Annotated in this window: 54 protein-coding genes (2 of these 54 running past the window's edge); 30 read left to right on the top strand and 24 right to left on the bottom strand. The window is 61.8% G+C overall.

Annotation, left to right across the window (positions count from 1 at the left end):
* From M2397_RS22545 to M2397_RS22565, 5 genes are all read left to right on the top strand, one after another.
* Window positions 1-677 carry the 3' portion of an IclR family transcriptional regulator gene (locus M2397_RS22545; protein ID WP_145337141.1) on the top strand. 130 nt of this gene lie to the left of the window's left edge, so the window shows 677 of its 807 coding nt (coding positions 131-807); the start codon falls outside the window, past its left edge; its stop codon occupies window positions 675-677.
* Complete coding sequence (locus tag M2397_RS22550) at window positions 674-1,474, top strand: fumarylacetoacetate hydrolase family protein (RefSeq protein WP_145337142.1); 801 nt, start codon at window positions 674-676, stop codon at window positions 1,472-1,474. Before M2397_RS22545 ends, M2397_RS22550 begins: the two co-directional genes overlap by 4 nt.
* A 3-nt stretch (window positions 1,475-1,477) precedes the next feature.
* A complete protein-coding gene (locus tag M2397_RS22555; protein WP_145337143.1) occupies window positions 1,478-2,371 on the top strand; it encodes a fumarylacetoacetate hydrolase family protein in 894 nt (297 codons plus the stop codon).
* A 21-nt stretch (window positions 2,372-2,392) separates the two neighbouring features.
* Window positions 2,393-3,088, top strand: coding sequence for a DUF4286 family protein (locus tag M2397_RS22560; RefSeq protein WP_145337144.1), 696 nt, complete (start codon window positions 2,393-2,395; stop codon window positions 3,086-3,088).
* Between the two features lie 285 nt (window positions 3,089-3,373).
* Window positions 3,374-4,669: an OprD family porin gene (locus tag M2397_RS22565; RefSeq protein WP_259244449.1), complete on the top strand. Its 1,296-nt coding sequence runs from the start codon at window positions 3,374-3,376 to the stop codon at window positions 4,667-4,669.
* Between the two features lie 99 nt (window positions 4,670-4,768).
* On the opposite strand, the gene M2397_RS22570 is transcribed toward M2397_RS22565, so the two are convergent.
* Window positions 4,769-6,196: an aldehyde dehydrogenase family protein gene (locus M2397_RS22570; RefSeq protein WP_145337146.1), complete on the bottom strand. Its 1,428-nt coding sequence runs from the start codon at window positions 6,194-6,196 to the stop codon at window positions 4,769-4,771.
* A gap of 254 nt (window positions 6,197-6,450) precedes the next feature.
* Entirely contained in the window at window positions 6,451-6,834 is a 384-nt protein-coding gene (locus M2397_RS22575; protein ID WP_145337147.1) for a helix-turn-helix domain-containing protein, read from the bottom strand.
* Between the two features lie 102 nt (window positions 6,835-6,936).
* On the opposite strand from M2397_RS22575, the gene M2397_RS22580 reads away from it, so the two are divergent.
* Together M2397_RS22580 and M2397_RS22585 are read left to right on the top strand one after the other, a co-directional pair.
* Window positions 6,937-8,055, top strand: a complete 1,119-nt coding sequence (locus tag M2397_RS22580) for an NADH:flavin oxidoreductase (RefSeq protein ID WP_145337148.1) — start codon at window positions 6,937-6,939, stop codon at window positions 8,053-8,055.
* Window positions 8,056-8,299: 244 nt separating this feature from the next.
* The gene (locus M2397_RS22585; RefSeq protein ID WP_259244450.1) at window positions 8,300-9,073 is read left to right on the top strand and encodes a YkgJ family cysteine cluster protein; all 774 of its coding nucleotides are present in this window, start codon (window positions 8,300-8,302) and stop codon (window positions 9,071-9,073) included.
* Window positions 9,074-9,082: 9 nt separating this feature from the next.
* On the opposite strand, the gene M2397_RS22590 is transcribed toward M2397_RS22585, so the two are convergent.
* Window positions 9,083-9,613 (bottom strand): type II secretion system protein GspJ, encoded by a 531-nt coding sequence (locus M2397_RS22590; RefSeq protein WP_405046492.1) that lies wholly within the window; start codon window positions 9,611-9,613, stop codon window positions 9,083-9,085.
* 111 nt (window positions 9,614-9,724) lie between these two features.
* Window positions 9,725-11,482: a sigma-54-dependent Fis family transcriptional regulator gene (locus tag M2397_RS22595; protein WP_259244451.1), complete on the bottom strand. Its 1,758-nt coding sequence runs from the start codon at window positions 11,480-11,482 to the stop codon at window positions 9,725-9,727.
* Window positions 11,483-11,752: 270 nt separating this feature from the next.
* On the opposite strand from M2397_RS22595, the gene M2397_RS22600 reads away from it, so the two are divergent.
* The 3 genes from M2397_RS22600 to M2397_RS22610 all read left to right on the top strand — a co-directional run bounded on the left by M2397_RS22600 (window position 11,753) and on the right by M2397_RS22610 (window position 15,082).
* Entirely contained in the window at window positions 11,753-13,228 is a 1,476-nt protein-coding gene (locus M2397_RS22600) for a benzaldehyde dehydrogenase (protein WP_259244452.1), read from the top strand.
* A gap of 57 nt (window positions 13,229-13,285) precedes the next feature.
* Entirely contained in the window at window positions 13,286-14,053 is a 768-nt protein-coding gene (locus tag M2397_RS22605) for a coniferyl-alcohol dehydrogenase (protein ID WP_184746507.1), read from the top strand.
* Window positions 14,054-14,134: 81 nt separating this feature from the next.
* The gene (locus M2397_RS22610) at window positions 14,135-15,082 is read left to right on the top strand and encodes a transporter (RefSeq protein ID WP_259244453.1); all 948 of its coding nucleotides are present in this window, start codon (window positions 14,135-14,137) and stop codon (window positions 15,080-15,082) included.
* Here M2397_RS22610 and mhpT read toward each other — a convergent pair.
* The gene (gene mhpT / locus M2397_RS22615) at window positions 15,060-16,268 is read right to left on the bottom strand and encodes a 3-(3-hydroxy-phenyl)propionate transporter MhpT (RefSeq protein WP_131698868.1); all 1,209 of its coding nucleotides are present in this window, start codon (window positions 16,266-16,268) and stop codon (window positions 15,060-15,062) included. The genes M2397_RS22610 and mhpT overlap by 23 nt on opposite strands.
* A 307-nt stretch (window positions 16,269-16,575) precedes the next feature.
* On the opposite strand from mhpT, the gene M2397_RS22620 reads away from it, so the two are divergent.
* Entirely contained in the window at window positions 16,576-17,901 is a 1,326-nt protein-coding gene (locus M2397_RS22620; RefSeq protein WP_184746509.1) for an OprD family porin, read from the top strand.
* A 5-nt stretch (window positions 17,902-17,906) separates the two neighbouring features.
* Here M2397_RS22620 and M2397_RS22625 read toward each other — a convergent pair whose 3' ends face one another.
* Complete coding sequence (locus M2397_RS22625; RefSeq protein ID WP_122560566.1) at window positions 17,907-18,395, bottom strand: MarR family winged helix-turn-helix transcriptional regulator; 489 nt, start codon at window positions 18,393-18,395, stop codon at window positions 17,907-17,909.
* Window positions 18,396-18,609: 214 nt separating this feature from the next.
* Here M2397_RS22625 and M2397_RS22630 point away from each other — a divergent pair, with 214 nt between their 5' ends.
* The 6 genes from M2397_RS22630 to M2397_RS22655 all read left to right on the top strand — a co-directional run bounded on the left by M2397_RS22630 (window position 18,610) and on the right by M2397_RS22655 (window position 26,692).
* Window positions 18,610-19,440, top strand: coding sequence for a p-hydroxycinnamoyl CoA hydratase/lyase (locus M2397_RS22630; RefSeq protein WP_010567568.1), 831 nt, complete (start codon window positions 18,610-18,612; stop codon window positions 19,438-19,440).
* A 76-nt stretch (window positions 19,441-19,516) separates the two neighbouring features.
* Window positions 19,517-20,965 carry an aldehyde dehydrogenase gene (locus M2397_RS22635; protein WP_131698867.1) on the top strand — a complete coding sequence of 483 codons (1,449 nt, stop codon included), beginning with the start codon at window positions 19,517-19,519 and terminating at the stop codon, window positions 20,963-20,965.
* Between the two features lie 62 nt (window positions 20,966-21,027).
* A complete protein-coding gene (locus M2397_RS22640) occupies window positions 21,028-22,902 on the top strand; it encodes a feruloyl-CoA synthase (RefSeq protein ID WP_259244454.1) in 1,875 nt (624 codons plus the stop codon).
* Window positions 22,899-24,140, top strand: a complete 1,242-nt coding sequence (locus M2397_RS22645) for a thiolase family protein (RefSeq protein ID WP_259244455.1) — start codon at window positions 22,899-22,901, stop codon at window positions 24,138-24,140. Before M2397_RS22640 ends, M2397_RS22645 begins: the two co-directional genes overlap by 4 nt.
* A 28-nt stretch (window positions 24,141-24,168) precedes the next feature.
* Window positions 24,169-25,911 carry an acyl-CoA dehydrogenase gene (locus M2397_RS22650; RefSeq protein ID WP_259244456.1) on the top strand — a complete coding sequence of 581 codons (1,743 nt, stop codon included), beginning with the start codon at window positions 24,169-24,171 and terminating at the stop codon, window positions 25,909-25,911.
* A gap of 67 nt (window positions 25,912-25,978) precedes the next feature.
* Complete coding sequence (locus M2397_RS22655) at window positions 25,979-26,692, top strand: GntR family transcriptional regulator (RefSeq protein WP_065939635.1); 714 nt, start codon at window positions 25,979-25,981, stop codon at window positions 26,690-26,692.
* Between the two features lie 6 nt (window positions 26,693-26,698).
* Here the strand turns inward: M2397_RS22655 and M2397_RS22660 are convergent, their stop codons facing one another.
* The 3 genes from M2397_RS22660 to M2397_RS22670 form a co-directional block, all read right to left on the bottom strand.
* On the bottom strand, window positions 26,699-27,649 hold the full coding sequence (locus M2397_RS22660) for a PDR/VanB family oxidoreductase (RefSeq protein ID WP_259244457.1): 951 nt from the start codon (window positions 27,647-27,649) through the stop codon (window positions 26,699-26,701).
* Between the two features lie 29 nt (window positions 27,650-27,678).
* The gene (locus M2397_RS22665) at window positions 27,679-28,740 is read right to left on the bottom strand and encodes an aromatic ring-hydroxylating dioxygenase subunit alpha (RefSeq protein ID WP_259244458.1); all 1,062 of its coding nucleotides are present in this window, start codon (window positions 28,738-28,740) and stop codon (window positions 27,679-27,681) included.
* A 137-nt stretch (window positions 28,741-28,877) separates the two neighbouring features.
* Window positions 28,878-30,365 carry an aldehyde dehydrogenase family protein gene (locus tag M2397_RS22670; protein ID WP_259244459.1) on the bottom strand — a complete coding sequence of 496 codons (1,488 nt, stop codon included), beginning with the start codon at window positions 30,363-30,365 and terminating at the stop codon, window positions 28,878-28,880.
* Window positions 30,366-30,628: 263 nt separating this feature from the next.
* On the opposite strand from M2397_RS22670, the gene M2397_RS22675 reads away from it, so the two are divergent.
* Genes M2397_RS22675 through M2397_RS22685 form a run of 3 tightly spaced genes read left to right on the top strand, consistent with a single transcriptional unit; the run spans window position 30,629 to window position 32,934 of the window.
* Complete coding sequence (locus M2397_RS22675; RefSeq protein ID WP_259244460.1) at window positions 30,629-31,798, top strand: p-hydroxyphenylacetate 3-hydroxylase oxygenase component; 1,170 nt, start codon at window positions 30,629-30,631, stop codon at window positions 31,796-31,798.
* A 56-nt stretch (window positions 31,799-31,854) separates the two neighbouring features.
* Window positions 31,855-32,787 carry a p-hydroxyphenylacetate 3-hydroxylase reductase component gene (locus tag M2397_RS22680; protein ID WP_259244461.1) on the top strand — a complete coding sequence of 311 codons (933 nt, stop codon included), beginning with the start codon at window positions 31,855-31,857 and terminating at the stop codon, window positions 32,785-32,787.
* Between the two features lie 24 nt (window positions 32,788-32,811).
* Complete coding sequence (locus M2397_RS22685) at window positions 32,812-32,934, top strand: hypothetical protein (protein ID WP_259244462.1); 123 nt, start codon at window positions 32,812-32,814, stop codon at window positions 32,932-32,934.
* A 6-nt stretch (window positions 32,935-32,940) separates the two neighbouring features.
* On the opposite strand, the gene M2397_RS22690 is transcribed toward M2397_RS22685, so the two are convergent.
* Window positions 32,941-34,269, bottom strand: a complete 1,329-nt coding sequence (locus M2397_RS22690) for a hypothetical protein (protein WP_131698857.1) — start codon at window positions 34,267-34,269, stop codon at window positions 32,941-32,943.
* A 291-nt stretch (window positions 34,270-34,560) separates the two neighbouring features.
* On the opposite strand from M2397_RS22690, the gene M2397_RS22695 reads away from it, so the two are divergent.
* The 4 genes from M2397_RS22695 to M2397_RS22710 all read left to right on the top strand — a co-directional run bounded on the left by M2397_RS22695 (window position 34,561) and on the right by M2397_RS22710 (window position 38,367).
* Complete coding sequence (locus M2397_RS22695) at window positions 34,561-36,060, top strand: APC family permease (RefSeq protein WP_167654951.1); 1,500 nt, start codon at window positions 34,561-34,563, stop codon at window positions 36,058-36,060.
* A complete protein-coding gene (locus M2397_RS22700; protein WP_131698855.1) occupies window positions 36,005-36,625 on the top strand; it encodes a DUF3156 family protein in 621 nt (206 codons plus the stop codon). Before M2397_RS22695 ends, M2397_RS22700 begins: the two co-directional genes overlap by 56 nt.
* Before the next feature lie 116 nt (window positions 36,626-36,741).
* Complete coding sequence (gene feaR / locus M2397_RS22705; protein WP_131698854.1) at window positions 36,742-37,704, top strand: transcriptional regulator FeaR; 963 nt, start codon at window positions 36,742-36,744, stop codon at window positions 37,702-37,704.
* Between the two features lie 15 nt (window positions 37,705-37,719).
* Window positions 37,720-38,367, top strand: a complete 648-nt coding sequence (locus tag M2397_RS22710; RefSeq protein ID WP_131698853.1) for a TetR/AcrR family transcriptional regulator — start codon at window positions 37,720-37,722, stop codon at window positions 38,365-38,367.
* A gap of 6 nt (window positions 38,368-38,373) precedes the next feature.
* Here M2397_RS22710 and M2397_RS22715 read toward each other — a convergent pair whose 3' ends face one another.
* From M2397_RS22715 to M2397_RS22740, 6 genes are all read right to left on the bottom strand, one after another.
* Window positions 38,374-39,144 (bottom strand): SDR family oxidoreductase, encoded by a 771-nt coding sequence (locus tag M2397_RS22715; RefSeq protein ID WP_145337162.1) that lies wholly within the window; start codon window positions 39,142-39,144, stop codon window positions 38,374-38,376.
* Complete coding sequence (locus M2397_RS22720; protein ID WP_131698851.1) at window positions 39,137-39,937, bottom strand: SDR family NAD(P)-dependent oxidoreductase; 801 nt, start codon at window positions 39,935-39,937, stop codon at window positions 39,137-39,139. Before M2397_RS22720 ends, M2397_RS22715 begins: the two co-directional genes overlap by 8 nt.
* A complete protein-coding gene (locus M2397_RS22725) occupies window positions 39,930-40,751 on the bottom strand; it encodes a molybdenum cofactor biosynthesis F family protein (protein WP_259244463.1) in 822 nt (273 codons plus the stop codon). The genes M2397_RS22720 and M2397_RS22725 overlap by 8 nt, the downstream gene beginning before the upstream one ends.
* A gap of 86 nt (window positions 40,752-40,837) precedes the next feature.
* Window positions 40,838-41,497: a LuxR C-terminal-related transcriptional regulator gene (locus M2397_RS22730; RefSeq protein ID WP_053139668.1), complete on the bottom strand. Its 660-nt coding sequence runs from the start codon at window positions 41,495-41,497 to the stop codon at window positions 40,838-40,840.
* Window positions 41,498-41,554: 57 nt separating this feature from the next.
* Complete coding sequence (locus tag M2397_RS22735) at window positions 41,555-41,920, bottom strand: cupin domain-containing protein (RefSeq protein WP_259244464.1); 366 nt, start codon at window positions 41,918-41,920, stop codon at window positions 41,555-41,557.
* A gap of 31 nt (window positions 41,921-41,951) precedes the next feature.
* Window positions 41,952-43,250: an FAD-binding oxidoreductase gene (locus M2397_RS22740; protein ID WP_145337165.1), complete on the bottom strand. Its 1,299-nt coding sequence runs from the start codon at window positions 43,248-43,250 to the stop codon at window positions 41,952-41,954.
* Between the two features lie 239 nt (window positions 43,251-43,489).
* Here M2397_RS22740 and hpaR (M2397_RS22745) point away from each other — a divergent pair, with 239 nt between their 5' ends.
* Window positions 43,490-43,912 (top strand): homoprotocatechuate degradation operon regulator HpaR, encoded by a 423-nt coding sequence (hpaR, locus tag M2397_RS22745; protein ID WP_053139663.1) that lies wholly within the window; start codon window positions 43,490-43,492, stop codon window positions 43,910-43,912.
* Window positions 43,913-43,991: 79 nt separating this feature from the next.
* On the opposite strand, the gene hpaI is transcribed toward hpaR (M2397_RS22745), so the two are convergent.
* Genes hpaI through M2397_RS22785 form a run of 8 tightly spaced genes read right to left on the bottom strand, consistent with a single transcriptional unit; the run spans window position 43,992 to window position 51,228 of the window.
* Window positions 43,992-44,795, bottom strand: coding sequence for a 4-hydroxy-2-oxoheptanedioate aldolase (gene hpaI, locus M2397_RS22750; protein WP_259244465.1), 804 nt, complete (start codon window positions 44,793-44,795; stop codon window positions 43,992-43,994).
* 13 nt (window positions 44,796-44,808) lie between these two features.
* Window positions 44,809-45,612 (bottom strand): 2-oxo-hept-4-ene-1,7-dioate hydratase, encoded by an 804-nt coding sequence (hpaH, locus tag M2397_RS22755; protein ID WP_259244466.1) that lies wholly within the window; start codon window positions 45,610-45,612, stop codon window positions 44,809-44,811.
* 12 nt (window positions 45,613-45,624) lie between these two features.
* Entirely contained in the window at window positions 45,625-46,929 is a 1,305-nt protein-coding gene (locus M2397_RS22760) for an MFS transporter (RefSeq protein WP_167654948.1), read from the bottom strand.
* Window positions 46,930-46,980: 51 nt separating this feature from the next.
* Window positions 46,981-47,373 (bottom strand): 5-carboxymethyl-2-hydroxymuconate Delta-isomerase, encoded by a 393-nt coding sequence (locus M2397_RS22765; protein ID WP_131698845.1) that lies wholly within the window; start codon window positions 47,371-47,373, stop codon window positions 46,981-46,983.
* Window positions 47,374-47,418: 45 nt separating this feature from the next.
* Complete coding sequence (gene hpaD / locus M2397_RS22770; RefSeq protein ID WP_184746534.1) at window positions 47,419-48,276, bottom strand: 3,4-dihydroxyphenylacetate 2,3-dioxygenase; 858 nt, start codon at window positions 48,274-48,276, stop codon at window positions 47,419-47,421.
* A 50-nt stretch (window positions 48,277-48,326) separates the two neighbouring features.
* Window positions 48,327-49,787 (bottom strand): 5-carboxymethyl-2-hydroxymuconate semialdehyde dehydrogenase, encoded by a 1,461-nt coding sequence (gene hpaE, locus M2397_RS22775; protein ID WP_145337168.1) that lies wholly within the window; start codon window positions 49,785-49,787, stop codon window positions 48,327-48,329.
* Window positions 49,788-49,792: 5 nt separating this feature from the next.
* Entirely contained in the window at window positions 49,793-50,563 is a 771-nt protein-coding gene (locus tag M2397_RS22780) for a fumarylacetoacetate hydrolase family protein (protein WP_092488325.1), read from the bottom strand.
* Window positions 50,560-51,228 (bottom strand): fumarylacetoacetate hydrolase family protein, encoded by a 669-nt coding sequence (locus M2397_RS22785; protein ID WP_053139649.1) that lies wholly within the window; start codon window positions 51,226-51,228, stop codon window positions 50,560-50,562. Before M2397_RS22785 ends, M2397_RS22780 begins: the two co-directional genes overlap by 4 nt.
* Before the next feature lie 179 nt (window positions 51,229-51,407).
* On the opposite strand from M2397_RS22785, the gene hpaA reads away from it, so the two are divergent.
* From hpaA to M2397_RS22810, 5 genes are all read left to right on the top strand, one after another.
* Window positions 51,408-52,313, top strand: a complete 906-nt coding sequence (gene hpaA / locus M2397_RS22790) for a 4-hydroxyphenylacetate catabolism regulatory protein HpaA (RefSeq protein WP_131698843.1) — start codon at window positions 51,408-51,410, stop codon at window positions 52,311-52,313.
* A 183-nt stretch (window positions 52,314-52,496) separates the two neighbouring features.
* A complete protein-coding gene (gene hpaR / locus M2397_RS22795) occupies window positions 52,497-52,919 on the top strand; it encodes a homoprotocatechuate degradation operon regulator HpaR (protein WP_074845908.1) in 423 nt (140 codons plus the stop codon).
* Window positions 52,920-53,087: 168 nt separating this feature from the next.
* Window positions 53,088-54,080 (top strand): helix-turn-helix domain-containing protein, encoded by a 993-nt coding sequence (locus M2397_RS22800; RefSeq protein WP_259244467.1) that lies wholly within the window; start codon window positions 53,088-53,090, stop codon window positions 54,078-54,080.
* Window positions 54,081-54,148: 68 nt separating this feature from the next.
* Window positions 54,149-55,081 carry a transporter gene (locus tag M2397_RS22805; RefSeq protein WP_259244468.1) on the top strand — a complete coding sequence of 311 codons (933 nt, stop codon included), beginning with the start codon at window positions 54,149-54,151 and terminating at the stop codon, window positions 55,079-55,081.
* Between the two features lie 10 nt (window positions 55,082-55,091).
* Window positions 55,092-55,883: the 5' portion of an MFS transporter gene (locus M2397_RS22810; RefSeq protein WP_131698840.1), read on the top strand. The gene runs 444 nt beyond the window's last position; 792 of the gene's 1,236 nt are visible here — the first part of the coding sequence; it begins with the start codon at window positions 55,092-55,094; the stop codon falls past the right edge of the window.

Here is a 55,883-nt window from a genome sequence, read left to right on the forward strand (position 1 = left end):
TGCTTGCTCAGTTGGTCGAACAAGGGTGGGCAGAGCAGGATGAAGCCACCTCGCAATACCGCCTGACTCTCAAGCTGGCACTGTTGGGGCAGCGCTATTTACATGGGATTGGCTTGCCGGAATTGGTCCAGCCGATCCTTGAGCAAGTGGCTGCTAAGTGCCATGAGTTGGTGCGACTGACGGTGGTCAACGAGGGCACCTTGTCCTGGCTGTCTTCGGCCCAAGGTGCCGCGCCGGGGCTCATGTATTCGCCGGCCATGGATAAACCCATCAATCTCTATGCCACCGCGAATGGCAAAGCCTGGCTGGCCTCAATGCCTGATGAACTGGCCATTGAGCATGCGCTGCGTAGTGGATTGGGGAAAGCTGACGCCGGGATGGGGCAGGGGCCGAAAGCGATCAACAGCATCGAAGGTTTGTTGGCCGAGCTGGCGCTGACACGCAAGCGCGGGTATGGCTTGGTCATTGAGGAAGCCGAGGCGGGTGTTTGGGCGATTGCCGTACCGGTCAAGCTGATTCCGACTGGTACTGTGGTCGGCACGATGAGTATCGCCGGCCCGGTCTTGCGCATGCAGCCTGAACGTTATGACGAATTGCACGCGCTGCTCGAAGATGCAGCCAATAAGCTGGGTACGGTTTGGCCGCGCCAGAACAGCGTTCATTCGGAGAACACATGAGCCCGCCTGCGCCTGCATGGACCGAGGCGGGGGCAGGGCTGGAAATCGCCGCCGCTGCTCTGGTCCGTGCACGGCTGGAGGGTGTTCGACTGGCAGCCTTGCCAGGCCCGAACCTGCCAAGCAGCCTCGCACAAGGTTTTGCCATTCAGCAGCACGTAGGGCCATTGGCTGGAAAAACCGTGGGGGGGTGGAAGTGTGCCTTACCCCCGGCAGGCAAGTGGATCGTTGCGCCGATCTACAGCGACAGCATTGTAAAAGGCGAACGTTACCGACTGGCCGCCGACGCCGATAAGGCGCGCATCGAGCCTGAATTGGCATGCGTCCTGGCCCATGATTTGCCGGCACGTATCGAGCCTTATACCGCTGAACAGATCGTTGCTGCGATCAGCGACGTGCACGTGGCATTGGAAGTCATCGATTGCCGTTACACCGAGCCACACACTCTGCCGTTCGAGCAATTGCTTGCGGACGGTCTATTCAATCAGGGCCTGGTACTTGGGGCGCCAATCACGCTGTCGAACTCTGCCAGCATGCCCTCTGAACTGGATATCACCCTGAGCGATGCAACGGCAGAGCTTTTGAATATCAAGGGTCGCCATCCGGACGGGGATCCGTTGTTGCCTATCGTATGGCTGGCCAATTTTCTGTCTACACAAGGGATAGGGCTGCAAGCAGGGCAGGTGATTATCACCGGGTCCTATGCAGGTGTTCTCGATGTGCCCGTCAATCAGCCACTGCATGTTCAGTTCGGCGAAGCAGGCTCATTGTCTGTCCATTTCTCAACGCTGGAGGAGTAACAAATGCGCTTAGTTCGTTTTGGTTTGCCGGGGCAGGAACAGCCGGGAATCCTGGATTCGCAAGGGATCGTGCGAGACCTTTCGGGCATTGTCGACGACATTGATGCGTCTGCCCTGAGCCCGTCGGTGCTCGAAAAACTACGTGCTGTTGACGTTGAAAAGCTTCCGGTGGTGGCGCCGGGCACACGCCTTGGTCCATGCGTAGGCAGCGTACCGAACCTGATTTGCATCGGCCTGAACTACTCCGATCACGCGGCTGAAACAAATACACCTATCCCGAGCCAGCCGGTGGTCTTCAACAAACACACCGCGTCCATCAGCGGCCCCAATGACCCGGTGATTCTACCAACGGGGGCTCAGAAGCTTGATTGGGAAGTCGAGTTGGCCATCGTTATCGGTACGCCTGCCTGGCAGATTGATGAGTCGCAGGCGTTGAATCACATCGCCGGTTATTGCCTGGCCAATGATGTCTCCGAGCGGGCTTATCAGCTTGAGTACGAAGGGCAGTGGGCCAAGGGGAAAAGCGGTTTTTCCTTCGCTCCACTGGGACCTTGGCTGGTCACCCGCGACGAAATTGCCGACCCGCATGCCATTGATCTCTGGCTCGACGTGAACGGCAAACGTCTCCAGACCGGCAATACCCGCACAATGATTTTCAGCGTTGCACACATTGTCGCGTACCTCAGTCGCTTCATGCCGCTACTGCCGGGTGACGTCATCATTACCGGTACGCCACCGGGTGTGGGGCTTGGGCAGAAGCCACCGGTATTCCTCAAGGCGGGTGACACCATGCGTGTTGGTGGCCAAGGGCTGGGTGAACAATTTCAGACCGTGGTTCCTTACGTTGCTGAAATGGGTGCTGCATGGGTCGCCGGTCGCCATCCCAATGTTGACTGACTATCGCTGGAGGAAAACGCTATGAGCTTTGCAGGAACAGGTGTAGTCGCGATCTGGCATGATCTTTTGCCCGAAGCGCGGGACGAGTTCTATGAGTGGCATAACCGGGAACACATGCCTGAGCGGGCTGGCATTCCGGGGTTTTTGCGGGGACGTCGATACATCGCTTTGGATGCCGGACCGACCTATTTCAACCTCTATGAGGCTGACACTGTGCAGGTGTTGGGAGGGCAGGATTATTTATCGCGTCTCAACAGTCCGACGGCTTGGACAAAGCAGTCGGTGCAGTCATATCGCAACGTCGCGCGATCCATATGCGAGGTTACTTATACCAGCGGTGTGGGGCAGGGCGCGTATTTGCTGACGGTCCGTTTCGACGTTGTCGAGGGGGGGCATAACTCGGTGTCAGACGCATTGCGCCAACGCGTGCTTCCGCCTCTCGTTGATACCCAAGGTATTACGGGTGTGCATTTGTGTGTGGCTGATGAGGCCGTGAGCAAGGTTGAAACCGCAGAGAAAAAAGCCCGCGCCGAAGGGACCCAGATACCGGCCTGGATCGTCATGATCGAAGGGTGTGCGCCTGACTACGTTCGCGTCGCCGGCGAGTCTTTTGTCGCTGAGCTGCAACGGCTGTTGGAGGGGCAATCGATGGCACCAGAAACCACGCTTTATCAATTGGAATACACACGTTGCAAAACGCCAGGGAGTGCGGGTTGATCGCCGAGCGTTCGAGTCTGTTTTAACTCTCAGTCGTTGTTCTCAAGCAATTCCCCACGAGCGTGCCATGACAGGCATTGATTCAGGCTCGCGTCTGCGCACGCTCGGGTTTTGCTTAAGGTGCTGTTAACCAATTATCAAGTTACTCAATAAAGGATTATCACAAGACACATAAGGGAGCTGCGCAGTCACTGGTAGTTAGTTATTCGAGCTGCCTGTGCACAAGTTGAATGACACGCCAAAAATCGCAACAACAAAAATAATAACTCATTGTGAGAAAACATCATGCGCTACCCTGTTATTTTCCGCAGCGTGCCTGCACATCAATCCCTGATTACTGTGACGCTTGCGTTCTGCGCGGGTACGTCAGCCGCTGTTCAGGCCGATCAAAATAGCGGCTTTGTCGATGGCGCTACCGCCACCCTCAACTTGCGCAACGCTTACATCAATCGCAACTTCATCAATCCGGCCTATCCCAACAGCGCCGCTCCACAGAATAAAGCCGAAGAGTGGACACAGAGCTTCATCCTTGATGCTCGTTCCGGTTATACCGCTGGGCCGATAGGATTCGGTGTCGATGTATTAGGTCTTTATTCCCAAAAGCTTGATGGTGGCAAAGGCACCGGCGGTACCCAACTGCTGCCGATCCACGACGACGGCCGCCCCGCCGATAACTTTGGGCGTCTGGGCGTGGCGCTGAAAGCCAAGCTGTCGAAGACTGAATTGAAAGTGGGTGAATGGATGCCTGTGTTGCCGATCCTGCGCTCTGACGATGGTCGTTCTCTGCCACAGACGTTTCGTGGCGGTCAGGTGACCTCCAACGAGATCGCCGGCCTGACACTCTATGGCGGCCAATTCCGTAGCAACAGCCCACGCAACGACGCGAGCATGGAAGACATGTTCATGAACGGCAAAGCCGCGTTCACCTCCGACCGCTTCAACTTCGGCGGCGGCGAATACACCTTTAACGACAAGCGCACTCAGGTTGGCGTGTGGTACGCCGAGCTCACCGACATCTACCAGCAACAGTACGTCAATCTCAGCCACAGCCAACCCGCGGGCGACTGGACCCTGGGCGCCAACCTGGGCTTCTTCAACGGCAAGGAAGACGGCCGCGCCCTGGCCGGCGACCTTGACAACAAGACCACCTTCGCCTTGCTCTCTGCCAGATACGGCGGCAACACCTTCTACGTCGGCCTGCAAAAACTCACCGGCGACAGCGCCTGGATGCGGGTCAACGGCACCAGTGGTGGAACATTGGCCAACGACAGCTATAACGCCAGTTTTGATAACGCTCAGGAGCGCTCATGGCAGCTACGCCATGACTTTAACTTCGCAGTGCTCGGTGTCCCGGGTCTGACATTAATGAACCGATATATCAGCGGTGATAACGTCCACACAGGTTCGATCACCGATGGCAAAGAGTGGGGCCGAGAGTCGGAACTGGCCTACGTGGTGCAGTCCGGTGCACTGAAAAATCTCAGCGTTAGATGGCGCAATTCGAGTGTTCGCAGGGATTTCAGCACCAATGAGTTTGATGAAAACCGGATTTTCATTAATTACCCCATTTCGCTGCTATAAAACCCCTTACGATCGCACTTACTGAATAAGTAGCCGGCGTTCTGGGACGCCGCTACTTTTCATAGGGAAAGGGCGCTACTCATTCCAGCAGCAAGCCCTTCACACGGCCCGCCGAAAGCCAACGATCGCTTTGGTTTCGAGAAAATCGCCGAACGCAACTTCTCCCCATTCACGACCGTTACCCGACTGTTTGTATCCCCCGAACGGGGCCGCCAAATCCATGTCGGCATAATTGAGCGTGACTTGTCCGGCCCGAAGTTTACGCGCCACTGCCTCGGCGGCTGTATGTTCGCCCTGAACATAAGCGGCAAGACCGAATACGGTGTCATTGGCGATCGCCACTGCATCGGCTTCATCGGCATAACCGATGATGACAAGCACCGGACCGAAGATCTCCTCGCGGGCGATAGTCATGTCATTCGTCACGTTGGAGAAGACGGTCGGTTGCACATAGAAACCGGTGTCGAGCCCTTCGGGTCGGCCGAGACCACCTGTTATCAGCGTTGCACCTTCTTCGATGCCGACCTGGATCAGGTTCTGGATCTTGCGCCATTGTGCCTCGGAGGCGACCGGCCCCATTTTTGCGTTACTTGCCGGGTGTCCGACAACCCACTGCGCTGCCGCAGTGCGCGCGAGATCGGCTACCTCCGCCATTCGTGTAAATGGAACAAGCATCCGTGACGGCGCATTACATGATTGACCGCTGTTGAGCATAATTTGAGCCACACCCGCCGCCACGGCTGACGGAAAATCGGCACTCGGCAAAAGGATGTTCGGCGACTTTCCGCCCAGTTCCTGGTGTACGCGTTTCACCGTCAGTGCAGCATTGCGTGCGACCTGGATGCCTGCGGGGGTGGATCCAGTAAACGAGACGAGATCGACTTCAGGATGACCCGTCAGTGCGTCGCCAACACCTTTGCCGTCTCCGTGTACCAGATTAAAAACACCGGCTGGTACACCGGCATCATGCATGATCTCGGTAAAGATCGTCGCCGAGAAGGGCGACACTTCAGAAGGCTTCACCACCATCGTGCAGCCTGTCGCCAACGCTGCGGCCACCTTGCAGGTCAACTGGTTGAGCGGCCAATTCCATGGCGTGATTAACGCACAAACGCCAATCGGCTCGCGTACGATCTCAGTGGTGCCCATCTCGTGTTCGAAACTGTATTTGGCTAACGCGGCGCGAGCGATTTGAATGTGGGCCAGGCCGGCCGTGACTTGTAATTTCTCGGCGAGCCATAGCGGTGCGCCCATTTCCTCTGACACTGCTATCGCAAGATCCTGTGCGCGCAACTGGTAGGCAGCGATGATTCGATCGAAGAGTGCAAGACGCTCCTCAACCGATATTTGCGAGAAAGACTGGAAGGCGGCTCTCGCGGCTGCGACCGCTTTATTGACGTCGAGGGTGCCGCCGAGCGCTAGCTGGCCGGCAACCGTTTCGTCAGCCGGATTAATGACATCTATTACGATATTGCCAGCGGGCTCCACCCACGAACCATCGATGTAAAACTGAAGATTTTCGCGCATTTTAGTCCTCGTCATATTGGGCTTCCCAAAAAAGGTCAGGCCGCTGGGATCAGCGTTGCCGCGTCGATATCGAAGGCGCTTGGCCAATCGTCGAGAGTCGCAGAGAGGCGCTGGTCAAAGGTCACAAGAAGGCATCAAAATGAGGCCATCGTTGGCGACCTTTACAAGGTATGCGTGATAAACCTAGAGTCAATTAGGCACTTAAAGTAGCGTTGGTAGGTTCATGGATACCGCGGGCAAACCTGCGAAGTCATTCACTCCGTCAGGCTTACCTGCGCGGCCTCGTCAAACTTCAACCGGGCCGTTTCAACCTCAGGCAATTTGTCGAGCGTCCATTTATGCAATTCGCGAAATGGCTGCTGCAGTGTTCGACCCAGTGGGGTGATCTCATACTGGACTGCTACGGGCGAGAACGAGATGACCTGGCGCGAGACAAGACCATTTCGTTCCAGTCGCCGCAGGCACTGTGTCAGGGCCTTCTGAGTGACGCCCTCCAGGCGACGCCTGATGGCGTTAAAACGATGCGGCCCGTCATCAAGTACCGCCAGAACCATCATCGACCACTTGTCTGCGATTTGGTCGAACAGCGCCCGGCTTGGGCACTCCGACGAAAAACATTGCGGCTTTAATTCCAGCATCGAAGTTTCCTCATGTATACCTAGGCGATTCTAGGTGCCTAATTGACATTTAGTTTACAAAATATACTTATATGGTCTCCAAAAGCAAATGGAGACCCTCCAATGTCAAACCCTGATACCAGCGTTTTATTTCGTCCTCTTTCCATCCGCTCGCTTGAACTGAAAAACCGGATTGTCATGGCGCCGATGACCAGGCAATTTTCGCCAGAGGGCATCCCCGGTGAAGGCAGCGCTGCATACTATCGGCGGCGGGCTGAGGGGCGGGTCGGATTGGTTTTGTCAGAAGGGACCGTCATCAATCGTCCTGCTTCACGTAACGGTCCCGGCATCCCTTTTTTTCACGGTGAAGCAGCGCTGGCCGGATGGAAGAACGTGATCGATGCTGTTCACACTGCCGGGGGCCGTATGGGGCCGCAACTCTGGCACACCGGCGCGGTGCGTGACGTCAGCGGCTGGGCCCCTGATGCGCCGGTTGAAAGCCCATCTGGCCTCGATTCGCCAAACGAGCCTCGCGGTGTGGCGATGAGCGAAGAGGATATTGCAGACGCAGTTGCTGCGTTCGCCCAGGCGGCGGCGGATGCCAAACGCCTGGGTTTCGACACGGTTGAGATCCATGGGGCTCATGGTTATTTGATCGATCAGTTCTTCTGGGCCGGCACCAATCAGCGCACCGATCGTTATGGCGGACCGACGATCAAAGAGCGCTCCCGTTTTGCCGCTGAGATCGTGTCTGCTGTGCGTCACGCGGTCGGGCCCGAATTCCCTATCATCATGCGCGTCAGTCAATGGAAGCAGCAGGATTTTGGGGTACGCCTCGCCGAGACCCCTGCACTGATGGAAGACTGGCTGCTGCCGTTGGTTGAGGCGGGTGTGGATGTTCTGCATTGCTCGCAGCGACGCTTCTGGGACGCTGAGTTTCCCGAAATTGATGGTGAGAACGGGCTGAACTGCGCGGGCTGGGCGAAGAAAGTCACTGGAGCCACAACCATCAGCGTCGGTTCGGTCGGACTGGATAATGATGTTACTCACGCATTCGCCGGCAAGGGATCAACCCCTGCGAGCCTGGATCGGCTCGTCGAGCGTATGGAGCGCGAAGAGTTTGATCTGATCGCGGTAGGGCGTGTTCTGCTGAGTGACAAGGATTGGGTCGCCAAAGTGGAAAAAGGTGATTACGCAGAACTGAAGGGCTTCAATCCGGCATCTTTAGCCGAATTGGTTTAAGCCTTACACCGGATCCCGGGCATCTACGTGCGAGTCGTAGATGCCCGGAATCCGGGTGATACGGCGTCGCCACGGATGATGCCGAGCGATCTGGCAAGCGGTGGTGACCGGTCATGGGAAGGTGTATTCAAGTATACCTGGTAGGGATTTAGTGCCTATTTGAAACCAGGTATACAGCCGATATCATGGGTTTCTTTCGCCATCGCCTCTACTGGAAGTTTGGAGGCGAGAAACAGGATTGATCATGACACCTATAAGCCAATCCGTGACGCCCATAAAAAACCACGTCACGCGGTTTACCTGCAACGGGTGCGGAATTTGCTGTAAAGGACGTCTTATCCCTCTGACGCTTCAAGAGGCCGAGCAGTGGTTAAATCGTGGCGGTAACGTCGCAGTCATACTCGAAGCTTTCGACACGTCAGCCTTCCCATTGCCAGAGCACTACAACCACAGCGTGCAACGCGCGGTCGATGTGGCCAGTGGAGAGGCTCGTATTCAGGTCATTGCCATTTTTGCGGGTAACGCCCTGACACAGTGCCCAAGTCTCGGGGAGGATAACCGCTGCACGATCTATGAAGATCGACCGCTGGTCTGTCGAATCTATCCGATGGAAATCAATCCATTTCTGACCCTGCGCCCCGAAGAAAAGGTCTGCCCACCGGAAGTCTGGGAGTCGGGAGAGGTGCTATGGTCCGACCGTGTAGTTGATCCTGTCCTGGAGGATCAGATTCAACGCTCCCGGCAGGCTGACCGCGACGATGCCAAGGCAAAAGTTTCAGTCTGCGCGGCGCTGGGGATGAGTGTTGCCGCTTGGAAAGGCAACGCGCTGGCTGTTTACTTAGCCGACCGTGCGCAATTGCAGCAGGCCATCAGTCTCGTTCGCGCGGGAGGCGACGTACCGGCCAATGTGTCCTGGAAAGTCCGCGTCGATGATGCTGACCTTCACACTCGTCTGCAGGGGGCAGGTGTTGAACTGGATCTTCGTGCACAGACTGAATACATCTTTCACTCGCTTTAATCGGAGAGCTCAGTGCTTTGCCCGCTCCAGGGCGTGGGGGTACCTTGATCGTCGCTGACTCGCTTGTTGCAGCGGCCCCAGCACTTGCCGATAACGTTCTTCCCCCTGTGGTGTCTGGCGGGTCAGGCTGATTTCCAGGCCGACGGGATCGGCTTTGCAGTTGCCGGCCAGCTGACGCCAGCCCTGGCCCGCTTCCCAGATGCGTACCTGCAGTTCACTGATGCCGGACAAGACGGCCACCGCTTTTTTGGGGGCCGGCAACGGGTATCGATCACTGGCCGCTGATGTGGCGCGGTACAGCGTGTCACCCTCCAGCCACCAGCGCACCCGTTGCAGGCCGTTTTCGGGAAGGGCTGCGGGGCGACTCTTTACGTCGAGGCCAACGAGTCGTCCTGTGCAACCCGCGTGGCACCTGCGCTGATGCAGGGCTTCCCGGCCGAGCCGAAACACCGGGTAACGTGGCAGAACTGGATGCGCGCACCCTTCAGCCAGTGGGAGTTTCTTCAATAGCTTGCCGGCGTTCGGCTTTCTGACGTTCACGCAGTCCGCTCACAGGAGATCCTTGTCACGGTTAAATAAGCGGGCATTGGTCACCCGGATGCCCATGCAAAATACTTAATTGAACAAAGCTTTTAAGGCACTAATTGCCCATCAAGGGCTTTGCCGCTGGTGCTTCTTCAGCCGATAGGCAAATTGTGCACGGCTGAGCCCCACAAGCCTGGCGGCGGCAGCCAGGTTGCCGGCGTTGCGTTGCAGGGCTTCGTTGATCAGGCGCGATTCAAGACCTTCGATGGAAAACCCCGGTTCCAGTTGGCCAAGGGTGTCGAACAGGGCCAGGCACGGCGGTGGTGCGCTGTTGGACAGGCTGCCATGGTCGTCCAGGCCATAGGGATCGGCGGGCATAGGCTCGTTTCGAAACAGGTGCACGAGGTCAATGGGTTGGCCTTCGTCACTGGCGATCAGGCCGCGTTCGATCAGGTTTTGCAGTTCGCGCACATTGCCCGCGAAGTCATAGCGCAGCAGCGCTTTCAGGGCGCGCATGGTCAGGCCCATCGGGGTTCGGGCGTATTCCTGGCAGAAGCGCGTGAGGAACGCATTGATCAACAGTGGGATGTCGTCCCGGCGTTCGCGCAGCGGTGGCAGGGCGATGGGGTAGACATTCAGGCGGTAGAACAGGTCTTCACGAAAGGTGCCGTCGGCCACGGCTTTACGCAGATCGATATTGGTGGCGGCCACCACGCGCACATCCACCTTGATCCCGCGCACCCCGCCGACCCGTTCGATTTCCCGTTCCTGCAAGGCCCTCAGCAACTTGCTTTGCCCGGCCAGGCTGAGGCTGGTGATTTCATCCAGAAACAGCGTGCCGCCCTGGGCCCGTTCGAAACGTCCAGGCCGCGAGTGCGTCGCGCCGGTATAGGCGCCGCGTTCGACACCGAACAGTTCGGCCTCGATCAGGTTGTCCGGAATGGCAGCGCAATTGAGTGCCACGAACGGGCTGTCCTGGCGGCGGCTGAGCTGGTGCAACTGGCGCGCAAACATCTCCTTGCCCACCCCCGACTCACCGCTGATCAACACCGTTGCCGGGGTCAGTGCAACGCGTTGCAGGGCTTGTGTCGCGGCGTTGAAGGCCGCACTCGCCCCCACCAGTGTTTGCGGCGGGTTGGCCCTGGCACTGTGGCTCACCGGGTGATCGGGTGTGGGCGCGACCGTGGCGTTGGTGACGGCCTGGGACACATTCAGGTAGCGCAGGTCCTGCTCGACGTCACCCCATTGCTCGGCCGTCTTGCCGATTACCCGGCAGCTGCGGTGGCCCATGCCACGGCATTCCACTTCGCGGAAAATCACCATTTGCCCGAACAGGCCACTGACGAAACCAATGGCATAGCCGGTTTCAGTCCAGCACACCGGGTCCTGGCCGATGCCGTAGGCGCCCACATGTTCATCGGCCTCGCACGAGTGGTGCCAGAGGAACTCGCCTTCATAGAACCCCGAATCGGCATCGAACTTGAAGTGCAGCGGTTCGACCTTGGTCATGCCTTCCAGGGTGTGCAAATGGGTCCCGGCGCGAAACACCGCGGCGGCATCGGCCTGTGGCCAGCGCTCGCGGATCAACCGCGCATCCCGCGCGCCGGAGGCATAACCGGTGCGGGTAAACAGGCCACGCGCCTGCTCCAGCCCCAGGCGCTCGATGACCTCCCTGCGCAGGGCGCCGAACGACGAACTGTGCAGCAACACCATGCGTTGATCGTTGAGCCAGATACGTCCGTCTTCGGGCGAGAAGAACAGGCAGTCGGTCAGTTCCGCCGGGGTGGGCGAACTGCTCTCACTGAGTTGGCGGCTGTCGCCGCGCGGATGGTAGGGCGCGATGGCCACCCGGTCGTCGGGCAGCGCGCTGGGGGGATTAGTCATTGTTATGCCCCTGCAAAGCGAGTGATCGATATGAGTAACTGCTCAGATAGTTATTAAACATAACCTTATCAATTGAACAAGTGGCAGCGCGCCGGTTTTTGCAGTCGATCGGCGGGTGAGGTATGGGCGGTGTGTGTGAGGCCCCGTCCCAGAGCCCTCGACGCTTTATGTCAGCGACGTTGCGTGCAAGCGGCACAGCCTTTGCTCAAGGCTTGATGCGGCGTTTGCACCCTGTGCAGGCGATGACAATTACAAGAACCGGGAGTTGCCATGTCAGTGTCTGAAACCACCCACTTTCTACAGCGGGCCATTGGGTCCGAATGCCTGTTCAACGGCGATTGGATACCCGCTTCGGGATCCGTGATCCCGGTGATCGAACCCGCCACCGGCGAACCCCTGATGCGCTGCGCCATGGCCAACCCGGCCGACATCGCCGTCGCCTGCCGCAGCGCGGCCCTGGCCCAGCCGGCCTGGGCTGCACTCGGCCCACGGGAGCGTGCCGAGGTGTTTCGCAAGGCGGCGGACCTGGCCCAGCAGTCCTTTGCCGAACTGGCGCTGTACGTCGCGCGGGAAACCGGCGGCGCGTTGTTCAAGGGCGAACACGAAGTGCGCGAGGCGATTGTGCTGCTGCATCAAGCGGCGGGGCTGTTGTCCCAACCTCACGGGCTGGTACTGCCCAGTGCGGCCGGTCGCCTGTCCTATGCCCGGCGTCAGCCCCACGGCGTGGTCGGGGTGATTTCACCGTTCAATTTTCCGCTGGTGCTGTCGCTGCGCTCGGTGGCGCCGGCCCTGGCGGCGGGCAATGCGGTGGTGCTCAAGCCCGACCCGCAGACGCCGGTCAGCGGTGGTTTTCTGATCGCCCGGCTGTTCGAAGAGGCGGGCTTGCCCAAGGGCCTGCTGCAGGTATTGCCCGGTGCCGCGCCGGCGGGGGAGGCGCTGTGCCGCGATCCGAATGTGCAGATGATTGCGTTCACCGGGTCGACGGCGGCGGGGCGCAAAGTCGCCGAAGTGGCCGGACGACACCTGAAAAAAGTCGCGCTGGAACTGGGCGGCAAAAACCCGCTGATCATTCTCGAAGACGCCGACCTCGACCTGGCCGCGAGCAATGCCGCCTGGGGCGCCTGGCTGCACCAGGGGCAAATCTGTATGGCGACCGGCTTGATCCTCGCCCATGAGTCCATCGCCGAACGCCTCACGCGCAAGCTGGTGGACAAGGCCCGGGCGCTCACCGTGGGCAATGCCGCCCGCGGTGAAGCCGCACTCGGCCCATTGATCAACCAGCGGCAATTGCAGCGCGTGCACGAGATCGTCAGCGACAGCCTGCAAGCGGGCGCGCGGTTGGAGGCGGGCGGCGACTATGACCGCTTGTTCTACCAGCCCACTGTGCTCAGTGGCGTGCGTCCGGGCATGCGCGCGTTTGAGGAAGAAATCTTCGGCCCGGTGGCCACGGTGGTCAGTTTTGCCACGGACGAGGAGGCCATCGAGCTGGCCAACCGTACCGAGTACGGCCTCTCGGCCGCGATCATCTCACCGTCGGTCGGGCGTGCCATGGCCATCGGCGAGCGGCTTGACTGCGGCCTGCTGCACATCAATGACCAGACCGTCGCCGACGAATGCATCAACCCCTTTGGTGGGCGCGGCGCTTCCGGCAATGGCGGCAGCGTAGGCGGGCCGGCCGACTGGGACGAGTACAGCCAGTGGCAGTGGGTCACGGTGAAAAACACTCCGCCTGCCTATCCGTTCTGAGTCCTGGCTCATCGTTTTGATCCACCCATGCCTATACAAAAATAAGAGGGCTTGAACATGAACCTGCACAACAAAACCCTGATCGTCACCGGTGTCGCTTCCGGCATTGGTGCCGAGTTGGCGCGCCTCGCGCGTTTCCAGGGCGCCACGGTGATCGGCGTTGATCGCCATGAACCGCAACTGACCCTGGATGGCTTCTTCCAGGCTGACCTGGGCGATCCGGCCAGCATCGATGCCCTGGTGGCACGCCTGCCGGCGCGGGTCGACGGGCTGTGCAACATTGCCGGCGTGCCCGGTACGGCGCCCGTGCAAGCGGTGGCCACGGTCAATTACCTGGGGTTGCGGCACCTGACCCAATCGCTGCTGCCACGCATGCCGGCGGGCGGCAGCATCGTCAATGTCGCCTCGGTGCTCGGCGCGCAATGGCCGCAACGCCTGGAGCTGCACAAGGCCCTGGCCGCGACGCAAAGCTTCGACGCCGGGCAGCAGTGGCTGGCGGCCAATCCGGTGGAGCAAGCCAGCTGTTATCAATACTTCAAGGAAGCGCTGATCGTGTGGAGCTTCCAGCAATCCCAAGGCTGGTTTCGCGATCATTCGGTGCGCATCAACTGCGTCGCGCCGGGGCCGGTGTTTACCCCGATTCTCGGCGATTTCGTCAGCATGCTCGGGCCGGAGCGGGTGGCTGCGGACAGCCAGCGCATGACCCGTCCAGCCCTGGCCGATGAGGTGGCGGCGGTGATTGCCTTCCTCTGCTCGGACGCCGCGCGCTGGGTCAACGGCGTCAATCTGCCGGTGGACGGTGGGTTGGCGGCGACCTACGTGTAAGGGTTGCACCAGCGCTAAACCCCGGCGCGTATCCATCGTGCCGGGGGTCTTGAACAACAACAAAAATACAGGACATACAAGATGCTCAAGCCTATCTTGCGGACGGTTGCGGCCACGACGTTTGTCGCACTGACATCGACTGCTTACGCTTATGATTTGCCCGGACTCAACCTGGGCAGCACCAGTTTCTACGACGGCTCACCGGCCCCGGCCGGCCCGGGCTGGTACCTGGAGGAATACCTGACGTACTCCCGGGCCAGCCGCTTCAATGATGCCAACGGCAACAAGCTGGCGTTGCCCAAGCAGGACCTGGAAGTGGTGGCGCCTACCACGCAGATCATCTACGTCGGCCAACCCCTGGCCAATGGCGCGATGCCGGGAATCACCCTGATCAACACCTCCCTGGCCCATGTGGATGTCGACGATGGGTTGAACAATGCGGCGCTGAGTTCTCGCGCCGGCTTTGGTGATGTGACCGTGGGGCCGTTCCTGCAACTGCCGACCCTGAGCCGCGCCGATGGCAGCCCACTGCTGACCCAACGTGTCGAAGCCGATATCACGGTGCCGGTGGGCGCCTATGACCGCAAGCGCTCGATCAACCCAGGCAGCAACTTCTGGTCATTCAATCCGTATTACGCGGCGACGTACTGGTTCAGCCCGAAGTGGTCGGCGAGCGGGCGTTTCATGTACCTGTGGAATGGCAAGAACGATGATCCGCAGGCAGGTTTTGGAGATGTTTCCGATACCCAGGCCGGGCAGGCGTTGCATGCCAACCTGACCCTGCAATATGCCTTGAGCCAGCAACTGAGCGTGGGGGTTAACGGCTATTGGTTGAAGCAGATCACCGACACCAAGGTCGATGGGCACGCCGTGAGCGGGCGTCGGGAGAAGGTCTGGGCCATGGGCCCAGGCCTGGTCTATGCGTTCAGCAAGGAAGATGTTCTATCGGTAAACGCCTACTTTGAACAGCAGGCGGAGAACCGCACCGAGGGCAACAAACTGGTGCTCAATTGGCTGCATAAGTTCTAGTGGGCGCCGTACGCACCATCACGCTGATGATGGTCAGTGCGGCAATCACCACCCCGGGGGACGTCGCCAGCAGTACCCCCGCGGTGCCGGCGCCAGCGGCGAGGAGTTGCCCGGCCGCCAGCGGCCCGGCGACCGAACCCAAGCGGCCGACGGCCACTGCTGCACCGACACCGGTGGCGCGCACCGAGGTTGGGTAGGAGGGCGGTGCCGACGCATACAGCACCAACTGCGCGGCCATGACGAACAGGCCGGCGGCAAAACCGGCAATGGCCATGGGCACGATGCCCACCGACAACCCGACCCCTGCCAATGCCGCCAGCAACCCGGCATACACGGACAGCACCACTTTGACGGCATTGCACCGGTCCAGCAGCACGCCACCGAGCAGCGAACCGAGGGCGCCGCCGATATTGAAGAGCATCTGCACCATGCCCGCCTGGGGTTTGCTGAAGCCTTGTTCCAGCAACAGCGACGGCAGCCAATTAAGCAACATGTACATCACGGTCAGGGTGAAGAAGTAACTGAGCCACAAGGCCAGTGTGGTGCGGGCGCGACCTTCGCCGAACAGCGCCTGGCCGCTGGAAAGACGGGCGCCAGGCGTGTTGTCGCGCTGTTGGCGAAAGGCAGTGGATTCCGGCAGCAGCAGGATCATCAACGGTACGGCCAGCAAGGGTGCCAGGCCGCCGATGATAAACGTGGTCTGCCAGTGCTCACTGGAAAACATCGCCACCACTGCGGCCAATGCACCACCCAGCGGCACCCCGCAGTACATCACGCTGATGGCCGTGCCACGGTTGCGTTCGCTTACCGCTTCGGCGCACAGCGCGATCAGGTTTGGTAGCGCGGCGCCCAGGCCCAGGCCGGTGAGGAAGCGCACCAGCAACAGGCTTGAGTAGCTTTCGACAAACGCGGTGCTCAGGGAAAACAGCCCGAACAGCAGCACGGCGCTCACCAGGATTTTCTTGCGCCCGATGCGGTCGGCGACCCAACCGCCGAAGAATGCCCCCGGCAGCAGGCCAATGATGCCGACGCTGAACACCCAGCCGAGCATCTTCGGATCCAGGGCGAACGTTTGACGTAACCCGGCGGCGGCAGTGCCGGCGGCTTGCAGATCGAATCCCTCGATCAGCGCAACGATAAAGCACAACGCAATAGTCAGCGTCGAACGACGCGATGGACTGTCCATGGGCAAACCTCATTGTTGTTTTTGTTGTGGTGGCGAGCGCGAGTGGCTGCTGGTGATTAAGATAACAAAGATAACTAAAAAATGAATCGTGGATTAATCTGCTCATAAATCATGAATAAATCCATAAAATTCAAAAACTTGGCATATAGATCCATATGCACCTAAAAAATAGATAGTTTTATTAATGTTCGATTATCGCTCAGTTGCGGTTGACGGGCACCGACGGCTGTTTCCATTCTTGGCTCGCGAAGCCGACCCGGCCGAGCGTGTGCACCCCAAAAACAACAACAAAAAATGGACATCGAACATGCCAGAACTTCCTATGGAGCACGCCGTTGCAGCGGCGCCCGTCGCCTGTGTTTCGAACACCACTCCACGCCTGCTCATGGCATGCCTGGCCTTGAGCGTGCTGCCCGCTCCGCTGTGGGCCGCTGGCTTTATCGACGACAGCCACGGCACCTTGACCTTGCGCAATTACTACCTGGACCGCGACTACAAGGACGACGGTGCGAAGACCGCCGCGCGGGAATGGGCCCAGGCGTTCATCCTCAACCTGGAATCGGGGTACACCCCAGGCCCGGTGGGCTTTGGCCTGGATGTGCGCGGGCTGATGGGGGTCAAGCTCGACTCCTCGCCAGACCGCAGCGGCACCGAGTTGTTGCCGGTGTCGGCGAGCGACAAGCGCGCTGCCGATGAGTACTCGCGCCTGGCCCCGACCGCCAAGCTGCGGTTTGCGCAAACCACGGTGAAGGCCGGCGATGTGTCGATCTTCCTGCCGTTCGCCTTTGCCAGCCCGTCGCGCCTGCTGCCGCAAACCTTTCGCGGCACCACCTTGAGCTCCAAGGACATCGATGGGCTGACCCTCAACACCGGCTACATCGACCGCATCAACAAACGCGACTCCACCGACTACCAGGCCATGACCATCGCCTCGCCCAACCGGCGTTTCAACGCCACCGCCACCACGTCGCACCTGGCGTATGTGGGCGGTGACTATCAGGTCAACAAAGACCTCAGCCTGCGCGTCTATCACTCTCAGGTCGCGGACCTCTACCAGCAGGACACCCTGGCGTTGCTGCACAACCTGCCGCTGGGAGATGGCGTGCTCACCAGCGACCTGCGCAGTTTTTTCAGTCGCGAAGACGGCAGTGCCAAGGCGGGCAAGGTGGATAACCGCAACCTCTCGGCGCTGTTCGGCTACCGCCTCGGTGGCCACCGCGTCAGCCTTGGCTACATGCACTCAAGCGGGGAGACGGCCACGCCCTATATCTCCGGGACGGAGTTGATGGGCATGAGCGAACTGACCATGAGCTCGGACTTTCTCAACGCCAAGGAGCGCACTTGGCAGGCCATCTACGACTACGACTTCGCCGCAGCGGGTGTGCCGGGGTTGAAGACTCGGCTGCGCTATGTGCGTGGCGACAACATCGAACTGGCCGCTTTCAACGCCGAGGATCGCAAGGAGCGCGAGTTCCAGATGGAGTTGGGCTATGTGATCCAGGACGGCCCGCTGAAGAACGTCGGGTTCATGGCGCGCAAGTCGATCTACCGCAATGACTTCCCCAGCGGCGCGGCGTTTCGCGATGAAAACCAGACCCGTTTCCTGGTGCTCTACACCGTGGCGCTCTGGTAAGCCGATCAGTCCTGGTAGACCTTCTTCAGCAGGCGCAGCAGCTCTTCACGCTCCTGGCCGTCGAGGGCGGCCGTGGCATCCAGGTCACTCTGGGCGGCGATCGCCTTGAGCTCCTTGAGCAGGGTTTCGCCGCTCTTGCTGAGGAAGATCCCGTAGGAGCGCTTGTCTGGCTTGCAGCGCACCCGCACGGCGAGGGCGCGGCTTTCCAGCTTGTTCAGCAACGGCACCACCTGGGGCGGCTCGATCGCCAGTGCGCGAGCCAGGTCGGCCTGCATCAGCCCGGGGTTCTGCTCGATGATCGCCAGGGCCGAGAACTGCGCAGGGCGCAGGTCGTGGTCCGACAGCCGGCCGATCAGGTTCTGGAACAGCTTGAGCTGGGCGCGACGCATGGCGTAGCCGATCAGATCGTCCAGGGCTGAGTCCAGCGGCGGCCGTACCTCGTCGTTATCGGGCAGGGCCTGGCTGGCGGCGGCGATGTTGGAAGGCTTGGCCATTGGCAGTGCAATCCTCAGAAGGTGGAGGTTAAGAAGGCTATCTAGTTTGCCGAGGTTGGCGAGCCATGGCTATGCCGGCTTTTCACAACGCATGGAAAACGCAGGTTTCACCGCGTAAAAATATTGGTTATCCAGGTTAATAGTTAATTGACATAACTATATTTGCGGTTTAATTTCGAATCATCTTCAAACCCCAGAACAAGAGCGTACCGCCATGAGCAATTACGAAGGCCGTTGGACCACCGTCAAGGTTGAGATCGAAGAAGGCATCGCCTGGGTCATTCTCAATCGTCCGGAAAAACGCAACGCCATGAGCCCGACCCTGAACCGGGAAATGATCGATGTTCTGGAAACCCTGGAGCAGGACCCTGCCGCCGGCGTGCTGGTGCTGACCGGCGCAGGCGAAGCCTGGACCGCCGGCATGGACCTCAAGGAATACTTTCGCGAGGTGGATGCCGGCCCGGAAATCCTCCAGGAAAAAATCCGCCGCGAAGCCTCGCAATGGCAATGGAAACTGCTGCGCATGTACGCCAAGCCGACCATCGCCATGGTCAATGGCTGGTGCTTCGGCGGTGGCTTCAGCCCGCTGGTGGCCTGCGACCTGGCGATCTGCGCCGACGAAGCGACCTTCGGCCTCTCGGAAATCAACTGGGGCATCCCGCCGGGCAACCTGGTGAGCAAGGCCATGGCCGACACCGTGGGCCATCGCCAATCGCTGTACTACATCATGACCGGCAAGACCTTTGGCGGGCAGAAAGCCGCCGAAATGGGCCTGGTCAACGAAAGCGTGCCGCTGGCTCAACTGCGCGAAGTGACCATCGAACTGGCGCGCAACCTGCTGGAGAAAAACCCGGTGGTGCTGCGTGCCGCCAAGCATGGCTTCAAACGCTGCCGCGAATTGACCTGGGAGCAGAACGAGGATTACCTCTACGCCAAGCTCGATCAGTCGCGCCTGCTCGACACCGAAGGCGGTCGCGAGCAGGGCATGAAACAGTTCCTCGACGACAAGAGCATCAAGCCTGGCCTGCAGGCGTATAAACGCTGAAGGGCGCGGCCGCCTGGCCGCGCCGTTGTACCCTGCTTGAACGTATTCCCGATAAAGATAATAAAGAGGAATCACCATGCTGGACGTGCCCCTGTTGATCGGCGGCCAGTCGTGCCCCGCCCGTGACGGTCGAACCTTCGAACGTCGCAACCCGGTGACCGGTGAAGTGGTCTCGCGGGTGGCCGCCGCGACCCTGGAAGATGCCGACGCCGCCGTAGCGGCCGCCCACGCCGCGTTCCCCGCGTGGGCTGCGCTGGCGCCCAACGAACGCCGCACCCGCTTGCTCAAGGCTGCCGAGCAATTGCAGGCGCGCAGCGCCGAATTCATTGCCGCCGCCGGCGAGACCGGCGCCATGGCCAACTGGTATGGCTTCAACGTGCGCCTGGCGGCCAATATGCTGCGCGAAGCGGCGTCGATGACCACCCAGATCACTGGTGAAGTGATCCCCTCCGATGTTCCCGGCAGTTTCGCCATGGCCTTGCGGCAGCCGTGCGGCGTGGTACTGGGCATCGCGCCGTGGAATGCCCCGGTGATCCTCGCCACACGTGCCATCGCCATGCCGTTGGCCTGCGGCAATACCGTGGTGCTCAAGGCCTCGGAGCTGAGCCCGGCGGTGCACCGCCTGATTGGCCAGGTGTTGCAGGACGCCGGCCTGGGCGATGGCGTGGTCAACGTCATCAGCAATGCCCCGGCGGATGCCGCTGCGATTGTCGAGCGGCTGATCGCCAACCCGGCCGTGCGCCGGGTCAACTTCACCGGCTCGACCCATGTGGGGCGGATTGTCGGCGAGCTCTCGGCGCGTCACCTCAAGCCGGCCTTGCTGGAACTGGGCGGCAAGGCGCCGTTGCTGGTGCTCGATGACGCCGACCTCGACGCTGCGGTCGCGGCGGCGGCCTTTGGCGCCTATTTCAACCAGGGCCAGATTTGCATGTCCACCGAGCGCCTGATTGTCGATGCCAAGGTCGCCGATGCCTTCACCGCCAAGCTGGCGGCCAAGGTCGCGACCCTGCGCGCGGGCGATCCCATTGCAGCGGATTCGGTCCTGGGTTCCCTGGTGGACGCCGGCGCCGGCACACGCATCAAGGCCCTGATCGACGATGCCCTCGCCAAGGGCGCGCGGCTGGTGGTAGGTGGCCAACTGGACGGCAGCATCCTGCAGCCGACCCTGATCGATGGCGTCACCGAACACATGCGCTTGTACCGCGAAGAGTCCTTCGGTCCGGTGGCGGTACTGCTGCGCGGTGACGGCGATGAGGCGTTACTGCGCCTGGCCAACGACTCCGAGTTCGGCCTTTCGGCGGCGATCTTCAGCCGTGACACCGGACGTGCCCTGGCCCTGGCCCAGCGTGTCGAGTCGGGCATTTGCCATATCAACGGCCCGACCGTGCATGACGAGGCGCAGATGCCGTTTGGCGGGGTCAAGTCCAGCGGCTACGGCAGCTTTGGCGGCAAGGCCTCGATCGAGCACTTCACGCAATTGCGCTGGGTGACCTTGCAGAACGGGCCACGGCATTACCCGATCTGAGCAGGCGTCGCGACATAACAATAACAAGGCGGCGTTGACCCGCCTTGCTGGAGGACACCCTTGTGAGTTCCGAATTCAGACCGCAACCCCAGCCCGCACCGCGATACCGCGAGGTCTCCATCGGCCACGCACCGGTGGCGGTCACTGAAGAACACGGCGTGCTGCATATGCGCTCCCTGGAGCCCCTGGCCGAGTTGCCGACGCGCTTGCTTGATCGCCTTGTGCATTGGGCCCAGGTGCGGCCCGAGCAGACGTTTATCGCGGCACGCCAGGCCGGTGGTGATTGGCGCCGGGTCAGCTACCGCGAGATGCTCGACAGCGTGCGTGCGATTGCCCAGGGCCTGTTGAGTTATGGGCTCTCGGCGCACAAGCCGCTGGCCTTGCTGTCGGGCAACGACATCGAGCATTTGCAGGTCGCCCTCGGCGCGATGTACGCCGGTATTCCTTATTGCCCGGTATCGCCGGCGTATTCGTTGTTGTCCCAGGATTTCGCCAAGCTGCGGCATGTGTGCGACCTGCTGCAACCGGGGCTGGTGTTCGTCAGCGATGCGGCCGCTTACCAGCGCGCCATCGATGCTGTCTTGCCGGCCGAGACTCCGCTGATCAGCGTGCGCGGCCACGTGCCTGGGCGCACTCAGGTCAGCTTCGCCAGCCTGCTGCAAACGCCGGGCGGCGCCGAGGCCGACGCGGCATTCCAGGCCACCGGCCCCGACAGCATCGCCAAGTTTCTATTCACCTCGGGCTCGACCAAGTTGCCCAAGGCGGTGATCACTACGCAGCGCATGCTCTGTGCCAACCAGCAAATGCTGTTGCAGACATTCCCGGTGTTCGGTGAGGAACCGCCGGTACTGGTGGACTGGCTGCCGTGGAACCACACCTTCGGCGGTAGCCATAACGTCGGCATCGTGCTCTACAACGGCGGCACCTTTTACCTCGACGACGGCAAGCCCACAGTCCAAGGCTTTGCCGAGACCCTGCGCAACCTCAAGGAGGTTTCGCCCACGGCCTATTTGACGGTGCCCAAGGGCTGGGAAGAATTGGTCAACGCCCTGGAACAGGACGCCGAGTTGCGCGAACGGTTTTTTGCGCGCATGAAACTGTTCTTCTTCGCCGCCGCCGGCCTGTCGCAAAGTGTCTGGGATCGCCTCGACCGCGTGGCCGAACAGCACTGCGGTGAACGTATCCGCATGATGGCCGGGCTGGGCATGACCGAAGCCGCGCCGTCCTGCACCTTCACCACCGGGCCGTTGTCCATGGCCGGCTATATCGGATTGCCTGCGCCGGGCTGCGAGGTGCGCCTGGTGCCGTTGGACGGCAAGTTTGAAGGGCGCTTTCGCGGGCCGCACATCATGCCGGGGTACTGGCGGGCGCCCGAGCAAACCGCCGAGGTGTTCGACGAACACGGTTTCTACTGTTCCGGTGACGCGATCAAGCTCGCCGACCCGCACCAGCCGCAATTGGGGCTGATGTTCGACGGGCGGATTGCCGAGGATTTCAAGTTGTCTTCCGGGGTGTTTGTCAGTGTCGGCCCGTTACGCAATCGCGCCGTGCTCGACGGCGCGCCCTATGTGCAGGACCTGGTGATTGCCGCGCCGGACCGCGAATGCCTGGGAGCACTGGTGTTCCCCCGGCTCTACGAGTGCCGGCGGCTGGCCGGCTTGAGCGTCGACGCCAGCGACGCCGAGGTGTTGGCCAGCGCGCCGGTACGGCAGTGGTTCGGCGACTGGTTGCAGCGCCTCAACCGCGAGGCCACCGGCAATGCCAGTCGCCTGGAATGGATTGCCCTGCTCGACGAGCCGGCGTCCATCGACCGTGGGGAAATCACCGACAAAGGCTCGATCAACCAGCGTGCCGTGCTGCAATGGCGCGCGGCCAAGGTCGAGGCGTTGTATCGCGGTGAAGAGGCCACGATCCTGCGCGCCGGGCCCAAGCCTTGAGCTGCGCCGGGCAGTACTCGGCGTTTGCCGATGCGGCGATTTTCGAGGCGGTGCGCACGCCGTGGGTCGACCTCGGGGGCGCACTGTCCCAGGTGTCGCCCATCGACCTGGGCATCAAGGTCGGCCGGGAAGTATTGGCCCGTGCCGGCATCGACCCCCAGGCGGTGGACAGCGTATTGGCCGGTTCCATGGCCCAGGCCAGCTTCGATGCCTACTTGCTGCCACGGCATATCGGCTTGTACAGCGGGGTGGCGCAAGCGGTCCCGGCACTGGGGGTGCAGCGCATCTGCGCCACCGGTTTCGAGCTGCTGCGCCAGGCCGCTGAACAGTTACGCGACGAGGTGCAACTGGCCCTGTGCGTGGCCAGCGAGTCCATGTCGCGCAACCCGATTGCGGCCTACACCCATCGGGATGGGTTTCGCCTCGGCGGCGAGGTGCAATTCAAGGATTTTCTCTGGGAGGCCCTGTACGACCCGGCCCCTGGTCTGGACATGATTGCTACCGCCGACAACCTGGCGCGCCGTTATGGCCTGAGCCGCAAGGCCGTGGACCGCTACGCCTGCGACAGCCATCAGCGCGCCTTGCAGGCGCAACGTGACGGCGCGTGGGCGGAAGAAATCGTCACGGTCGATAACCAGGTGTTCGAGCTTGAGGGGTATCAGCCCAGGGGCATCAGCCTGGCGCGTCGGGCGAGTGCCGTCAGCGCCGACAGCCACCCACGTCCCACCGACCTTGAAGCCTTGACGCGCTTGCGCGCCGTGCATCCAGGTGGCGTGCAAACCGCCGGCAACAGTTGCGCGGTGGTCGATGGTGCGGCGGCGGCTTTGGTGGGGCGCGCCTCGGCCTGCACGCGGCCGGCCCTGGCGCGGCTGCTGGCCAGCGCGGTGGTCGGTGTGGCCCCCGAGTTCATGGGCATCGGCCCGGCACCGGCGATCCGCCTGCTGCTGCAACGCAGCGGGTTGAATCTGGATGACATCGGCCGCTTCGAGATCAACGAAGCCCAGGCCGCCCAGGTACTGGCGGTGGCCCATGAACTGGAGCTGGACAGCACCCGCCTCAACGTCCAGGGCGGCTCGCTTGCCCTGGGGCATCCCCTGGCCGCCACCGGCCTGCGGCTGGTGATGACCCTGGCCCGACAACTGCGCCAGCACAACCTGCGCTACGGGATTGCCGCAGCGTGTGTGGGCGGCGGGCAGGGCATGGCGTTGCTGATCGAGAACCCTGTCTACCGCGCTTGATGGTTTTTTTAGTCGATGAGGTGTCCCGATGTGGAGCTATGAGGCGCCCCTGGGCGATATGCAATTTGTCCTGGAACACTGGTTGCAGGCGCCCGACACCTGGCAGCGCCACCCGGCGTTCGCGGCCCTGGACCTGCCGCTGGCGGTACAGGTACTGGAGGAGGCGGCACGCTTCAGTCAGGGCGTATTGGTGCCGTTGAATAGCAGCGGTGATCGCCAGGGCTGCCGCTGGCAGGCGGGCCGGGTCAGCTCCCCTGACGGCTTCGTCGAGGCCTATCGCGCCTATGTCGACGGCGGTTGGCCGGCGCTGGCGTGTGCCGAGGAGCAGGGCGGGCAGGGCTTGCCGCAACTGCTCGATGCGGCGCTGCAAGAGATGCTCTACGCCAGCAACCACGCCTGGGCCATGTACACCGGGATCGCCCACGGCGCCTACCTGTGCCTCAAGACCCACGCCGCTCCGTGGTTGCAGGCGCGCTACCTGCCCGACATTGTCAGTGGCCAGGCCTTGCCCACCATGTGCCTCACCGAGTCCCAGGCCGGCAGCGATGTCGGCTTGCTGCGCTGTCGCGCGCAGCCCCAGGCGGATGGCAGTTATCGCCTCAGCGGCAGCAAGCTGTTTATCTCCGGCGGTGAGCACGACCTCACGGCCAATATCCTGCACCTGGTGCTGGCGCGCCTGCCCGATGCGCCGCCGGGCAGCCGTGGCATTTCACTGTTCCTGGTGCCCAAGCAATTGGACGATGGCCAGGCCAATGGCGTGCACTGCGACGGCATCGAACACAAGATGGGCATCAAGGGCAGCGCCACCTGTTCCCTGGTGTTCGACGCCGCCCAGGGCTGGCTGATCGGCGATGCCAATCGCGGCCTGGCGGCGATGTTCGTGATGATGAATTCCGCGCGCCTGCATGTGGGCCTGCAAGGCCTGGGGCATGTCGAGGCGGCTTGGCAGAACGCCCGCCAGTACGCCGCCGAGCGCTTGCAGATGCGCGCACCGTCAAGGCCGGAAGAGGTGGTGGCCCAGGCGGCTGACCCGATCCGTTATCACCCGGCCATGCGCCGCGTGTTGCTGGAGCTGCGCACCACCAGCGAGGGCATGCGTGCCATCGGCTATTGGGCGGCGCACCTGCTTGATCAGGCCGAACATGACCAGGACTCGTCGGCCGCCCAGTTGGCGCCGTTGCTGACGCCCATCATCAAGGCGTTTTTCACCGAACAGGGCTTTCGCCAGGCCAGCCATGCGCTGCAGGTGTTCGGCGGTTACGGCTACGTCACCGAGTTCGCCATCGAGCAAACCCTGCGCGACAGCCGCATCGCGATGATCTACGAGGGCAGTAACGAGATCCAGGCCAATGACCTGTTGCTGCGCAAAGTGCTGGGGGATGAGGGCCGAGCCTTTGGCCTGCTGCTGGCCGAGTTACGCGCCGAGGCCGCGCAGGGCAGACAGTATGTCGAATGCGCAGGCTTCTCCGGTGCGTTGGGCAGCCTGTGCGACGCGTTGGCCAGTGTGGTGAACGCCATACGTGAACGCGCGCACGAGGACAGTGAATACCCCTATCGGGCAGCGCCGGATTTCCTCCAGCTCTGTGGCGTGGCGTTGCTGGCCTTTGCCTGGGCGCGGGCCGCGCGGGTCTCCAGGGCATTGCGCGAAGACGATCCGCTGCGTGCCGCCAAGCTGCAAAGCGCCGGGTTCTTTTTCGACTACCTGCCGTCGCGGCTGGCTCAGCACCTGGGCGCCATAGACGGGGCACGGGCAGCGCTGGCGTTCATCTGACGCGGCCAGGTGGTTGCGGTACGACTTGCGGTACCATGGCGGCTCACGTTTTCTGGAAGTCGCCTGGATGAGTAAACCCGGTCAATTGGTGCTGGTTGCACTGCGCAAGATGATTGCCAGCGGGGAGTTGGCGGCGGGCGAGCGGTTGATGGAGATCCCCACGGCGCAGCTGTTCGGCGTGTCGCGCATGCCCGTGCGCATGGCCTTTCGCACCCTCGAACAGGAAGGACTGCTGGTGCCGTTTGGCGGGCGCGGTTATCAGGTGCGTTCGGTCAGCCCCAGCGACATTGCCGGCGCCGTCGAGGTGCGCGGCGTGCTTGAGGGCCTGGCAGCGCGTCAGACCGCCGAGCTGGGTTTATCCGATGCGGCACGTGCGGCGCTGGAGCGCTGCCTGGTGGAAGGCGATCAACTGTTCGAAAAGGGCTACGTGACCGAGGATGACCTTGAGGTCTATCACGACCTGAACATGCGCTTTCACCAGGTCATCGTCGAAGGCAGCCACAACCCGGCAATCGCCGACGCCCTGGCCCGCAATGATCACTTGCCGTTCGCCTCGGTGACCGCGCTGGCGGTGGATCGCGAGGACATGGCCCGCGAGTACCGACGCTTCAACTATGCCCACATGCAGCATCACTCGGTCTTCGACGCCCTGGTCAATCGCCAGGGCGCGCGGGCCGAAGCCATCATGCGCGAGCACGCCAATGCGACGTTGCGCTATGCCGAGATCTTCAGTTCAGCCACCGCCGCCGCGCGCATGAAAGTGATTTTGCCCGCGTCGTGAACCCTGTCAGATATCGAGCACCAGCAGCGGGGTCTTCGAGCGTGAACAGCAGGGCGTGAACTGATCATTCAGCGCCTGTTCCTGCTCGGTGAGAAACAGGTCGCGGTGCTCCGGTATGCCCTCCAGCACACGGGTCAGGCAGGTGCCGCAAATCCCCTGTTCGCAGGACACGGCAATCTCGATGCCATGGCTTTCCAGGACCTGGACCACGGTCTTGTCGGCGGGGATTTCGAAGACCTGGCCGCTGCTGCCGAGCTTCACCGAAAAGCCGCCGTCGAGGCTGCTGTCCACCGGTGCCGCGCTGAAGTATTCGCGGTGCAGGCAGTCTTCCTGCCAGCCCTGTGCGCGTGCGCTGTCGAGTACATGCTGCATGAACCCGCCAGGGCCGCAGACATACAGGTGCACGTCGTCTGCGGGCGCCGCCAGTACCTCGGCAGCATTCAAGGCTGTGTGCGGCTGCTCATCGAAATGCAGGAACACCTGCTCGGCAAACGGCGACGCCTTGAGCCGCTGCACAAATGCCGCACGCTCACTGGCACGGGCGCAGTAATGCAGTTCGAAGTCGGCCCCTGCGTGGGCCAGGCGTTCGGCCATGCACAGGATCGGGGTGATGCCGATGCCACCGGCAAACAGCAGGCTGCGGCGCGCGTCGTGGGCCAGGGGAAACAGGTTGCGCGGCTCGCTGATCGTCAGGCGCGTGCCCTCGTGAACCTGCTCGTGCAAGCTGCGCGAACCACCCCGGGAGGCCGGGTCCTTGAGCACGCCGATCAGGTAGCGATGACGTTCTTCGGGGTGATTGCACAGGGAATATTGCCGGATCACCCCATCGGGCAGGTACACGTCAATGTGCGCACCGGCACTGAAGGTCGGCAGCGGCTGGCCATCGACACTGGCCAGTTCATAGCTGCAAATATCCTGGGCTTCGTTGTTACGGGATACCACCACCACATCGATCATGTTCAGTCCTCGCAAAGTTGTCGCGCTGTTCAGGCGGTGGTGGTGGCGATCAGTTGCGGTTCGGCGGCGCGTTCCCTGGCAATCAGTCGCTCCAGGATCTTGCGCGACTGCACGCCGCCCGCGTCGATATTCAACTTGAGCAGGTTGCGCTGCGGGTGGGCCAGCAGGTTCTGTTGCTGGCGTTCGAGCATCTCCAGGTCTTCGCTGAAAATCTTGCCTTGGCCCTCGCGAATGCTCGCGGTGAGCGCCTCATCGTGGGGGTTGAAGTTGCGCGCCATGCCCCAGAAGTACCAGATCGAGGTCTCGGTTTGCGGGGTGATGAAGTCGACCACGATGCTTGAGGCCTTGTGTTCGGGGGCGGCGTTATAGCCACCTTTGCCGGCGTGGGCCACGCCGACTTCGATCAATACATGGCTGGGCGGGGTGAAGCGGCAGATCTGCCAGCGGTCCACCGGCACGTCATCGGCGAGGTTATTACCGCGCAGGGCCATGCGCCAGAACGGCGGGGCCATGATGTTTTCCATGTGCCGGGCAGTGACGACTTCATCGCCGTCCACCGTGGTCACGGGCGGCGCTTCGTCGATTTCCTTCTGGCCGATACTGGAGGCGTGCACGTAGGTTTCGTGGGTCAGGTCCATCAGGTTGTCGATCATCAGGCGGTAGTCGCACTGGATATCAAACAGCCCGCCGCCATAGGCCCACTGGTCACTCTCAGCCCATTCCAGATGGTGGATCAGCGCCGGGTCGGCCTGGGCCTGATCGCCGGGCCACACCCAGATGAAGCCGTAGCGTTCAACCGCGGCAAAGGTCTTGTTGCACGGAAAGCCACGCACCCGCTGGCCGGGCATTTCCACGGTCTTGCCATCGCCGCCCATGACCAGGCCGTGGTAGCCGCAGACCAGGTTGCCGTTTTCGACATAACCCAGCGAGAGTGGCGCACCGCGATGGGGGCAGAAGTCCTCGACCGCCACCACGGCGCCTTCCTGGCCACGATAAAACACCATCTTCTCGCCGCAGATCTGTCGACCCAGGGGCTTGTGCGCGATTTCATCGGGGGTGCAGGCGACATACCACGTGTTCTTTGGGTACATGATGACTCTCCAGGCGGCGGATTGTTTTTATTTAATGGATCCATTAAATGGCTGGCCTGATGGAGAGTCAATCTGTTGTGGTTGCTTTATTGGGCGATTATCGGACACTTACATATCAATGGATCCACTGGTTGGATTTAGTAGCGAATCATCACTGACTTCAACTCGGTGTAATCCTCGATGAAGGCGCTGCCGAACTCCCGGCCTATCCCCGAGGATTTGTTGCCGCCAAACGGCACCGCCGGGTCCAGCATCGTGTGCATGTTCACCCACACCGTGCCGGCCTCGATGGCGGGCACCATGCGCAAGGCTTTGCTGAGGTCGTTGGTCCACAGGCTGGCGCTCAAGCCGTAGGGGGTGTTGTTCATCAAGGCCAGCAGTTCCTCTTCGCTGTCGTACGGTAAGAATGTGGCAATGGGGCCGAAGGTCTCCTCGTTGAGCAGGGTGTCGTTGACGCTGTTGGCGAGGATGATCGTCGGCTCGACGTAACAGCCCGGACGGTCGATCAGGTTGCCACCGTGAATGATGCGGTTGTTTTCGGCGCGGGCTTTGGCGAAGAACTCGCCGAGTTTGAGTTGGTGCTGGCGGTTGGTTACGGGGCCGAATTCGGTGCGCTCGTCCAGGGGCGAGCCGATGTTCAGCGTGCTCAGGCGCTGGGCCAGTTTGTCCATGACCGTTTCGATCTGCGAACGATGCACAAAGAAGCGTTCGGCAGCGGCGCAGATTTGCCCGGAGTGCAAAAAGCCCGCTTCGATGATGCCGTTGACGGCCTTGTCCAGGTCCACATCGGGCAGGAACCCGGCCGAGTTCTTGCCGCCCAGCTCAAGGGTGGCGCGGGTCAGCCCGGCGCCCATGGCACTCTGGCCCACCGCAATGCCGGTCGGCACGGAGCCGGTGAACGACACCTTGTCGGTGCCGGCGTGTTCAATCAGGCCTTTGCCGACGCTGCCGCCGCCGGTCAAGACGTTCAGCGCACCGGCGGGAAGGCCGGCGTCAATCGCCAGTTCGGCGATGCGCAGGATGGTCAGTGGCGTGAACTCGCTGGGCTTGATGATGATGCTGCAACCGGTCACCAGCGCCGAAGCGAGTTTCCAGATGGCGATCATGGTCGAGAAATTCCACGGCACGATGCCGACCACCACTCCGACCGGCTCGCGCAGGGTGAACGCGGTGTAGCGCTCGCCGGCGAAGGAGGGCAACGATGGGGTGATGGTCTGGCCGCTGATCTTGGTGGCCCAGCCGGCGTAGTAACGCAGGAAGTGCGCGGCCTGGTCGACTTCGAATGCGCGGGAAATCTGGATGATCTTGCCTGACTGGCAGGTTTCGATCTGTGCCAGTTCTTCGCGGTGTTGCTCCAGCAAGTCGGCCAGTTTGAACAGCACGTTGCCGCGCACCGCTGGTGCGACCTGCGACCACTGTTTGAAGCCTCGGCTCGCGGACGCCACGGCCGCGTCAATGTCGGCAGGGTCGGCGTAGGCGACATCGGCGATGACCTGGCCGGTGGCCGGGTTGATCACCTCCAACCGCTGGCTGGAATGGCTCTCGACGTAGCCACCGTCAATGAACAACGCATGGGTTCGACGGAGGAAGGCTTCAACCTGGGGCAGCAGTGGAATATCGCTCATGGGGTTTTTCCTGGTGGCAGACATTGAAAAGCCCGAGGTTAATCCCAGTGGCCGGAACGGGCTTGACTGTGGCTGCCCAGTGGCATGTCTGTGGCTGCCAGCGCCTGTGCGCGACGGACCAGCCTGAGCCTTTGAAAAGTACAATCTTGACTCTGGAAGGTGCATGTCCTGCCAGGAAGGCACGCTCCATACTGGCCCTGCATCCGGCGCCACGCCTTGATTTCTGGCGCTGCCCGGACATCCAATAATAAGCAGGGCCATCCATGAAAAAGCCAAACCCGCTCCTTGAAGACCTCAAGTCCATCCTGCCGACCATCGCCGCCAATGCCTTCGTGGCCGAGCAGGACCGCCAGGTGCCCGCCGAGAATATTGCGCTGCTCAAGAGCATCGGCATGCACCGTGTGTTTCAGCCGAAAGTGTTCGGCGGCATGGAGTTGTCGCTGCCGCAGTTTGCCGACTGCATCGCCTTGCTCGCCGGGGCCTGCGCCAGCACGGCCTGGGCCATGAGCCTGTTGTGTACCCACAGCCATCAATTGGCACTGTTCTCGGCCCAACTGCAGCAGGAGGTCTGGGGCGCTGACCCTGATGCCACTGCGAGCAGCAGCATCGCGCCGTTCGGGCGCACCGAGGAAGTCGAGGGCGGCGTGTTGTTCAGCGGGGAAATGGGCTGGAGCAGCGGCTGTGATCACGCCGAGTGGGCTATCGTGGGTTTCCGCCGCAACAACCCCCAGGGCGCCCAGGATTACTGCTTCGCGGTGCTGCCGCGCAGTGACTACCAGATCCGCGATGACTGGTTTGCCGCCGGCATGAAAGGCAGCGGCACCAAGACCTTGATCATCGACAAGGCCTGGGTGCCGGAGCACCGCATCCAGAAAGCCAAGGACATGATGGAAGGCAAGTCCGCCGGCTTTGGGCTGTACCCCGACAGCAAGATTTTCTATTCACCGTACCGGCCTTACTTTGCCAGTGGCTTTTCCACCGTCAGCCTGGGCGTCGCCGAGCGGATGCTCGAGGTGTTCCGCGAAAAGACCAAGACCCGCGTGCGCGCCTATACCGGGGCGGCGGTCGGTGCCGCGACCCCGGCGTTGATGCGCCTGGCCGAGTCGACTCACCAGGTGGCCGCCGCGCGCGCCTTCCTCGAAAAAACCTGGAACGAACACGCCGAACACAGTGAGCAGCAGCGCTACCCAAGCCGCGAGACCCTGGCGTTCTGGCGCACCAACCAGGCCTACGCGACCAAGATGTGCATCCAGGCGGTGGACCGTCTGTTCGAGGCCGCCGGCGGCAACGCCTGGTTCGAGCACAACGAGATGCAGCGCTTGTTCCGCGACTCGCACATGACCGGCGCCCATGCCTACACCGACTACGACGTCTGTGCACAGATCCTCGGCCGCGAGTTGATGGGCCTGGAACCCGATCCGAGCATGATCTGAACGCGCTTTTGAAAACAACAATCAGGGCTGCGCCTGACGCAGCCCGGGAGTCTTGCATGTCTGAATCGACCTTCGACCCACGCGCCTTTCGCCGGGCCCTGGGCAACTTTGCCACAGGCGTGACCGTGGTCACCGCCGCCGACGCCTCCGGCCGCAAGGTGGGCGTTACCGCCAACAGCTTCAACTCGGTGTCCCTGGACCCACCGCTGGTGCTGTGGAGCATCGACAAACGCTCCAGCAGCCACGGGGTATTCGAGGAGGCCAGCCACTTCGCGGTCAACGTGCTGGCGGTGGACCAGATCGACCTCTCGAACAATTTTGCCCGGCCCAGGGACGACCGCTTCGCCGAGATCGCCTATGAACCGGGGGAGGGCGGGGCGCCGGTGTTCGCCGATTGTTCGGCACGTTTTCACTGTGAAAAATACCAGCAGGTGGACGGCGGTGATCACTGGATCATGATCGGCAAGGTGGTGGCCTTCGACGATTTCGGTCGCTCGCCGCTGCTGTACCATCAGGGCGCCTACTCCATGGTCCTGCCCCATACGCGGATGACCAAGCGTGACGAAAGCCAACCGCCGAGCAGCCACTTCCAGGGGCGCCTGAGCCATAACCTGTATTACCTGATGACCCAGGCGGTACGCGCCTACCAGTCCAGCTACCAGCCCCGGCAACTGTCTACCGGCCTGCGCACCAACGAGGCACGGATGCTGATGGTGCTGGAGAACGACGCCCGCCTGAGCGCCAGCGACCTGCTGCGGGAGGTGGCGATGCCGGTGCGGGAAATCGACGACGCGGTGGCCAACCTCAAGCGCAAGGGGCTGGTCGACGACGATGAACACGGCGTACGCCTGACCGCTGCGGGTATCGAACAGACCGAAGACCTCTGGGCCATTGCACGGGAACAGCAGGACAAGGTGTTCGCCGAGTTCAGCCAGGACCAGATCGAAACCTTCAAGACGGTGTTGAAGCGACTGATCAGCCACTGCTGATTGCCTGAATCAAGGATGAACACCATGCCGGTGGTGGCCGATGAGGTGCGCAAGCTGGCGGAAAACACCCGTCAGGCAACCCATCAGATCCAGACGATGCTGCATCAGCACGAACGCTGGGAGGGAGCTGCGTTACGCAGCTCCTGAGGCCGGTCAGAAGGGCACGGCCACGGTCAGCTGGCTGTAGAGGTTGGTGCCGTTGCCACCCACCTGGTTGCCGCCGGTGTCGGCAGCCTTCTTGGGTTGGTAGATGCCCACCAGCGGGCTGATGATCAGGTGGCTGTTGACCGCCCATTCGGCGTACAGGTCAAGCTCCCGGGCGTCGAGGTTCAGCGCGTCGTGTTTGCGCAGGGTATTGAAGTCGAAGTACAGCGCGCCGACCGTCAGGTTCTCCAGGGGTGTCGCCTTGAGACCGACGTGATGGATGCCGGTATTGCTGTTGAACGGGCCGGCATAGTTGGAGGCGACTTCACCTTGGAACCAGGTGCCGTAGCCGGTGCTGAGCCCGGTGAACAGCGGATCCCATTTTTGCGAGTAGCGCGTGTAGCGGTAGGTCACTTTCGGCGACCAACCGATATCGGCAAAGGTGTAGCCGGCCTCGGCGTACCAGGCTTTTTCCGGCCCCGCGTCTTTGTCTTGCCAGGCGTATTCGAAGGCGAAGCTGGCATTGTCGATACCGGCGCTGCCTTCGCCGCGCACGCTGTAAGTGTCCAGGCCCTCACGCTGTTTCTGGAAGTCGCTGGCCCACTGGTCGGTGACGTTCATGCCGTGGACCCAGGTCAAGCCCAGCGTGCCGGCGGCGGCCGTGTAGTCGAGGGTGCCCGCCGCCAGTTCGGTTTCAGCCTGGGCGCGGTTGTCCGACTTGAGCCACAGCACCGAACCGTGCAGGCCCTCTTGCCCGCCCAGGCGCAGCACCGCCGTGCGATCGAACGCGTGGCGTGCCGCCAGGTAATAGGCGCCGCCACGGTTCAGCGCACCGTCAGCCGGGCCTTTACCCAGGTTGGGGCCGTCGTCGTTGATCAGGAACCCCCGACCGATCTTGACCACCTGGCGCCCGACGGAAAAATCCACACCGTCCTTGCCCAGCGCCGGGAACAGGTCGGCCGAGCGCCATCCCAGGTAGGCGTCTTCGATTTTGGTGGTGCGTTCGCTGCCATCGGTGTTGCCCGCCGCGTCGCCATCGCCCCAGGTGCCGGAGCTGACCCAATTGAGCGCGCCATACGCGGTGCCGTGCCCGGCCAGGCCCTGGTCGCCGCTCACCCCGTACTTCATGAAACCCTCGCGCCAGGTCGAGCCGCCCGCTGTGCCGTCGTAGTTGTGACGGCTGTTGAACAGGCCGTAGACCGCCAGGAAGTCCGCATTCAAATGGGTGTCCTCGTCGGCGTACAGCTCATAGGCCTGGGCCGATGAATGGCCGATCAACAGCGCGATACCCAGGCCGACGGCCAAGGACAGCGTGCGTGGTTTCAGTGTGTGCTCCATTTTTATATTCCCCAGCATGGTTAGGTCGAGGGCGCATTAAGATGACCGCAGGCGTGGGAAGTCTTTCACCTGCGTGCCATGGAATTGATCCTGCCCGCCAAGTCGTATGCCTTGGCAGGCAGCAACAAAAGCCACGGCAGACATGGGCAAGACGATCAGCGCTCGGGAGGCGCACAGTGATTTTGCGCACGATGCCGTTTCGATCAGGGACTGGCTGGGGAGGGCTTTATCGCCAGCTCCTTGTACGGCTCGATGCATCCACTCAGAAATCCGCTTTCGAGGATCCGTACCATGTCGATCAATGACCGGCTCACACAGCATTTGAAACGCGGCAGCGTCGGGTTTCCGACCGCGCTGGCCAGCACCATTGGCCTGATCATGGCCAGCCCGGTGATTCTCACCGCAACCATGGGCTTCGGTATCGGCGGCAGCGCCTTCGCGGTGGCCATGCTGATTGCGGTGGTGATGATGCTGGCCCAGGCGACCACCTTCGCCGAGGCCGCCTCGATCCTGCCGACCACCGGCTCGGTCTACGACTACATCAATTGCGGCATGGGTCGTTTCTTTGCGATCACCGGCACGTTGTCGGCGTACCTGATCGTGCATGTGTTCGCCGGCACCGCCGAGACGATTCTGTCCGGGGTCATGGCCCTGGTGAACTTCGAACACCTCAATACCCTGGCGGAGTCTGCCGGCGGTTCCTGGTTGCTGGGGGTGGGGTTTGTCGTGGTGTTCGGCATTCTCAATGCCTTTGGCGTCAGCGCCTTCGGCAGGGCCGAGATCATCCTGACCTTCGGCATGTGGACCACGCTGATGGTGTTCGGCGTGCTCGGCCTGATCGCGGCACCGGCGGTGCAACTGGAGGGCTGGTTCGGCGTGTCGCTGGTGGGTACCGACCTGATCACCATTCTGTCGCTGGTGGGCATGGCCATGTTCATGTTCGTCGGTTGCGAGTTCGTCACCCCGTTGGCCCCGGACCTGCGCAATTCGGCCAAGGTCATGCCCAAGGCCATGATTTTCGGTTTATTGAGCGTGGCGACCTGCATGTTCATCTACGGCGCTGCGATGAAGCGCCAGGTGGAAAACGTGGTGCTGGATGCCGCCACCGGCGTGCACCTGCTCGACACGCCCATGGCGATCCCAAGGTTTGCCGAGCAGGTCATGGGGCATGTCGGCCCGCTGTGGCTGGGGATCGGTTTCCTGTTCGCCGGTGCCGCCACCATCAATACGCTGATGGCGGGCGTGCCGAGGATTCTCTACGGCATGGCGGTGGACGGCGCGTTGCCCAAAGTCTTCACTTATTTGCACCCGCGCTTCAAGACGCCGCTGCTGTGCATCCTGGTGGCGATGCTGATTCCGTGCCTGTATGCCCTGTGGCTGGGCGGCAACACCGATAACATCATGCACTTGGTGCTGGCGGCGGTGTGTGCGTGGAGTTTCTCTTATCTGCTGGTGACGCTGTCGGTGGTGATCCTGCGCATTCGTCGTCCGGATCTGCCACGGGCCTATCGCTCGCCGTTCTTCCCGTTGCCACAGATTCTTTCCAGCGTCGGCATCTTGCTGGGCATGTGGTTCATTACCCCGCCGGGTATGAACCCTGCGGACATTTATGTGCCGTTCGGGGTGATGCTCGGGATCACGGCTTCATACGCGCTGTTCTGGACACTGGTGGTACAGAAGGTCAATCCATTCAAGCCGGCTTCGGTAGAAGAAGTGCTGGCCAAGGAGTTTTCCCATGAGCCTGGCAACCCTCACAACCGTTATATCGAGCAGGCTGCAAAAGCTGTCTGAGCTGTTCAGCGCCCAACGGGCCCCGTCCGGTTACCGGCCTGGGGTCACGCTTGAGTACGTGCGGCGCAACCTCGGGCTGGCGAGTTTCACCTCGACGGGGCCAGCCCAGGCAAGGTTTTGCCTGGACGACATCGGCCTTCAGGTCGACGTTGCCGAGCGCACCGAAGCGCAATTGCTGATGCACCTGGTCATGACCGAATTCATGTTCACGGTGCCCGCCTCAGAGCAGGGCAATGCGTGCTTTGAACTGCACCACAGCGGGTCGATCCGGCGCACGGGACTGGCCTGTCGGCAACGGGCGGGAGCGCCGGTTTTGCTGGCCAGGCTCCAGGCAGCCTTGAACGACGATCCCAGCCTGCATCAAGCGTTGATGGGGCTTGACTTCAAGCGCCTGCACCTCGATTTGAATGGGCAGCAATGGCACGTACGGCTTGAACACATGGGCGGCAGCGAGGTGGTCAACCGTATGCCGGCGTTCCGGCGCTACATCCCCTTGAGCGGCGCGCAGCGGGCCGGGCTGCTCACGGTACTGGCGGGTTTGCAGCGGGTATTGGGCGCGATCTGAGTTGAGGAATTGGCATCATTAGTGCTTCTACAGTCGGTATCACGGACTTGTTGCGCCTATATAGATAACATGTTAACTATTAGCCAACAAAAACAAGAAACCATTGTGGAGATGCCATGAGCACCTATCAGTCTGCGCACTATGGGTTGGAAACCTGGACTCGGGATCTGCGAGCGGCCTGCGGCCATTTCGACACGGAACTGGCCTTCAACCGTTCACTGTTCATCGGTGAGGTTTCCAAGCACTCCCGGGGCGGCCTGTCACTGGCCAACCTGCGCACCAATGCCGGCCTGATCAAACGCGAGCGGCCCAATGCCGATCACGATATGGACCAGCATTGCTTCCTCGTCAGCCAGCGCAGCGGCTATTGCCAGATCACCCAAAACGGCCAGGTCATTCAATTGGCCCCCGGCGATATGTTGCTGATGGACTCCACGGGTTCGATCGAGATCAGCCCGTTTGGCCTTATCGAACATGCCTCGCTGTCACTCTCGCGCAATGAAGTGTGCAAGCAACTGGGCAGCGCCTCGAAAACCTTCGGCAAGATCTCTTCGAGCAAGGCCTGCGGGCGCATGCTCCACGTGTTGATGGACCAGCTGTGCCGCGAGGGCCTGGAGGGTCAGGATTCGATTGAAGAGGCCGAGGCCCTGCAAGCGGCGTTTGTCTCCCTGCTCGGTTCAGCCTTTGAACTGCATGACGCCCCAGGCGACAGCACCGTGTCCTTGCAGGGCAGCAACCTGCGCAGTTATGTGCAGAAAGTCATCGACGAGTCCCTGACCCAACCCGGTCTCAGTCCGGTAGGCCTGGCCAGCCGCCTGAACATCTCGGTGCGGCATTTGTACCGCTTGTTTGAAGAGCAGGACGACAGCGTCTGCCGCTACATCCAGCGTGCGCGGCTCAAGCGCAGCGCGGACGATCTGACCAACCCCTTCCTCAAGAGCGAGTCGATTACGTCGATTGCCTACAAGTGGGGCTTCACCGATTCCGCACACTTCAGCCGCTCGTTCAAGAAGCAATTCGAGCTGTCGCCCAAGGATTTTCGTTCCACTCATCTGCAGCTAGCGGTCGGTGCGGCGTAAGGTATCCATCGATCAATGAAACCGCTCACGCTGTCGGCCCATAACATTTGCGCAGTCGCGGTCGAACACTTTGCCGCCCACGGTTACGACGCTTCATCGCTGAACGAAATCGCGGTCGGGGCGGGCATGCGCAAGGCGTCGCTGTATGCGCATTTTGTCAGCAAGAACGCGCTGTTTCAGACGGTCTTCGAGATTGCCCTGGCCCATGAACATCAGTACATCGCGCAGTGCTTCAAGGAAGAAGCCGCCCACACCGGCGTGCCGGGGCAATTGCACCTTGAGCGGTTGAGCGGGCGCTATGAAGGGTCGGCGCACCTGCGCTTCCTGTTGCGCACGGCGTACTTTCCGCCGGCGGAAATTCGCAGCGTCATTACGGCAGGATTTGAGGGGTACCTGGCCAGCATTCGCGAGGATTTTCAGCGTGCCGCGCAAGGGCGGTACAGGATGGTACGACCCGAGGCGCTTGAGGTGTTTTGTGACGCTTACCTGGGTATCGTCGACAGCTTGCATGTGGAGCTGATCTATTCGACGCCCCAGGGTTACGTCAAACGGCTTGCGGCGTTGTCGCGGGTGTTCAGTGATTCACTGTCGCTGCTTGAAGGGGCCGAGCGCTATTCAACGGATACACCGACCCTCCCACATTTGATCCGGTTTACAACCTGATGGAGGTCATTTCACCTCAGGCAGCGTCGACCCGCCGTCCACCACGATGGTCTGCCCGGTGATGTAGGTCGCCAGGTCGGAGGCCAGGAACAGCATCGCCCCGGCAATATCCTGAGCGGCACCCAGCCGTCCCAGCGGCACGCGGCTGGCGATGTCGGCATTGACCTGGCTGTCGCCCAGGTTGTCCATGGCCGGCGTGGCAATCATCCCTGGCTCGACGCCGTTGACGCGCACCTGGTAAGTCGCCAGCTCCAGCGCAGCATTGCGGATAAAACCGTTGACCCCGGCCTTGGACGCCGCGTAGTGACTGAGCCCGGCATAGGCGACCCGTGGCCCGGTGACCGATGAGGTGACCAGCACGCAGCCACCGCCCTGGCGTTGAAACATCGGCAAGGCGGCCTGGGTCAGCCAGAACAGGGCCGAGAGGTTCACCGCCAGCGTGCGTTCAAGAACGGCCGGGGTGATCTGCGCGAACGCTGTCAACGGAAAGTAGCCGGCGTTGTGCACGAGGATATCCAGGCGGCCCCAGTCCTGTTCTATGGCCTTGATGCCTTCGAACACCGCAGTCGCGTCGGCCAGGTCGAGCGCGATGGCCTCGACCTGGCAGCCTCGCGCACGCAGGCCTTCGGCCAATGCCTGGGCTTTTGCCTGGCGCAGGTCTGCGATCATTACGCGGGCGCCACGCCAGGCGAATGCCTCGACGATGGCCTGGCCGATGCCCTGGGCGCCGCCGGTGACCAGCACGGTTTTGCCGCTGAAATCCAAGTCTTCAGGCATGTGCACGCTCCATATGGACGTAAGCCAGTGTGGGCACATCGACGATGCTCGAACCGCCATCGGCGACCACGTTGGCGCCGGTGATGATCGCGGCATCCGGGCTGGCCAGGAAGCGGCACACCTTGGCGATTTCCTCGGCGCTGGCGGGACGCCGCAACGGCACGTCGGCGCACACGCGGGCATAGGCCTGCTGCAGGGTGTCACCATGGAAGCTCATCAGCGGCTGCATTTCCTCGTCGGCCATCGGCGTGGTAACCCACCCCGGGCACACCGCGTTCACCCGCACGCCGCGTGGGCCGTAATCCCGCGCCAGCGAACGGTTGAGCCCGAGCAACGCATGCTTGGCGGTGGTGTAGCCGCACACGTCGGGGCCTGCGGCCAGCGAGGCGATGGAGCCGAGCAGCACGATATTGCCAGCGCTTTCGATCAGTAGCGGCAGGCAGGCGCGGGCGCTGTAGAACGCGCTGTCCAGGTTGCTGCGCAAGGCCGCCTCCCAGGTGTGTGGGCTGGTCTGGGTGGCGCTGCCCACGCCATGCCCGCCGGCGCAGGCCAGCAGCACATCGAGGCGACCGTAGCGCTCACCAATCTGCGCGACTAAACCCTCCCAGGTGGTCGGGCAGGCTGCATCGCCGACCAGCACCAGGCCGCCGGTGTCCTGCGCAACCTGCTCCAGCGGCTCGCGGCGACGGCCGATGAGCACCAGGTTGGCCCCTTCGGCGGCGTACAAGCGCGCGCAGGCGGCACCGATGCCCGTGCCAGCACCGGTGATGACAACGGTGCGTGGATCAGGCATCGGGATACTCCGTGCGGTTGAGCACTTGGCAGTAGGAGCTGACCGGAAAGTTCGACAGCTCATCGAACGACGCACCGGCATAGCCGAAGATCTTGCCATCGCTGCGGTGCTGTTGCAGGTCGATCAGCACCAAGCCGAGGGTCGGTATGATCTTTTCGCGCCAGACGAACAGGTACAACTGATCGGCGATCTTGTAGTAGTGGCAGCGATCGGTATCGCACAGGCCTTGCTCCACGCCCTTGAGGCATTGCCAGGCATAGAACTGATCGTTCAGGTAGATGTGCTCGTAGACTTCGCTGGGGCTGTAGCGATACAGGTTGCGCAGGCCGGTCAGTTCCTGGGTGGGCGCGTGCGGGCATTGGCCGGGCTGCCAGGCTTGATCCAGGCTGCCGTGCAGGAAGTCCACGTCAACCGAAGTCAGGGCCTTGCCGGCCAGGGCGCGGCTGTAGAGGCCTTGCTCGGTTTGTTCGCGGTCCGGCATGCGCCCGATCACGGCGGTGAACGACGACGTGGTGGTGTCCAGCACCAGGCTGATCGACCAGGCCTGGCCGGCTTCATGCTTGATGAAGTCGACCAGGTACAGGCCCGGGCGTACCGAGGTGGCGCGGTAGGCTGCCGAACCGCTGGAGTGACCGTCGGCGGCGTGCCAGTGCAACTGCTCGGTGTCGAATCGATGCTCGATCTGCCAGCCGTTGGCGAAGTGCAGGGTGAAGGCCTTGCCGTTGAGGTCGGCAAGGTTGGGCAGGATAAATGCGTCGGGGGCAAAACCGTCGGCGAGGGCGCCTACGGTGATCCAGTCGGGTGTAGTGGTCATTGCATGGCTCCGGGTTGAGGGAATGGACACCCCGGATCATGCGGTTGGCGACCTGGCTCGCCTATCAACCAAAGGGTTGAGGCGGCTTAAAGAAACAGCGCGGCGACCAGTTCGGTACGGCTGCTCACACCGGTTTTGCGAAACAGGTGGATCAAGTGCGTCTTGATGGTCGGCAGGCCGACGTCCAGCTCCAGGGCCAGTTGCTTGTTGCTCGCGCCCTGACGTAATAACCAGGCAATCTGCCGCTCTTTGGGCGTGAGACCGGCCAGCGCATCGTCGCAGGGCTGCATATTGGCTACGGCCATTTGCAGCAACGCCTGCAAGGCATTGAGCTGAGCCAACTGGTCGATGGTGAACACCCCTTGCTCCGCCGTGCGCAGCAAGGAGATGGCCGCCTGGGGCTGGTCGGCGCGATGGGCGACGATCTCCACCACATCGACCACACCGTAGCGCTGCAGGAAGTCTTGATAGCGGCGACTGTCACGCAGCGGCTGGCGGGCCATGGCAAAACCCAGCGGCACCACCGCCAGCCCGCTGGACAGGCAATTGCGCGGTTGCAACGGGTCGAATTGGCGGTAGTTGTCCAGGTAGTCGCGGTGCATCTCACCGCTCATGCCTTGCAGCCTGAAATCGCGGGCTTGCAGCTGGCGGTCGACACAATAGAACGCTGCCTGGCTGGCGGGCACCAGTTGAGTGAAAGCCTGCAGGCAATGGCCGGCGACTTCCTGAGCGGGGATGGCATGCATGGTCAGTCACCTGCGCCGGAACAAACGCTGCCGGCCGAAGCCGGCAGAGGGGAGCGATCAGACTACCGCGAAATAGTGCTTCACAAAACTCTCGCTCACCACCTCCCACAGCACCGGCGTGCCCTTGGTTACGAACCAGCTGTCGCCGGCCTTGTAGCGGGCGCTCTGGCCAGTGCTTTCGTCGGTCAGTACCACTTCACCGGTGACCACCGTGGCTTGTTCGGCGAACGGGTAGACCATCCGAAACTTGCCTTGGGTGGTGCCGAAATAGGCGCTGCTGATGGCGTCGGTTGGTGCGCCGAAGGTCATTTTGCCAAAGGCTTTGACTTCACCTTCGAGGATCTCGGAACCGAGATCGGCAACGGTGCCCCAGGCATCGAGGTCCGATAATTGGATGTCTTTCTTCAGGGTGGTAACGGGCATGGCAGTTCTCCTGTGAATGAAACAGCGGGGCTCAACGGCGACCGTTGAAGTAGCCCGAAAGTTGATGAAGGCTTTTGCCGGCCGTGAGCAGCAGCGGGCGGATATGGTCCTTGCCCAGGATCTGCGCATGCTTGACCGCGCTGATCAGGTCGTAGCGCGACGAGCCTTCGCTCATGCCCTCGGCCAGGACCTTGCAGATGATGTGGCTGGGCGTGACCCCGAAGCCGGCGTAGCCCTGCACATAAAAGGCATTCGGGCGCCCGCTGAGCGTGCCGATCTGCGGGAACAGGTTGGCCCCGGTCGCCATCGGCCCGCCCCACGCCAGGTCGATCTTCACGTCCTTGAGGTAGGGGAAAATCTTCAGCATCAGGTTGCGGTTCCAGGCTTTGAGGTCCAGCGGGATGTGCTCGACGAAAGGCGTGGCGGCACCGAACAGCAAGCGGTTTTCGTTGGTGACCCGGTAGTAGTCGATCACCGGGCGAATATCGCTGTAGGCGCCGCGTATCGGGCTGATGCGGTTGATCATCTCGTCCGACAACGGCTCGGTCATCAACTGGAAGGCATAGGTATTGACGGTGGTCTTGTGCAGTTCCGGTTCCAGCTTGTTGAGAAAACTGTCGCAGGCCCACAGCAACTTGGAGGCTTTGACCGAGCCTCGGCCGGTGCGCACGGTGATGCGTTCGCCATAACTGACTTCCAGCGCCGGGCTGTGCTCAAAGATGCGCACACCGTGGCCGGCCAGGGCCTTGGCTTCGCCCAGCAGCAGGTTCAGCGAGTGCACGTGCCCGCCGCCCATGTGCAGCAGCGCGCTGGTATAGGCGTCTGAACCAATGATCTGCTTGACCTCGGACCCCGCCATAAAGCGGATTTCGTCCTGGGTGTTGATCGACTTGAAGTCCTTCTCCCAGGCGCGCAGGGTTTTTTCCTGGCGGGCGTTGAAGCCCATGTAGCCGTAGCCGTGGCAGAAGTCGGCGTCGATCGCGTACTTGGCGATGCGATCCTTGATGATGCCGGCGCCCAGCTCGCTGATTTCAAAGATCTGGCGCAGGCCTTCGTCGCCGACTTGTTGCTTGATCTTCTCCAGGTCATGGCCGATCCCTGCCATGATCTGCCCGCCATTGCGGCCCGTACCGCCGAAGCCCAGGTAGCGCGCTTCGAGCACCACAATATTGGTGATGCCTTTTTCGGCGAGTTCCAGTGCGGTGTTGATGCCGGAGAAACCGCCGCCAATCACCACCACATCGGCTTCCACGTCCTGTTCGAGGGAGGGGAAGCTGAGGTTGTATTTCTTGGTTGCCGAGTAGTAGGTCGGCGTTTCGATATTGATCATGGCGCAGCCTGGAAAAGTGAAGGGAAACTCACTGCAGAGCCGACAAGAAGCTCTGTACCTGTTGGGGTGTATTAAGTGCCTTCCGAGCGGTAGGTGTCTTGATTCTGTGTGCCGCCGCTCTTGACCGTGGCTGCCAATAATCAACCCTGAATCCGGTCGCGCGGTAAAGCCGCACACGGGGAACAATTGCCAATGCTAGAATGTTGTTAATCTGTTAACTAATTGCGACGCCACCCCCCATGTCCAAACCGCGCCAATCCCTGACCCTCACTTTGCTCCATGCGCGTGAAGCCGCCATGGGGTTTTTTCGTCCTTCGCTCAATCAACACGGGTTGACCGAGCAGCAATGGCGGGTCATTCGGATCTTGAACCAGCACGATGAGCTTGAGATCAACCGGTTGGCCGAGCTGGCGTGCATCCTCAAGCCGAGCATGACCGGGGTGCTGGTGCGTATGGAAGCGGCGGGCATGGTGGAGCGGCGCAAGGCGCAACAGGATCAACGCCGCGTGCTGGTGCGGCTGGCCGAGAAGGGCCAAGCCTGTTTCGACTCGATGAGCCAGAGCATGGAAGCCAATTACCAGCGCTTGCAGGCGGGGTTTGGCGAGGAGAAGTTGCAGACGTTGCTGACCTTGCTCAACGAGCTGAAAACCCTCAAGCGCTGAGCCGAGGCCGGCATGTCGGTCAGATAAGCCTGTGGCGAGCGGGCCTCCCTCGCCACAGGTCACTTTTCGTTCGCACTCCCTAATAGATAGCGCCGGCCGCGCTGGCAGGCGCCGGTGAATCCTTGAAGGCCGCCGCCAGGCTTTGCAGCCCGCGCATCAGCACGGTGGTGTCCACGCCCACCGCCACGAACGCCGCGCCCAGGTCGATGTAGCGTCGGGCCAGTGCCTGGTCGGCGCTGAGAATGCCGGCGGCTTTGCCGGCGCTGCGGATGCGCGCGATGGCGTCTTCGATTGCCGCCTGCACCTCAGGGTGGCCGGGGTTGCCGCGATGGCCCATCGAGGCGCTCAGGTCTGCCGGCCCGATAAACACACCGTCGACGCCTTCCACCGCCGCAATCGCATCCAGGTTGGCCAGGCCTTCGCGGTTTTCGATCTGCACCAGCAGGCACATCTGCTCATCGGCTTTGTCGAGGTAGCCGGCAATGCTGTTCCAGCGTGAAGCCCTGGCCAGAGCACTGCCGACACCACGTACGCCGTGGGGTGGATAGTGGATGGCTCTCACCAGTTCCCGCGCCTGTTCTGCGCTCTCCACCATGGGCACCAGCAAGGTCTGTACGCCAATGTCGAGCACTTGCTTGATCAACGCGGTGTCGCCGATCACCGGGCGAATCACCGGATGGCTAGGGTAGGGCGCCACGGCCTGGAGCTGGCCGAGCATGCCGCGCAGGTCGTTGGGCGCATGTTCGCCGTCGATCAGCAGCCAATCGAAACCGGCATTGGCGGCCAGTTCCGCGCAATAGGCATCGGCCAGACCCAGCCATAGGCCGATCTGGGCTTCACCGCTGTGCAGGCGATGTTTGAAGGTGTTGATAGGCATGTCCATGGGCACTCTCCCGTTAAACGAATCGGCAGGCAATCGACCCGAGCATGTCGTAGTCGACATGGAAGGTATCGCCAGGGTTGGCCGCCACCGGGCGGGTGAAGGAGCCACCCAGGATGATTTGCCCGGGTTGCAGGGTGACGTCATAGGCGGCCAGTTTATTTGCGAGCCAGGCCACGCCCTTGGCCGGGTGATTGAGCACGGCGGCGGAGACGCCGGACTCTTCGATCACGCCATTGCGGTAGAGCACCGCCGGCACCTTGCGCAAGTCGATCTCGGTGGGGCGCACGGCCCGCCCGCCCATGACCACGCCGGCGTTGGCGGCGTTGTCGGAGATGGTGTCGAACACCTTGCGGGTCGCCTTGGTGTGCGGGTCGATCTGCTGGATGCGCGCATCGATGATCTCCAGCGCCGGGATTACCCATTCGGTGGCGTCGAGCACATCGAACACCGTCACGTTCGGCCCCTTGAGCGGTTTGCCCAGGATAAATGCCAGCTCCACCTCGACGCGCGGCACGATAAAGCGCTCGAAGGGGATGTCGGTGCCTTCATCGAAGAACATGTCATCGAGCAACGCGCCGTAATCCGGCTCGGTGATGTTGGACGAGACCTGCATGGCCCGGGAGGTCAGGCCGATCTTGTGGCCGACCAGCTTGCGCCCGTCCTTGATTTTTTGCGCGACCCAGGCGCGCTGGATGGCATAGGCGTCGTCGAGGGTGATCGCCGGGTGATCGAGGGAAAACTGGCGCACCTGCTCGCGTGAACGTTCGGCCTGGTCGAGGCGCGCGGCGGCTTGCAAAATGAGTGATTGATCAAGCATGGCAAGAGTCTCTTATTGAGGGTTGACGATGGCCGCTCGGGTGCGCAGCACCAGCAAGCCACCGAGAGCAATGAGCAGCGCCAGGACGTACAGGGCCAGGCTGGCGCTCTGGGTGGTGTCGCGCATCCAGCCGATCAGGTAGGGCGCGAAGAACGACGCGATGCTGCCGAACGAACTGATCAGGGCGATCCCGGCGGCTTGGGTGCTGTTGGACAGGAACGCCGGGGGCAATTGCCAGAACATCGGCAACGCCGCGCTGGCGCCCATGCCGGCGAGAATCAAGCCGCCCAGCACCACGGTCGGGTTGGCGGGGGCGAGCCCGGCGATGGCAATACCGGCGGCCGACATCAGCAAGGGCACGCACAGGTGCCAGCGGCGTTCACGCTGGCGGTCGGACGAGCGCCCACAGCCAATCATGAAGAAGCACCCGGCCAGGTACGGCACCGCACTGAGCAGGCCGACCTTGCCGTCGCTGCCGATGCCGGCGCCGTGGATCAACGTCGGCATCCAGAACGCCAGGGTGTTGACCGCCAGCATCACCGCGAAGTACACCGCCACCAGCAGCCACACCTGCGGGTTGCTGAGAATCGCCGAAAACGAGGTGATCGATTTGCGGTGTTCTTCCCGGTGCAGTTGCTCGCGCAGTTGTTGCTTCTGTTCCGGCGCCAGCCACTTGACCGTCTCGAAGCTGTCCGGCAAGCACTTGAGCACCACCAGCCCGAGAAGAATCACGGGGGCGCCTTCGATGACGAACATCCATTGCCAGCCGCGCAGGCCGCCCAGGTCGTGAAAGTGTTCAAGGATGCCGCCGGAAAGCGGACCACCGATTACCCCGGCCATCGGCACTGCGATGGCAAACAGGGCGGTAACCTGAGCGCGACGGCCGGCCGGGTACCAGCGGTTTAGAAACACCAGGATGCCCGGGAAGAAACCGGCCTCGGCCACCCCCAGCAAAAAGCGCAGCACATAGAAACCCATGGCGCTGTCGATCAGGAACATGCAGGTCGACAGCACCCCCCACACCACCATCAGCGTGGCAATCCAACGCCTGGGGCCCACTCGGTCCAGGGCCATGTTGCTGGGCACGCCGAACAGCGCGTAGGCCACGAAGAACAGGCCGGCGCCGAAGCCATAGACGGTGTCGCTGAAGTTCAAGTCCGCGCTCATCTGCATCTTGGCGAAGCCGATGTTGATGCGATCGAGATGGGCGAAGAGGTAGCAGATCAGCAACAACGGCATCAGCCGCCAGGTGATGGTGCTGTGAGTACGGTCGCGTGCGACCTGGCCGAGGTTGTCGGCGGTATGGGCTGTGCTCATGGTTTTATACTTTTTATCTGAGAGGCCGAGGGTGTGAACGGGCAGGGTGTCTTAACCGACCTGCGCCTTGAGGAACGCATGCACGTTGTTCTGCTTGAAGTTGAGTTGCTCGTGCAGTTCGATCATTTCAAACGACAAGGCCAGCAGGCGCTGGGCCTGAAGATCGGCGAAGTGCTGGGTGATGACCTCGAACAGGCGCTCGGCGACGTGCTGCCGTGTCGCCAGGTCGCGGCCATGGCCGACCTTCAACGTCATGTGCACGAAGGCGTAGTCATGCTTGCCGTCGGCCATGCGCCAGGTGTCCAGGCGCACGCCACGGCTGCGGATGCCGCCCAGGGGAAACACGCCGCTGTCGCCCAGGCTGGCGTGGACTTTTTCGAACAGGCCCGGCAGGTCTGCCTGCTGTTCGATGTTGTCGGTGTATTCAGCGATGAAGTGGGGCATGAACGGCTCCTTCAGGCCGCGCGGGGATGCCGCGCGGCCATGCGGTCAAACAGGGAAAATGGCGTTGATCTGCCCGGTGCCCGAGCTACCGAAAGGCGCGGTGATGATCTCGGCCGGCTTGTCGTAGTCCGGCCCGCCGAGCAAACCCAGGAGCATGGCGGTGTCGTGCATCTTGCCTTCGCCAAAGCAATGCTCGGCGTAGTCCGGGAGCATGGCGCAGAACTCTTTCCAGCGGCCCTGGCGCCACAGTTCCACCACATGCAGGTCGACCTGTTTGTCGAACTCGCGCGTCCAGTTATGGATATTGGCTTCGGCATTGCGGTCGTCGGAGAAACGGTGCGACAGCGACCCCGAGGCCAGCACCACGACTTTGCGGTCGCTCTTCTCGATGGCCCGGCGCACGGCGGCGCCGAAGGTGAAGCTGTCTTGCAGGCGATGCCAGGCACACCAGGCGGCAATCGAAACGACGTTGAATGTCTGCTCGTCCGGTACGCCCATGTGCATGTAGCGCATCGGTACCAGGGTGCCGTATTCCAGTTCCAGGCTCGGGATGTTGTGGGCCAGGGTGCGCACGTCGGCGGCGTTGGCCTCGGCGGCGATCAGCTCGCCCAGCTCCGGGCAGCCGGGGTATTCGTACGCCATGTTCTTGATGAAGTGCGGCAGTTCGTTACTGGTGTAGATGCCTTTGAAGTGCTTGCCGCTGTTGACGTGATAGGCGCTGTTGACCAGCCAGTGCACGTCGAACACCACGGCGGTATCGGCGCCCAGCTCGCGGGCGCGCCGACCGATTTCCTTGTGCCCGGCAATCGCCGCTTCGCGGCAGCCGTGGTGCTTGCCAGGCAGCTCCGACAAATACATCGAGGGAACGTGACAGATTTTCGCCGCCAGGACGACTTCGCCCATGATGATTCTCCTGAAATTGTTGTTGTTTTCTTAGGGGCTTCGGGTGTTGCTCAGAGGCCCCAGCGTGGAATGTGATGGCTGCCCATCGAGATACACACGTTCTTGATCTCAGCGAACACCTCAAAGCTGTACTGGCCGCCTTCACGGCCGGTGCCGGAGCCCTTCACACCGCCGAACGGCTGGCGCAGGTCGCGCACGTTCTGGCTATTGATGAATACCATGCCCGCTTCGATGCCATAGGCCAGACGATGCGCTTTGCCGATGTCCTGGGTCCAGATGTAAGACGCCAGGCCGTACTCGGTGGCGTTGGCCAGCTGCAGCGCTTCGGCTTCGTCCTTGAACGGAATCAGGCACACCACCGGGCCGAAGATTTCTTCCTGGGCGATACGCATATTGTTGTTCACGTCAGCGAACACCGTGGGCTGGATGAACTGGCCTTTGCTCAGGTGCGCCGCCAGGTTGGCCGGGCGCTCCAGGCCACCGGCGAGGAGGGTGGCGCCTTCTTCGAGGCCGATCTTGATGTAGCCGGTGACCTTGTCGTAATGGGCCTGGGTGATCATCGAGCCGACCTGGGTTTTCGGGTCTTGCGGGTCACCGACGATCAGGCGTTTGGCGCGCGCGGCGAACTCGGCGACGAACTGCGGGTACACACTTTCCTGGATAAAGATCCGGCTGCCGGCGGTGCAGCGTTCGCCGTTGAGCGAGAAGATGGTGAACAGCGCGGCGTCGAGGGCACGTTCCAGATCGGCATCTTCGAAGATCAGCACCGGCGACTTGCCGCCCAGTTCCATGGAGTACTTTTTCAGCCCGGCGGTCTGCATGATCTTCTTGCCGGTGGCGGTGCCGCCGGTGAATGAAATCGCGCGTACATCGGGGTGGCGCACCAGGGCGTCACCGGCGGTCGCGCCGTAACCCTGGATGACGTTGAGCACGCCTTTTGGAATGCCGGCCTCCACCGCCAGGCGCCCCAGTTCATTGGCGGTCAGCGGCGACAGCTCGGACATTTTCAGCACGGCGGTATTGCCCAGGGCCAGGCATGGCGCGGTCTTCCAGGTGGCCGTCATGAACGGCACGTTCCATGGCGAGACCAGCGCGCAGACACCCACCGGCTGGTACAGGGTGTAGTTGAGCATCTGGTTATCGACCGGGTAGCTGTGGCCGTCCATGCGCGTGCAGACTTCGGCGAAAAAGTCGAAGTTGTGCGAGGCGCGGGGAATCAATACGTTTTTGGTCTGGTGGATCGGCAGGCCGGTGTCGAGGGTTTCCAGTTCGGCCAGGTGCGGCACGTTCTGTTCGATCAGTTCACCTAGCTTGCGCATCAAGCGCGCACGTTCCTTGGCCGGGGTGCCGGCCCATTTCGGGAAGGCTTCCTTGGCTGCGGCCACGGCTTGCGCGACTTCCTCGGCACCGCCGCTGGCCACTTCGCCGATGGCTTCGCCGGTGGCCGGGTTGTAGTTGACGAACACGTCTTTGCTTTCGACCTCACGGCCGTTGATCCAATGTTTGATCATGCTGCTCAAGCCTCTTTACGGGCGCTGAAGAACGCCGCTTCGCTGACAATTCGGTTCACCAGGCGGCCTACGCCTTCGACTTCCACAATCACTTCATCGCCAGGCACGACGTCCGCCAGGCCTTCGGGCGTGCCGGTGGCGATCATGTCGCCGGGTTGCAAGGTCATGAAGCTGGACAGGTATTCGATCAGGTAGGGAATGTCGAAAATCATGTCCTGGGTGCTGCCTTCCTGGCGCAGCTCGCCGTTGATCCAGGTGCGCAGTTTCAGGTTGCCTGGGTCCGGCACATCGGCTACATCGACGATCCACGGGCCAACAGGCGTGGTGGCGTCGCGGTTTTTCACGCGCAGGTTGGGCCGGTAGTAATTTTCCAGGTAGTCGCGAATGGCGTAGTCGTTGCACACGGTGTAGCCCGCCAGGTAATCCAGGGCGTCTTCGCGCTTGACGTTGCGCGCCGGCTTGCCGATGACGGCCACCAGTTCGCACTCGTAGTGCATGTAGGCGACGTTATCCGGGCGCCAGGTCACCTGGTTGTGGCCGGTGTACGTGCCCACGGACTTGATGAAGGCCAGCGGTTCGGTCGGCGGCTTGAAAGCCAGTTCAGCGGCGTGGTCGGCATAGTTCAGGCCCAGGGCGAACATGCTGCCGGTCGCCGGTGGCAGCCATTGCACCTGGTCTTCGGCCAGCAGGCGGCCGTCAGCCAGGCGTACGGCGTTTTCAGCTTCGACCTGTACCGAATGGACTTCACCTTCAAAGCGAATACGGGCGTGTTTCATGAGAGCTCCTCCGCCTTGATGTGATTGACCAGGCGGCCCAGGCCACTGATCTCGACCTCCACGGTGTCGCCAGGCTGCACATCCACCCGGCCTTCGGGAGTGCCGGTTATCAGCACATCGCCCGCGTGCAGGGTCATGAATTCGCTGATCTCGGCGATCAGCAATGGAATGTTGCGCACGAAGTTGGCCGTGGTGTTTTGCTGGCGAATCTCGCCGTTGACGTACAGGGTGATCGCGAGATTGTGCGGGTTCGAGACCTGCGCCGTGGGTATCAGCTCGGGCCCGATGGCGCAGAAACCATCGCGGCATTTGGCTTTGACGGCGGGGCGGTAGTAGCTGTCTTCCGGCAGGCTGAACTCATTGACGAGGGTGTAGCCAGCCACGTAATCGAGGGCTTCGGCCGGGCTGACGCGGCTGGCGCTCTTGCCCATCACCACCCCCAATGCCGGCCCAGGCTGCAAGCGTTCGCCCTGGCCTGGATGCACCACCTCGGCGCCGTGCTGGTTGCGGGTGTTGGGCGTCTTGATGAACAGCACCGGTTTGACCGGCGGTTTCTGATACGGCGGCTGTTCGAACTCGGCGAGGCGCTGCTTGAGCAGCCCCTGGTAGTTCAGCGCGACACCGAAAAGGGTGCCAGTCGCGACGTCATGCAAGGCGCGGCTCATGCTTTCTCCTGGCAGAGCCGTGGGGGCCCTGTATTTAGTTAATGTGTTAACAGTTATAATTAAGATGTTAACTATCGTCAAGGGTGGCAGACTGTTTGTGCGGTGGTTGTGCCGCCCAAATCGGTGCAGGATGAGCGCTGCTGCACTGCAGCAATCACAATAAAAACGAGTAGCGTGCGATGAGCGACCGTCAACCCATCCCGAACATCAACATTGGCCAGGTGTACGACCAGCGCTACAGCGACGCTGAAGTCCACTACGACAAACTGGCGAACCTGGCGGATTTCTTCGGGCGCAACATGCCCGTTCACCGGCATGACCGGTTTTTCCAGGTTCACTACGTAAAAAGCGGCACCGTGCGCGTGTACCTGGACGACCAGCAATACGTCGAATCCGGGCCGATGTTCTTCCTCACGCCACCCACGGTCCCGCACTCGTTTGTGACCGAGGCCGACAGTGACGGGCACGTGCTGACGGTGCGTCAGCAGCTGGTGTGGCAACTGATCGAAGCCGACGCCAGCCTGGCACCGGCCGGTGCGCAATTGCCGGCCGCGTGTGTCGCCCTGGCGCAGTTGGAGCCGCAATACGCGGGGGATATCCGCCGCTTGGATTATTTGTTCGAGGAACTGAGCGAAGAAGTGAAAGCCCAGCGTTCCGGGCGCAGCGCGGCCCTGGACAGCCTGACGCGGTTGATCATGATCAGCCTGTTGCGGCTGTGCTCCCACTCGTTGAAAGCCACGCCCGCCAGGCACGAAGACTTGAAAATCTTCCACCGCTTCAATGAGCTGATCGAAGTGCACTATCAGCAACACTGGCCGTTGTCGCGGTATGCCCAGGGCATTGGGGTGACAGAAGCACGGCTCAATGATGTGTGCCGACGCATTGCCGACCTGCCGTCCAAGCGCCTGATCCTGGAGCGCCTGATGCAGGAAGCCAAGCGCCTGCTGCTGTTTACCGGGAGCTCGGCCAACGAGATCTGCTATCAGTTGGGGTTCAAGGATCCGGCCTATTTCAGTCGTTTTTTCCAGCGTTACGCACAGCTCACGCCGGGGGAGTACCGCCAGCGCCAATCGGGTTTGCGTTGAGCCAGGCATAGGGGCTTCGCGCCTTGGTCTTGTTGATCTTGTAGGGATCATCATGCGCATCGGCGCGCCGCGACAGAATGGCTTTTACGCGGAACCGATTGTACTTTTCACAGCGCCAACGCCGCTTGCAGCCGCTGGCCGGCGACACTAAGCTGCCGACTCGCCCATTCAAGTGGTGCCGTCATGGCCAACCCCAGACCTTCGCTGACACTGACCCTGCTGCAAGCCCGTGAAGCCGCAATGGCTTTCTTCCGCCCGGCCCTGAACAAGCATGAACTGACTGAGCAACAGTGGCGGGTCATTCGCATCCTGCGCCAGCAGGGCGAACTCGAAAGCCATCAGCTCGCCCAGCAGGCCTGCATCCTCAAGCCGAGCATGACCGGTGTGCTGACCCGCCTGGAGCGCGACGGCCTGGTGCGTCGGCAGAAGTCCAGCCAGGACCAACGCCGGGTATTTGTGGGCCTCACCGAGCGCGGCCAGCAATGCTTCGTCTCCATGAGCGAGGGCATGGAAAGCAACTACCAGAAAATCGAAGAGCAGTTTGGCGCCGAGAAAATGGAGCAGTTGCTGGGCTTGCTCAATGAGCTGAAAAACATCAAGCCTTGAACGCGCCAATATTTCATTAATAGGTGAACGTATTTTCCCGTTGAAGGTATCGCGGCCGCCAATCCTCACTATCCGTTTTCGGCACACCTGCACGAGCTGCCCTGGGTTCGGAATGGAACTTGCGTGCGATATGACCTGTAAGCCTTGCAACTGAAAAAGGTTGGGTCAATGAACAATAATAATGTGCTGACGCCTGTGGCCTCGGTGGTGCTTGCACCGACGCTACCCCTCCAGCGTTTTCTGACCAGCGACATCGATGAACACGCGCGCAATATGGACGGCTGGCAGGTTCGCTACGATCAGTTATCCCCCGGCCCCTTTACCGGTGAGTTGGTGGCGTTCCGTTCGGACTGGATGCAACTGGTGCGCGACCGCTCTAACCAGGCCATGATCAAACGGGGCGCGGCCTGGAAAGGCGCAATCACCTTCAGCATTCCCTTGAATGCCGACGGCCCGGTGTATTGCTCGGGGCACCCGATCCACGAGCCCAGCCTGTTGGTGGCCCACGGTGAAAATCTTCCCGAACTGCACACCCCACAGCACCTGGATCTGCTCGGCGTGGCCATCGAAGAGCACGCACTCGAACATGTGCTGGAGCGTCAAGGCAGTCAGTTTCGAATTACCGATCTTCCCAAGTGTTACCGCTTGGGCCATTCATCCGTGCAACGTGACCTCGCGGCGTTGTTCGATGAATTGGCAGGCTGCGATCAGGGCCGTGATGCCGTGCTGGGGCACGATTCGATCCGGCGCGACATACGCGATGCGGTGATGCTGCATGTGCTGGAGTTGATCGCGCCGGACCAGGCGCCACCCCTCAACCCCACGGCGCGCAAAAGGATGGTCGACCGCGCCCGCGAGTACGCGTTGAGTCACCTCGACGAACCGCTGTCGATCCTCGATCTGTGCAATCACATCGGCGCCAGCCGGCGCAAACTCCAATACTGTTTTCAGGAAACCCTGGGCATCAACCCGGTGGCTTATCTGCGTGCACTGCGCCTCAATGCAGTGCGCCGCGAACTGCGAACGAGCACCCAGGCCCATGGCGTCCAGGAAGTGGCTGCGCGTTGGGGTTTCTGGCATTTGAGCCGGTTTTCCAGCGATTACCGCACCCTGTTTGGCGAAAGCCCTTCACAGACCCTGCGCCGCACGCAACTCTGCTGAAAACGGATAACCGGCTCACGTCGCGCGTTACTAGGATGGCCCACACCACTTGATGGGAGGGGCATTCGATGATTCATAACAATAACGCAAGCGCCGCACGCATGACGCTGTTCACCCTGGGTCTGCTGGGTTGCTGCGCCAGTGTCCAGGCCACCGAGAACGGTGCGCCGACGACGGCCGTCGGTGTCTATGACTTTGGCGCAGGGATGATGCCGCCGGCCACGCCTTTCGGAACTGTAGGGCTGCGCACGGCATTCTATTCGGCCAACGTGCAGAAGGATCGCCAAGGGCGCGCTGTCGACAACCACTTCTCACTGGATGTGTTGTCCATCGGCGTTGCCTATATGCGCATGACCGATTACACCGTATTGGGCGCCACCTATGGTTTCGGCGCCGTGGTGCCGTTTTTCAAGATGGACGCTTCCGTCAAGGTGCAGACGCCGGTGGGGCCGCTGAGCCTGGAGGCCGATCCGTTTCGAATGGCCGACGTGCAACTGTTGCCGGTGATCCTGCAGTGGAACCTGTCGCCGAATCTGTTTATCAACACGCAGTTGCAGATCCAGACGCCCACCGGTGACTACGACAAGAATCGTTTGATTTCTCCAGGGCTCAATCACTGGACGTTCTCGCCGATCGTCAACGCCACCTACACCACCGACAGTGGCTTCGAGGTTTCTTCCAGCTTTGAAGTCGACGTCAATACCCGTAACCCCGCGACCGATTACAAGAACGGTGTCGAGTACCGTCACGAGTTTGCCGTGGGCCAGCACGTGGGGCCGTGGACTCTTGGCCTGGGTGGCTATTACTACCGCCAGTTCAGCGATGACGACGCGCCCGGGCTGCAATCGGGCAACCGCGCGCGGGTGCTGGCTGTCGGTCCTGCAGTGAGTTATTTCAAGCCCGGCCTGCCGCCCGTGTGGCTGCATGCCTATAAGGAAACCGATGCCCGCAACCGTGCCGAGGGTTACACCGTGGCGCTGCGCATTTCTCAAAGTTTCTAAGGGGCTGGCCATGAACTCATCACATTCCGATTCCCCATCACCACGGCAAGCCACCGGGCGCCGTGAAGGGCTGGTGCTGATGCTGGGCAGCAGCCTGACCATCATGGGCGCGGCCATGGTGGCGCCGATCCTGCCCAAGCTGGGCGCCGAGTTCGGTGCGCTGGAACCGCGTGCCGACTTGTTGGTGCCGTTGGCGGTCACCGGGCCGGCACTGGCGATTGCGCTGTGCGCGCCGCTGGCCGGCTGGTTGGCCGACCGGGTCGGGCGCAAGGCGTTGCTGGTGATCGCCACCCTGTTGTATGCCGTGCTCGGGGCTATCCCGGCGCTGCTGGATAACTTGCCCGCCATCGTCGGCGTGCGCCTATTGTTCGGTGCGGCGGAGGCTGCGGTGATGACCTGTTGCGCCACGCTGATTGCCGACTATTGGCACGGCGAGGAGCGGTTGCGCTATATCAACCGGCAGGTGGTCACCATCGGTTTGGTCGGCTCGCTGTTCTATGTTGTGGGCGGCGCGTTGGGCGAACACTCCTGGCGCCTGCCATTCCTGCTGTACCTGCTGCCACTGTTGTTGGTGCCGATGATGATCAAGGTGCTGTGGGAGCCCGCCGCAGCCGCTCGCCAGCCCGCCGAGGTGGCTGAACAGGGCAGGGTGGCCGTGCTGCCCCTGGTGCTCGGTTATCTGCTGATCCTCAGTGGGATGGTGCTGAGTTTTATCGTGCCGATCCAGGCGCCGGTTTTACTCGTCAGCCTCGGCATTACTTCAAGCACGATGATCGGGCTGTCGGCGGGGGGCAGTCTGCTG

The organism is Pseudomonas sp. BIGb0381 (assembly GCF_024809815.1).
GTDB lineage: Bacteria > Pseudomonadota > Gammaproteobacteria > Pseudomonadales > Pseudomonadaceae > Aquipseudomonas.

What these genes read in the sequence shown, in the direction of transcription:
- M2397_RS22695 (WP_167654951.1), top strand. Translation starts at nt 34,561, where the DNA reads ATGTCGATCAATGACCGGCTCACACAGCATTTGAAACGCGGCAGCGTC.
- M2397_RS22585 (WP_259244450.1), top strand. Translation starts at nt 8,300, where the DNA reads ATGACACCTATAAGCCAATCCGTGACGCCCATAAAAAACCACGTCACG.
- M2397_RS22575 (WP_145337147.1), bottom strand. Translation starts at nt 6,834, where the DNA reads ATGCTGGAATTAAAGCCGCAATGTTTTTCGTCGGAGTGCCCAAGCCGG.
- M2397_RS22650 (WP_259244456.1), top strand. Translation starts at nt 24,169, where the DNA reads ATGTGGAGCTATGAGGCGCCCCTGGGCGATATGCAATTTGTCCTGGAA.
- M2397_RS22725 (WP_259244463.1), bottom strand. Translation starts at nt 40,751, where the DNA reads ATGACCACTACACCCGACTGGATCACCGTAGGCGCCCTCGCCGACGGT.
- mhpT (WP_131698868.1), bottom strand. Translation starts at nt 16,268, where the DNA reads ATGGACAGTCCATCGCGTCGTTCGACGCTGACTATTGCGTTGTGCTTT.
- M2397_RS22720 (WP_131698851.1), bottom strand. Translation starts at nt 39,937, where the DNA reads ATGCCTGATCCACGCACCGTTGTCATCACCGGTGCTGGCACGGGCATC.
- M2397_RS22630 (WP_010567568.1), top strand. Translation starts at nt 18,610, where the DNA reads ATGAGCAATTACGAAGGCCGTTGGACCACCGTCAAGGTTGAGATCGAA.
- M2397_RS22685 (WP_259244462.1), top strand. Translation starts at nt 32,812, where the DNA reads ATGCCGGTGGTGGCCGATGAGGTGCGCAAGCTGGCGGAAAACACCCGT.
- M2397_RS22600 (WP_259244452.1), top strand. Translation starts at nt 11,753, where the DNA reads ATGTCAGTGTCTGAAACCACCCACTTTCTACAGCGGGCCATTGGGTCC.
- M2397_RS22660 (WP_259244457.1), bottom strand. Translation starts at nt 27,649, where the DNA reads ATGATCGATGTGGTGGTGGTATCCCGTAACAACGAAGCCCAGGATATT.
- M2397_RS22710 (WP_131698853.1), top strand. Translation starts at nt 37,720, where the DNA reads ATGAAACCGCTCACGCTGTCGGCCCATAACATTTGCGCAGTCGCGGTC.
- M2397_RS22780 (WP_092488325.1), bottom strand. Translation starts at nt 50,563, where the DNA reads ATGAAACACGCCCGTATTCGCTTTGAAGGTGAAGTCCATTCGGTACAG.
- M2397_RS22570 (WP_145337146.1), bottom strand. Translation starts at nt 6,196, where the DNA reads ATGCGCGAAAATCTTCAGTTTTACATCGATGGTTCGTGGGTGGAGCCC.
- M2397_RS22765 (WP_131698845.1), bottom strand. Translation starts at nt 47,373, where the DNA reads ATGCCCCACTTCATCGCTGAATACACCGACAACATCGAACAGCAGGCA.
- M2397_RS22560 (WP_145337144.1), top strand. Translation starts at nt 2,393, where the DNA reads ATGAGCTTTGCAGGAACAGGTGTAGTCGCGATCTGGCATGATCTTTTG.
- M2397_RS22670 (WP_259244459.1), bottom strand. Translation starts at nt 30,365, where the DNA reads ATGAGCGATATTCCACTGCTGCCCCAGGTTGAAGCCTTCCTCCGTCGA.
- M2397_RS22555 (WP_145337143.1), top strand. Translation starts at nt 1,478, where the DNA reads ATGCGCTTAGTTCGTTTTGGTTTGCCGGGGCAGGAACAGCCGGGAATC.
- feaR (WP_131698854.1), top strand. Translation starts at nt 36,742, where the DNA reads ATGAGCACCTATCAGTCTGCGCACTATGGGTTGGAAACCTGGACTCGG.
- M2397_RS22635 (WP_131698867.1), top strand. Translation starts at nt 19,517, where the DNA reads ATGCTGGACGTGCCCCTGTTGATCGGCGGCCAGTCGTGCCCCGCCCGT.
- M2397_RS22785 (WP_053139649.1), bottom strand. Translation starts at nt 51,228, where the DNA reads ATGAGCCGCGCCTTGCATGACGTCGCGACTGGCACCCTTTTCGGTGTC.
- M2397_RS22665 (WP_259244458.1), bottom strand. Translation starts at nt 28,740, where the DNA reads ATGTACCCAAAGAACACGTGGTATGTCGCCTGCACCCCCGATGAAATC.
- hpaI (WP_259244465.1), bottom strand. Translation starts at nt 44,795, where the DNA reads ATGGACATGCCTATCAACACCTTCAAACATCGCCTGCACAGCGGTGAA.
- M2397_RS22715 (WP_145337162.1), bottom strand. Translation starts at nt 39,144, where the DNA reads ATGCCTGAAGACTTGGATTTCAGCGGCAAAACCGTGCTGGTCACCGGC.
- M2397_RS22760 (WP_167654948.1), bottom strand. Translation starts at nt 46,929, where the DNA reads ATGAGCACAGCCCATACCGCCGACAACCTCGGCCAGGTCGCACGCGAC.
- M2397_RS22680 (WP_259244461.1), top strand. Translation starts at nt 31,855, where the DNA reads ATGTCTGAATCGACCTTCGACCCACGCGCCTTTCGCCGGGCCCTGGGC.
- M2397_RS22580 (WP_145337148.1), top strand. Translation starts at nt 6,937, where the DNA reads ATGTCAAACCCTGATACCAGCGTTTTATTTCGTCCTCTTTCCATCCGC.
- M2397_RS22550 (WP_145337142.1), top strand. Translation starts at nt 674, where the DNA reads ATGAGCCCGCCTGCGCCTGCATGGACCGAGGCGGGGGCAGGGCTGGAA.
- M2397_RS22625 (WP_122560566.1), bottom strand. Translation starts at nt 18,395, where the DNA reads ATGGCCAAGCCTTCCAACATCGCCGCCGCCAGCCAGGCCCTGCCCGAT.
- M2397_RS22700 (WP_131698855.1), top strand. Translation starts at nt 36,005, where the DNA reads ATGAGCCTGGCAACCCTCACAACCGTTATATCGAGCAGGCTGCAAAAG.
- M2397_RS22595 (WP_259244451.1), bottom strand. Translation starts at nt 11,482, where the DNA reads ATGACTAATCCCCCCAGCGCGCTGCCCGACGACCGGGTGGCCATCGCG.
- M2397_RS22610 (WP_259244453.1), top strand. Translation starts at nt 14,135, where the DNA reads ATGCTCAAGCCTATCTTGCGGACGGTTGCGGCCACGACGTTTGTCGCA.
- M2397_RS22565 (WP_259244449.1), top strand. Translation starts at nt 3,374, where the DNA reads ATGCGCTACCCTGTTATTTTCCGCAGCGTGCCTGCACATCAATCCCTG.
- M2397_RS22690 (WP_131698857.1), bottom strand. Translation starts at nt 34,269, where the DNA reads ATGGAGCACACACTGAAACCACGCACGCTGTCCTTGGCCGTCGGCCTG.
- M2397_RS22655 (WP_065939635.1), top strand. Translation starts at nt 25,979, where the DNA reads ATGAGTAAACCCGGTCAATTGGTGCTGGTTGCACTGCGCAAGATGATT.
- M2397_RS22675 (WP_259244460.1), top strand. Translation starts at nt 30,629, where the DNA reads ATGAAAAAGCCAAACCCGCTCCTTGAAGACCTCAAGTCCATCCTGCCG.
- hpaD (WP_184746534.1), bottom strand. Translation starts at nt 48,276, where the DNA reads ATGGGCGAAGTCGTCCTGGCGGCGAAAATCTGTCACGTTCCCTCGATG.
- hpaR (WP_053139663.1), top strand. Translation starts at nt 43,490, where the DNA reads ATGTCCAAACCGCGCCAATCCCTGACCCTCACTTTGCTCCATGCGCGT.
- M2397_RS22740 (WP_145337165.1), bottom strand. Translation starts at nt 43,250, where the DNA reads ATGATCAATATCGAAACGCCGACCTACTACTCGGCAACCAAGAAATAC.
- M2397_RS22805 (WP_259244468.1), top strand. Translation starts at nt 54,149, where the DNA reads ATGATTCATAACAATAACGCAAGCGCCGCACGCATGACGCTGTTCACC.
- hpaR (WP_074845908.1), top strand. Translation starts at nt 52,497, where the DNA reads ATGGCCAACCCCAGACCTTCGCTGACACTGACCCTGCTGCAAGCCCGT.
- hpaE (WP_145337168.1), bottom strand. Translation starts at nt 49,787, where the DNA reads ATGATCAAACATTGGATCAACGGCCGTGAGGTCGAAAGCAAAGACGTG.
- hpaH (WP_259244466.1), bottom strand. Translation starts at nt 45,612, where the DNA reads ATGCTTGATCAATCACTCATTTTGCAAGCCGCCGCGCGCCTCGACCAG.
- M2397_RS22735 (WP_259244464.1), bottom strand. Translation starts at nt 41,920, where the DNA reads ATGCCCGTTACCACCCTGAAGAAAGACATCCAATTATCGGACCTCGAT.
- M2397_RS22605 (WP_184746507.1), top strand. Translation starts at nt 13,286, where the DNA reads ATGAACCTGCACAACAAAACCCTGATCGTCACCGGTGTCGCTTCCGGC.
- M2397_RS22620 (WP_184746509.1), top strand. Translation starts at nt 16,576, where the DNA reads ATGCCAGAACTTCCTATGGAGCACGCCGTTGCAGCGGCGCCCGTCGCC.
- M2397_RS22800 (WP_259244467.1), top strand. Translation starts at nt 53,088, where the DNA reads ATGAACAATAATAATGTGCTGACGCCTGTGGCCTCGGTGGTGCTTGCA.
- hpaA (WP_131698843.1), top strand. Translation starts at nt 51,408, where the DNA reads ATGAGCGACCGTCAACCCATCCCGAACATCAACATTGGCCAGGTGTAC.
- M2397_RS22730 (WP_053139668.1), bottom strand. Translation starts at nt 41,497, where the DNA reads ATGCATGCCATCCCCGCTCAGGAAGTCGCCGGCCATTGCCTGCAGGCT.